The sequence below is a fragment of the Burkholderia sp. SCN-KJ genome (assembly GCF_024656005.1).
Taxonomy (GTDB): domain Bacteria; phylum Pseudomonadota; class Gammaproteobacteria; order Burkholderiales; family Burkholderiaceae; genus Burkholderia.
Window position 1 is genome coordinate 224,219 of the sequence record NZ_JANKOG010000005.1, and the last position, 55,833, is coordinate 280,051.

A 55,833-nucleotide genomic window follows, 5' to 3' on the forward strand; every position below is an offset into this window, starting at 1 on the left:
CGCTGCACATGGCCAGCGCGGCATGGGTCTGGCCGGCACCGGTGACGGCATCGCGCTTGCCTTCGACGGTCAGCAACGCGATCGAGCGCAGCGCGGCGGGCTCGACCCGCTGGCCGTGAACGTACCACGTCCGGTTTGCCAGGCAAGCGCGCTGGAACACGATGTCGACCGTATCGAGGAAGTACTCGGCGGGCATGTCGAGGAGCGTCAGATATTCGCGCACTGCGCGGCGTGCGGTTGCGAGTGCGTCGGCGTCGTCGTCCGACACCGCTCGTCGATAGCGATCGACCAGCGCCATGTAGCGTTGCGGGTAGGCGACCGCGATCTCGGCGCGCTGCAGATAGGCGGGAAATACCTGCCGCCCGTATCCGGCGAAGCCGTGCGGCACCGTATCGATCAGCGTGGCGCGACACCAGTCGAGCGAATGGGACCGGGCCGCGGTGCCGAGCGCACTCGGATTGATGCGGGCGTCGAGCGGGCCGCCGATCAACGTCAGGCTCGCCGGCAGCGCGGCGTCGCGTTGCGCGCGTAGCGCGATGGTACCGAGCGACGGAAACGTCGCCTGACAGACGGCGACGACGTGCACCGGCCGGGCGTCCGCAAGCAGGGTATCGATGAAGCGGTCGAGCATCGACACGTATTCGTCGAGGCCGAATCGGCCCGCGTCGCACGGCACGTCGCGCGCATCGGTCCAGTCGGTGACGCAGACGTCGCCGTCGGCCAGCAGGGTCTCGACCGTCTCGCGCATCATCACGGCCGCATGGCCGGCCAGCGGCACGCAGAGCAGGATCATGCGTTGCGCATCCGCGCGCGTGAAGCGGCGCAGCGTGCAAAACGGGGTGCGCGCGACGATCGACTCGTCGACGTCGACGCGCCGTCCGTCCACATCGACCGAATCGATGGCGAACCGTGGCGCGTCGCCCCGCAGGTCGAGCAGGGGTTCGAACAGGTCGGCGTAGCACGACGATGCGGCATCGGGCCAAAGACCGCGCGTGAACCGCGCCGCCGCGTGCCATGTCCGCAACCAGTGCCGTTGCTGTTCGATCAGGTCATACCACATGGCGAATGGCAGAAAATCGCGGGAAACTCGCACAAGCCTACTGTCGCCGGATCGCGCGGCGACGGGTTGACCTGCATCAGCGTCGCCTCGATCGCCGGTGCAAGCCGGCCTACGGATCGCGGACGGATGCACGGCGCGGAACATGGGCACGCAGCGATGCATGCTTATCGGTGTTTCGATGGCATTGCGTCGGACGAATCGCGGAATATTTCGATGATTCGCGTTTGCTGGATGACCTGCATCAAGAACGACTTCCCGGCACGCGCGAATATCGATGTTCGCGCATGTCGATCCGACCACGATCGACATGTTCCGTGCCGTCTGCGTCTTCACGTTCATGATACGGAAACCATCATGCGCCTCTTGTCCGCGAACACGTCGAATCGCCGGATCGATTCCCGTTCCGAAGCAGCGGCTCCGAGCGTGTCGGCCGCCACGTCTCACGTGCATCAGCCGATCGACGCCGATGGCGACCGGCTGCTGAGTCCCCACGAAATCGCGATCCTGATGGTGCTCGCCAGCGAGCCGCGGCGCCAGCAGGTCGACCCCGCCGACCTGCGCTGCCTCGTCGATCGCGGTCTCGTTCGACTGGATGCCGCGCCGCTTGCGGAATCGCCCGCCTGCCTGTCGGCCGACGGGCGCCGGATGGTGTTGCGGCTCGCCAGACGCGATCGCGCCAAGCAGCGGGGCAATGTCGACGTCACGACCGCATGTCGTGCGATCGCCGCCCAGACATCGGCCGGGATAGCGCATCACGCCGTGCGCTGACCTGCATCAATGCCACGCGGTGCAGCGGGAATTGCCGTTGTTTTCATCGGTTGCGGACAGGCGTCGATGGCCATGAAAAGCCCCAGTGGGCCGAAGAAGGACGTCGAGCAGGAATTCGAGTGTGCCCCGTCGATCGATGCCGTGCGCATCGGCATGGAAGTGCATCGCGACGTGGTCGATCGACTGACCGCTGCATGATGGCTCGGGCAGCCGCGAACATCGATCGATGGTCCGCTTCGCACCGGCCGGGAGAACGAACATGAATGCCGCGATGCTTTGTACCCGCGATGTCGCCGTGTGCTCGGCGCGGGCAACCGTCGTCGAGGCGGCGGAAATGATGCGCGAGGCGCACGCCGGCGATCTGATCGTCGTGCGGGAACAGGAGGGGCGACGCGTGCCGGTCGGTGTGGTGACCGATCGCGACATCGTGCTGACCGTGGTCAGCCCCGACGCGGAGGCCGGCTCGCTGTTCGTCGCCGACATCATGTCGGCGCCCGTCGCGACCGCGAGCGTCGACGACGACATCTGGCTGCTCGCGAAGCGGATGCGCCAGCACGGCGTCCGTCGATTGCCGGTCGTCGGCGCGGACGGCGAACTGGTCGGCATTGTCTCGCTCGACGATCTGCTGCGCGCGGCCGCGGCGCTGCTCGACGAGTTGCGGCTCGTGGCGGCCCGCCAGCCGTATTTCGAGGAGAAGCAGCGCAGCTGATCCGGTCGGTTTCCGCTTCCGTCGCGCCGTGCGTGACGCGGCGGCGGCCTCGATGCCGGTGCGACGCGCCCTTCGGACGCGCGCGACGCCATGACAGCCGTACGAGGGTCATGCCGAGCTCGGCACGATCGCATCGGCGCTCGCGCTCCGGGGACCGGGGCCGCTATGCGGGACCGGTCGACTACGACGACCATACCCGCACGTTCGGCGCTGAGCGCTCGGGCCGCTTGCCGAAGGGATTCGCTCCGCGTGCCTACGCGTGCAGCGCGGCGAGCAACGGCGCCCAGAACGCGCCGCTTTCATACGCCGCGGCATCGCAATCGGTGTCGAAACGAATCGCGATCGCTGCTTCGGCTGCGCTCAGCGGATCGGCATGCTCGATCTGCCGGGCCAGCACGGCGGCATCGGCATCGGAGGCATCGCGTCCGCGTGCCGCCCGGGCAGCGACGCGCGCGGCGAGCGTTGCCCGGCTCGCGGTGAAATCGAGCATCGCGACGCGCACGCCGAGCCGTGCGGCGAGCGCGATGAACGCCGTCCGGTTGCGCCGGTGCAGGAACGTCGCATCGACGATCGCCGTGTAGCCGCTGTCGATGACCACGCGCGCCTCCGAAAGCAGTCGGTCGTAGATCTCGTCGACCGCCGTATCCGAATAGGCCACGGCGGGCAGGCGGGTGCCGGCCGATGCCCCGGCCAGGCGCTTGCGCTCGACGTCGCTGGACAAGCGGATCGCGCCGAGCCGCTCGGCCAGCGCGCGGCTCGCCAGCGACTTGCCCGAACCGGAAACCCCGTGACACAGGAGCAACGCCGGCTGCGCATCGCGTCGTGCGTCGGCCATCGCCGACGCAATGCGCAGATAGCGGGCGCGTGTCGCTGCGTCGCCGCGCAACCGGGCGGTCAGCGCGCGCACCAGCGCACGGTAGACGAAGTAGCACGGCAGCACGCCGAGTGCAGCATGGTCGCCCGTACGCGCCAGCCAGCCGGAAAGGAGGCGGTGGGCGCAATCGTCGCGTCCGTGCGCGGAAAAATCCATCAGCGCGAACGCGAGATCGCTCGCCACGTCGATCCAGCGCAGCGCGTCGTCGAATTCGACGCAGTCGAACATCAGGATCCGGTTCCGCCAGCGCACGATGTTGTCGAGATGCAGGTCGCCGTGACATGCGCGCACGAAACCGAGCGCATGCCGATCGGCGAGCCGCGGTGCGATGCGGGTCAGTTCGGCCTCGTACCAGGCGCGCAGCACGGCTTCGTCCGGCACCCTGACGTCGAGCGTGTCGAGCAAGGGCCGGCACTGGGCCGCGACGCTCGCCGCGCTGCCGGGATGGCCGCGCGGCGCACGGCGCGACGCGTGCAGATGATGGCGGGCCAGCGTATCGGCGAGGGCGTCCGCGTCCGCGAGACCGTCGTCGTGCGATGCGCTGCGAACCGACAGCATCGCGCGTGCGTCGAACCGGCGCATGCGCACCACGTACTCGCCCGGCGCCGTCCGCTGCCGGCGCCCGCCGGTCGGCACCGGTGCACCGAACGCGCACCGCCGGCCGTGCGCGACGAGCGGCCAGACGCCCAGGTACAGCGGGCCGGCGAACGGCCGGTTGAGCGTGCACTCCGCGAGCGCGCAGCGGCGCCGCCGCGCCGGCTCCACGAGATCCACGAAGGCGAAGCGCACCGGCTTGATGCGCTTGTACGCGTAGCGCCCGGCCAGATAAACGACCGACAGATGGGTTTCGATCCGCTCGATCCGGCCGGCGGGATGGGGATAGGTATCTGGCCGGCTCAACGCGCGATCGAATTGTCTCGACTTTCGTCGTGCCTTTCCGCGACTCGGCGCGAACGGGATATGCGGCGCTCGGGACATGATGAACGGGTCGGTTATACGGGGCGCGTACGCGTTGCCGGCGCCCGGCGGGTTGGATTCGAAACGAGTATGCGCGTTCTCGTCTGCCCGATGTCGCCGGATCCGGATGGCAGACCGGGAATTGCCGACGCGACGAATCCTATTGCAGCCGACCACGGCGCATCGCGACTTGATGCCGGTCAAGCCCGACGCCCGACAGACGCGCGAGCAGACGCTTGACGCAGGTCAACCGCATTCCCCGGGGCGGCAATACAGTCGGTTCCAGCGCCCGCGCAAAGCGGCGCGTGACCGTATGCGGAATTCAGGGCCGGACGAGGCATTGACGATGAAACGACGGGCGTTGGCGATGGCTGTGCTGCTCGCGCTGGGCGCATGTGCCGGGGCGGAGCGAACCGAAACCTTCAGGACGATGGAAACACGACTGCTTGCGATGCGTCAGGCCACCTCGCTGCAGTGTTCGACACCGTCCGAGTGCGACCGTGCGTGGAGCCGCACGCGGCGCTACGTCCAGGATCATTCGTCGACCCGAATCACGCGATTCAGCGCGGACCGGATCGAGACCGCGCAACCGTATGCGGCCGGAGAAGTCTACCTCTGGGCGTCACGCGCGGAATCGGGTGGCGGCGGCTCGGTGATCCGGCTCAAGGCGATGTGCAAGGGCATGTATGACAGCAACGGCGGCCCGGGATGGCAATACGACGTGTGCGCCAGGAAGATCCTTGAAATCGAGCAAGGCTTCCGGTCGGACGAGAACCCGCCGGGCTAGCGGCGGATGCCGCCGGTTCTCGGCAATGCGGCGCCTCGCCTCCCGGTCGGCCGGATGCCGGCCAACGGCCGACCGCTTCGGCCCGCATGCGGCAACGAGCGCCAGTCGCCACGCGTGCCGGTTTCGCCGCGGCTTCCGACCGTTGACCTCGGTCAACGCCTGCCCGCGGCGAGCGCCGATGATGGAAGCGAGGCCGAACGCCGTCGGCGCGTCCGCTCATCAGCGAGGTTCGCATGTACACGAATATCATGGTTGCCACGGACGGTAGTCCTTCGGCGCATCGCGCGCTCGACGAAGGTCTCAGGATGGCCAGGCTGTGCGGCGCCCGCCTGTTCGCCGTGTTCGTCGTCGACAAGTCCACGCTGTTCGCCTACGGCGGCCGGATGGAGCCGGAAGCCTTGCTCGACGAGATCCGGCGCCACGGCGCCGCGATCCTGCGAGACGCCGACCGGACGATCTCGCGCGCGGCAGTCAACGGCGAGACGGACCTCATCGAGACCGATTTCGGCCAGGACGTCGCGGAGCGCCTGCAGCGCTACGTCGTCGATCATTCGATCGATCTGGCCGTGGCCGGCACGCACGGTCGGCGCGGGGTCAGGCGGCTGGTGCTCGGCAGCGTCGCCGAACGTTTCCTGCGCGCATCGAGTTGCCCGGTCCTGCTCGTGCGCGGTGAGGATGCCGCGCCCGCGACGGTCGCGGCGGCCTAGTGTCGCCGTCGGCCGGCGCCTACCTCCCCAGGTGATCATCATGCAGATATCGTTTCCTTCCGAACAGCCGGCGTATTGCGGCTTCGACCCGGCATTGAGCTTTCCGGCGCTCGTGGAAGGCCGGCGCGTACGCTGTTCGATCACGGCAGCCGCGCTGGAAGATCACTTCCGCGCGGCGTCGCCGCGCGAGCCGGATCTCGTCGACGCGTTTGCGCGCCATCGTCCCGCCATCGAACGGGCGGCACGCTGCCTGCTCGAGGAAATCGGCGGACGGCCGATCCTGCTTCACAGCGGCTATTTCCGGTTCTGTACGTAACCGGTCGCCGCGCTTGACGCGCATCAAGCGCATGCCGGGGCGCGCAGGTACGCTTGATCTCGAACGGGCATTCGTCCCGCGCGCGACATGCGGTGCCGCGCCATCCGATCTTCATTGCAGCCGACGCCGTCGGGACGAGCGCGACGGCTGCATGTCACTCATATGAGGAGTACGAATCATGAGCAACATGACGCGTTACGATCCGTTTTCGATCGAACCCGTATCCGACCTGTTCCAGGGGCTGTTCAGGCCGCTGCGCGGCATGGCGCTGGCCGACCAGCCCGATCTCGCATCGATGAAGATCGACGTCACCGAAAACGACAAGGCGTACACCGTCAATGCGGAACTGCCCGGCGTCGCCAAGGACGATATCGACGTCCAGGTGACGGGCAATACCGTATCGATCCACGCGAAGATCGAGCGCAACAACGAGCAGAAGGAAGGCGAGCGCGTGATCCGGCGCGAGCGCTACAGCGGTGCGATCAGCCGCTCGTTCTCGCTGTCCGGCGACATCGACGATGCGAGCGCGACGGCGACGTATCAGGATGGCGTGCTGTCGCTGACGCTGCCGAAGAAGGCGCCGGTCGGGCAGAAGAAACTCACGATCAGCTGATCGGACGACGGGCAGCGGGCGACGCAGGCACGCGTCGCCCATCGGCAGGGTCCGGCGCGCGGAGCGGTCCGCGCGCCGCTGCGCCGGGCCACGACGTGCGGCGCGCGGCATCCGTTGACCTGCATCAGCGATCGAAAGCCGCGCGTGTGCAACGCTGGCTGCGTGCGGCCCAACAGGCACGCCGCGGGCTCACAGGAGAGCAGACGATGAAAACCGACAAGCAGCTGAAAGAGGATGTCCAGGACGAACTGGAGTCCGACCCGGCGATCGATTCGACCCGCATCGGCGTCGAGGTGGCCGACCGGATCGTGACGCTTTCCGGGCACCCGCCGAGCTACGCGGAGAAGCTGGCGATCGAGCGCGCGGCGAACCGCGTGGCCGGCGTCAAGGCGCTCGTCGTCGACATGACCGTGCATCTGCCGGACGACGACGTGCGCACCGACGAGGACATCGCGAAAGCGGTGCGTTCGGTGCTGCACTGGACGGTCGGGCTGCATGACGACGCGGTCAAGGTGCAGGTCGAACGCGGCTGGATCACGTTGTCCGGCAAGGTCGACTGGGCGTACCAGAGCCACCTGGCCGTGCGCGCGATCTCGCAGATGCGCAGCGTGACGGGCGTGACCGACCACATCGCGGTACAGGGGACGGTCGGTTCGGCCGACATCGGCGGCAACATCAAGCGCGCGATCATGCGTCATGCGGAGCGCGAGGCGAAGCACATCGCGATCGACGTGCACGACGGCACCGTGCGGCTGTCCGGCAAGGTCGGCTCGTTCTCCGAGCGCAAGGCCGTGCGCGGTGCCGCGTGGTCCGCGCGCGGCGTGCGTGCCGTGATCGACGACCTGGTGGTCGAGTAAGTCCGGCACGCGCAGGAGCGGTTCGCGGCGATCCGGGAGGGCGGTCGGATGACGCTTTCAGGCGAACTTCACGACGCCGCGTATCACCCCACCTTGAGCGCGGAAAGCTGCAGCGCCTGGGCGAAGCGGGCCAGCGTGGCGATCGATCCCGTCACGCTTTCGTAGCGCTCGCGCCCGATCTGCCCGTCGAGTGTCACCAGCATGCCGGCGTCCCGGGCGAGCGCGACGAGTGCCAGCGTGTCGAGCGCGGCCGTGTCGGCCATGTCGGATGCGGCGGACCGCATCCCCGAATCGGAACGATAGTCGGCGTGTGACATGACGCTTCTCCTGGTTGTTGTGCGATCGGCGTGCCGGTCGACCGGTATCCGTGGCTTCAGTATCGGTGGCGCGCGCCCCCGATTCAATCAGCCGGCCCCGAAGTCGAGGTAGGAATCGCACCCGTTTCGTCGGCGGATTCCTACACGGAACGTGGCTTCGAAGACCCGTTGCAGCGTGCCGACGCGCGTTCGCGACGCCGCGCATACCAGCTGGCTATCGCGTCCCAGATCGCCTCGGCGGATTCGCAATACGTGAACAGTTCCAGGTCGCGGCGGTCGATCATCCCTTCGTCCGCGAGAAACGCCAGGTCGACCGCGCGGCGCCAGTACGACTCGCCGACGAGGACGACCGGCAGCGGCGCGATCTTGCGCGTCTGCAGCAGGGTCAGCACTTCGAACAGCTCGTCGAACGTGCCGTAGCCGCCGGGGAAGAAGACGGCCGCTTTCGCGCGCTCGAGCAGGTGCAGCTTGCGGATCGCGAAATAGTGGAACCGGAAGCAGAGCGCCCGCGTGATGTACGGATTGGGCGCCTGTTCACGCGGCAGCTCGATATTGAAGCCGATGCTCGGCGCGCCGCGCTCGTACGCCCCGCGGTTGGCGGCCTCCATGATGCCGGGGCCGCCGCCGGTGACGATCGCGAGCCGCGCGGTGCGCGTGCACCGGTCGGCATGGGCGACGATGCGCCCGAACGCGCGCGCGACGCGGTAATACACGCTGTATTCGACGAGCCGGCTGGCGATCGTGACGGCGCGCCGCCGGCTCGCGTCGTACGGACGCTCCGCGAGCAGGCGATTCGCGTCGTCCAGCCGCGCCTTCGCGACCGACGGCGCGACGATACGCGTGCTGCCGTAGATCACGACCGCATGGCCGATCCGTTCGTTTTGCAGGCGCTCCTCGGCTTTCCAGTAATCGAATTGCAGCCGGATGCCGCGCATGCCGGAACCCCGCAGCAGGGTCGCGTCTGCTTCGGCCGGGGCGCGGTTCGGGGATGGGGCGACGCGCGGCGCGCGGCGCGGGATGGCGTCCTTGCCGACGACGGCATCGGGCCTCGCGCGGGGCCGTTTGCCGCGCATCTTCGCGATCGTCGCGGCGGGGGCGGGGCGGCGGCGTGCGTGGCCGCGTGTCATGCCGGCGGGCGCGCGTTTGACGAGGGTCGACATGAGCGGAAGCGCCGCGCGACGGTCACTGGCTCAACACCCATTGCACGAGCCGATGCGCGTCGTCGCGAGACAGCGGGCCGCCGCGTTCGATGGCGGACGGCATCGGCGTGTCGCCCCAGTGCGCACGGCCGCCGACGCGCAGCTTGCGTTCCAGCTGCGCGGCGGCGTGCGGATCGCCGCGGTAGCGCTTCGCGATCTCGTGAAACGACGGCCCGAGGAACGTCATGTCGGGCGTATGGCAGAACATGCAGTGCTGCGCATTGACCAGTTCGGTCGGCTCGGGCACGGTCGTCTGCGCGGCGGCCGTGCCGGCTGTCAGTGCGATCGCGCAGAGTGCGGCGCAACGCATGATGTTCATGTTCGGTTCCTCGTCGAGATCAGGTGAAGGAGATCACTTCGTCGATCGGGCGACGCGGCGAATGCGGCGTATGCGGGCCGCGCCCGACGCGCAGCAGCAGCTGCGGCTCGCCGCGCAGCCCGAGCATGTGGCGCAGGTGGGCGCGCAACCCGGCCGTCTCGATCGGCTGGTTCAGGTACGACGCGGTATAACCGGCGCGCGTCGCGACGAGCAGGATCCGCTCGAGCGCCTGCCCGGCGGCGAGCCACGCCTCGCGATCGTCGCGCACGGTCGCGATGCACACGATCAGCGGCGACGCGCCGACGAGCTGGTGATGCAGCGCGGCCAGCCCGTCGCCGAGATCGAAGGTCCGTACCGCCATCGTCACGACGGGCGCGGCGAAATCCAGCAGCGCCGGCACGCCGGCCGCGAATGCCGGCATGCCGTCGGCGTGCCGGCGCGGATCGATCCAGCTCGCCAGCTCGCGCCGGAAGCGCGGGTCCGCGAACTGCTGACGGTCGGCCTCGGCAACCAGTTCGGCCACGCGCGCACGATGCGCGAGCGCGTCGACGCACGCGACGTCGGCGCCTTCCGCGACGCCGGCCGCGATCAGTGCCTGCTGGATCTCGTCCGGCACGGCCGTCGATTCGAACGGCGCGCGCGTCGTGACGCGCTCGGCAATCGCATCGAACAGCGTGCCGAGGGACGCATCGGAATAGCCGTCGTCGCAGACCCGGACGAGCGCCAGCAGATCGGGATCGACTTCGGAAGGAAACGTGCCGATCGTATGGGCGAGCCCGGCGTGATTGAGCGCAACCCGCAGGTTGAGCAACGCCGCGCCGCAGCTGATGATCAACTCGCGATCGAACGGATCGACCACCGGCAACGCGCGCACGCGGTCCGCGCAGACCGATATCGTGGCGCCGTTGACCAGGAAGCGCCACGGCTGGGAATTGTGGCTGGACGGCGCCAGCACCGCGTAGCCCAGCAGCTCCCTCAGCTGCTGGTCGGGATGGGCGCTTGCGGCAAGCGGGGGAACGGATATCATCGATCATCTCCAGGTCGCCGCGCGGGCGGCGTCGTGCCACTTCATCGTGTCAGCAACCGTCCGGCGGCCGTTGACCCACGTCAAGCGCCGGTCATCGCGCCGAACGCACGCGGGGCGGAGCGACTAGCCTTGGATGGCGAAGCGCGCGAACCCGGTCGCGCAAGGAGGCGAGCATGCTTGCGATGATGTTTGACGGCACGACGCCGCATTTGCACGAAGCGCGCGTGCCGGATCCGTCGCCCGCGGCGGGACAGCTGCTGATCGACGTCCACGCATGCGGCGTCTGCCGGACCGATCTCCACGTCGTCGACGGCGAGCTCGCGCACCCGAAGCTGCCGCTGATTCCGGGTCACGAAATCGTCGGGACGGTGCGCAGGCTGGGCGAAGGCGCGACGGGCTTCGCCGTCGGCGACCGGGTGGGCGTGCCGTGGCTGGGCTCGACGTGCGGGCATTGCGCGTATTGCACGTCCGGCCGCGAGAATCTGTGCGACACCCCCGGATTCACCGGCTATACGATCGACGGCGGCTACGCCGAGTGCACCGTCGCCGACCATCGCTATTGCGTGCATCTGCCGCAGCGCTACTCCGATCTGGAAGCCGCGCCGCTCCTGTGCGCGGGCCTGATCGGTTATCGCACCTTGCGCATGGCGGGCGACGCGCGCCGCATCGGCATCTATGGCTTCGGTGCGGCGGCCCATCTCGTCGCGCAGGTCGCGCACTGCGAAGGACGCAAGGTGTTCGCGCTGACGAAGCCCGGCGATACCGTCGCGCAGCAGCTCGCGCTGTCGCTGGGTGCCGCATGGGCCGGCGGCAGCGACGAAGCGCCGCCGGAGCCGCTCGATGCCGCGCTGATCTTCGCGCCGGCGGGGGCGCTGGTGCCGGCCGCGCTGCGCGCGCTCGACAAGGGCGGGATCGTCGTGTGCGGCGGCATTCACATGAGCGACATCCCGGGCTTTCCGTACGCATGGCTGTGGGGCGAGCGCCGCATCGCGTCGGTGGCCAACCTGACACGCGCGGATGCGCTCGAATTCATGCGGATCGCGGCCGCGACGCCGCTGCGGGTCGAGGCGGTGCGCTATGCGCTGACCGACGCGAACCGCGCACTCGACGACCTGCGCGGCGGGCGCGTATCGGGCGCCGCCGTGCTGGGCATGCGCGGTTGATCGGCTCGACGGCTTCGCGGCGCGCTCAGATCTGCCGCAGGCCTTCCGAATCGACGATCCGGATCTGCTTGCCTTGCGTCGCGACGAGCCCCTTGTGCTGGAACTTCGACAGCATGCGGCTGACGGTTTCGAGCTTCATGCCGAGATATTCGCCGATCTCGTCGCGCGTCATCCGCAGCACGAATTCGGCGGCCGAGTAGCCGCGTGCCTTGAAGCGCGCGGACAGATTCAGCAGGAACGCGGCCACCCGCTGTTCGGCGCTCATCGTGCCGAGCAGCAGCATCTGCGAGGATTCGCGCACGATCTCGCCGCCCATCATCTGGTACACGTGATGCTGCATCGGGCGCACTTCGCGGCACATCTGCTCGAGCTGGCCGAACGGGATGATGCAGACCGTGCTGTCCTCGAGCGCGATCGCGTCGCCGTTGTGGTGTCCGGTGTACACGCCGTCGAGCCCGAGCGACTCGCCGACGATCTGGAAGCCGGTGATCTGCTCGTCGCCGTCGCGATGCATCACGATGGTCTTGAACGACCCGGTTCTCACTGCGTAGATGCTGTTGAACGCATCGCCCGCGCGAAACAGCGTTTCGCCGCGCTTGACGTGGCGCGTCGTGCAGATCATCGCGTCGACGCGCGCGAAATCGTCGGGCGTCAGATCGGACGGCATGCAGACGGTACGCAATGCGCACGTCGAACAGCGGGACGCGGCGCGCTTGGGCTGATCCGTCGGTTCGACGGGATGCAGCGGGATGAACGGGCGTAACGGCATGGTCGTCGAGACTTGGGCACTGCTCTGCATGATCGGCTCCAGTTCGGGGACAGCGGCGGGCCGCCGTCGGGCGGGTCGCGCTGGCCGTTGTACCGGCGGCTTTGGTCTCTGCCGCCTTCCTCTCGGAAAAGCCCCGCCGGACGCGCCGGGAGACCGATACGCCGGTCTCGACGATGATGCGGCCATTGCTCCGGGAGGCACGTTTGCTCGTTTTTACTGATTCGAAGTATGGATGTTGCGCGGCGTCAAGAAAATCAGCCGGAATTGAAGTTGCGGTAGGTGAGACGGAAGTCTTGTAGGACGTTTCCTACAGGGGTGCGGCAACTTGTCGCGAGCGTCGCGGCGGGGTGCCGGACGCCGATGAAGGGCGCGGCGCCGCCCGCGCCGGCCCGGACGCCGTCACCGATGCCGTCAGGTCAGGGCATCGGGCGAAGACGCGACCGCGCCCGATGCCGCCGTCAGAGTTCGTCCGGGTCCTCGAACAGCTTGTGGCGCATCGCGTAGCGTACGAGTGCCGTGTCGTTCGGCATCTGCATCTTCTCGAGGATCCGCGTCTTGTACGTGCTGACGGTCTTGACGCTGACGCACAGCGCCTGCGCGATTTCGGAAATCGACTCGCCGGTGGTGACGCGCCGGAACACGTCGAACTCGCGGTCGGACAGGCGCTGGTGCGGCAGGAGATCGGTCGGCTCGTTCAGGCTCTGCGCGAACTGCTCGGCCATGGTCAGGCTGACGTAGACGCCGCCGGCCGCGATCTTGGTCAATGCGGCGACCAGTTCGGCGCTGGCGCTTTCCTTGGTCATGTAGCCCGAGGCGCCCGCGCGGAATGCGCGCACCGCGTACTGCTGCTCGGCATGCATCGTCAGCACGAGGACATGCAATCCCGGCTTCTCGTCCTTGATCTGCTTGATGAGTTCGACGCCGTTGCGGCCGGGCATCGACAGGTCGAGCACCAGCACGTCGGCATCGGTGCCGCGCATGAGCGCGATCGTCGACGCGCTGTCCTGCGCTTCCCCGACGACCTCGAAACCGCTCGCGCTCTGCAGGATGTGCCGCAGGCCGTCCCTGACGAGCGCGTGGTCGTCGGCAATGAGTACCCTGATCATGAAGGCACTTCTCCTTGCTGGATGGCGTGCAGCGGCAACGCCACGGTGATCGTGAAACCCGCGCCCGGCCGGTTGTCGATCGTCACCGTCCCGTCGAGCATGTGCGCGCGCTCGCGGATCCCGATCAGGCCGAACGACGGGCGGTCCTGCCCGTTGCGGGTGGACTCCGGCGCGCCGTGACCGTTGTCCGCGATGCGCAGCATGCAATATCCGTCTTCCACTTTCAATGCCAGTTTCACGTTCGTCGCGTCCGAGTGCCGCGCGACGTTGGTCAGCGCCTCCTGCACGATGCGGAACAGCGTGGTCGCGCCGGCGCCGGTGAACGCGGTATCGACCGGGGCGATGTCCCGCTCGACCGTGATCCGGTAGCGGCGCGTGAAATCGTTTGCAAGCCATTCGATCGCCGGAACGAGACCCAGGTCGTCGAGCATCACCGGCCGCAGGTCGGCGGCGATGCGCCGGACCGACGCGACGATCGAATCGATCAGGCGATGCATGCCGCCCAGCCGCTCGCGCACGCCGGTGTCGGGGGCGACGATGCCCGCGAGCCCCAGCTCGACGGCCGAAAGATCCATCTTGAGTGCGGTGAGCTGCTGGCCGAGGTCGTCGTGCAGTTCGCGCGCGATCCGTGTCTTCTCTTCCTCGCGCACGTTCTGCAGGTTGGCGGACAGCTCGCGCAGTTCCTCGCGCGACTGCTCGAGGGCGTTTTCCGCGCGTACCCGCTCGGTCACGTCGCGCAGCATGACCGTGTACAGCTTGCCGGCGCCGTCGCGAATCTGCGAGATCGACGCCTCGATCGGAAACTCGGTGCCGTCGGCGCGCAAGCCGAACAGCACGCGTTGCCGCCCCATCTGGCGCTCCGACACACCCGTCACGCCGAACTGCTCGACGTGTCGCGCATGGGCGGCGCGAAAGCGCTCGGGGATGAAGCGGGACAGCGGCGTACCGACCGCCTCCATCGCGCTGACGCCGAACACGTGTTCGGCGGCCGGGTTGAAGATCACGATCGTCTGGCGTTCGTCGACGGTGATGATGGCCTCCATCGACGACCGGATGATGCCCATCATCCGGGCCTCGGTGGGTTGGCTGTCGCCGGCGGGGGCAAGCGCGCGTTTCGCGACGACCTGCCGCACGAGCGCGGCCAGCGTCAGCGAAAGCACGGTGCCGGCCAGCAGGACGGCCGTCGCGGCGCCGGCCGGGGCAGCGCGCGGCGCGCTGTAGCGCAGCGCGAGCGGCGTGCCGCCGAACGTCAGCGTATCGGTTCGCGTGAGCGCATCGCGGGCGCCGGCGGCGCCGCCGACGACGAAGCCGGAACCGCCGGAATACGCGGGCGCCGCGGGATTGTCGGCCACGATTTCCACGCGCAGCGGATCGAGCAGGGAAGGATCGACGAGACGATCCGGATTCAGCGCGGCATAAACGTACCCGGTCGCCGTTGCGTGCCGCGGCCCGGACGCCGTGCCGTCCTCGGCATTGGCGTAGATCGGCAGGTAAAGCGTCAGCTCCATCCGGGCGGGCGTCGCACCGGTGCCGTCCTGGATCGCGTTCGCGGCAAGCGCGACCTCGCCGGTTTCCGCCGCGCGCTGCAGCGCCTGCCGGGTCGCCTGATCGTCCTCCGCGACGCTCGGCTCGATTCTCCCGATGCTGTGGACCGGCGACTGCAATCCGTCCAGATCGAGACCGGTGAGATAGCGGCGCCATGCGGCGCCGGATGCCGGCGCAGGCAGTGCCGATGCGAACCCTCGGGCGCCGTGCAATACGGCAGCGGCGCCGAGAAGACTGCGGCGGAGCGCGGCCGTCGCGCGCGTCGCGGATTGCTCGAACCTTGCGTGGGCGGCGTGTTGTGCGTCGTTCTGCAGTACCCGGGATGCGGCAAATGTCGCAACCAGGCCGAGCGCCAGCGTCAGCATCGCGGCCATGGCGGCATATCGCCCGGGCCGGATCCGGTGCGGACCCGGCCCGGCCTTGAAGGGGGGCGCATTCACTGTCATTGCCGTTCATCCTGACGGATTTCGTCGACGGCTGGCTGGCGGCGGGCCGGACGCGGGGCACGAAAGGCGGAGTGGGACGCAACTGCGATATCGCACGGAATTGTGCGCGTTTTGCCGACGTTCGCCAATCGGGACCGATGCGCAAGGGGGCGGCCCCGCGCGTGTTTGACCCGTGTCAACGAAGCGCCGCCTGCGAGGATCAGACTGGTTTCACGAACCGGTCGACCCCTGACGACAACTGGGAGGCGTCATGTACCAAAGGATCTTTGCGGCACTCGACGGCAGCCGTGGCGCGCGCCTCGCGCTCGACGAGGCGATCTCGCTCGCCCGCGAGTCGGGCGGTCTGGTCATCGCCATGTGCGTGGTGTCGGATGCGCCGCGGCTGGCCGATCAGCGCGACCTGGCCGGGCTGGACACGAACGAGGCCGCGGTCGCGGTCTCGGACGCGGAAACGGCGTTCCGGCTGTCCGGCGTACGCGGCATCGCGCACACGATCGACGTGCGCGGAGAGAACGTATCGGACGTGCTGGCGCGTGCCGCCGCCGAATGCGACGCGGACCTGATCGTGATGGGCACGCATGGCCGGCGCGGTTTCCGGCGCATGTTCGTCGGCAGCGTCGCCGAATCGCTGGTGCGCATCGCGGACCGGCCGGTGCTGGTCGTACGGGAAGGGCCGGGCGCGTGTGCCGGCATGTTGTGACGGTCGTGGCGGGACGAGGGCAGCCGCGAGCGGCTGCCCCGTTTTCGCTCGCTCAGTGAGACAGCAGGACCGGCACCGTCATCGTTTCGAGGATCGTGCGCGTCGCGCCGCCCAGCACGCGTTCGTGCATGCGCGCATGGCTGTACAGGCCCATCACCAGCAGATCCGCATGCAGGTCGGTCGCCCGGTTCAGCAGCGTCGCGCCCACGCTCACCGGCCGTTCGCGCGGCGTGGTCGAGAACGACGCGCGAATGCCGTGCCGTTCGAGATACGCGGCGACGTCGACGCCCGCCGGCGTCTTGTCCGGATCGGGTTGCCCGCGGGTGACCGTCTCGACGTTGACGAAGCGCGCACGGGCGAGCAGCGGCAGCGCGTCGGCCATCGCGCGGGCGGCTTCGCGCCCGCCGTCCCAGCCGATCAGCACGTTCTCGCCGAGCGTGCGCACGTCGCCCGCGTAGGGCACGACGAGCGCCGGGCGTCCGCTGCCCATCACGACGTCCTCGACGAAATGACGTGCGACGTAGGTCAGCCGGTCGTCGGGGTCTTCCTGGCCGAGTACCAGCAGATCGGCATGGCGCGCGTGCAGGACCGCGGCGGCGGTCGCGTCGCCGGCCGGCGCCTGCCACTCGACATGGTTGTGCCCCGCGCGCTCGGCGGCCGCGAGGAATCGCTCCTCGGCCTCCTTGCGCCGCTGTTCGCACAGGCGTTCGTAGACGGCCAGCTTCAGCGGTTCGTCCGGCCGCCGCAGCGGCTCGAGGAGGTCCTGGCAGACCACGTAGAGGCCGATCAGATGGGCGTTCCAGCGTCGCGCGAGCTGGAGCGCGAGGTCGACGCGCGTCGCACAGCGCTCGCTGTCGTCGAGATGGACGAGCAGGGTCTTGTAGCTCATGACGGCTCCTTTTCGGTTGATGCGGCGGTGGTTTCGGCGGGCGCCTGCACGGCGCAGCTCGCCGGTATCGTCAGGACCGGGCACGTGGCCTGACGCAGCACGCGCTCGGCCACGCTGCCGAGGAACATGCGCCGGAAACCGCGCCGGCCATGCGTGCCGATCACGATCAGGTCGGCGCCGATCTCGCCGGCGAGACCGACGATCCGGTGCGCAACGTCTTCGCCGGCCGGCGCGACGTTGGAGATCTGCGGCGTGCCGGCCACGTCGCGCGCTTTCATGCGGCGTGCCGCGTCATCCGTGACACGCAGTCCTTCCTCGCGGAATGCGTCGATCAGGATCGACGGATCGTATCCGTACGTGTCGTAGGCCGGCACCAGGAAGTCGACGACGTAGACCGGGGTCAGCCGTGCACCCGTCTCCGCCGCGAGGTTCAGCGCGGCGTCGAGTGCGCGGGACGACGTATCGCTGCCGTCGAGCGCGACCAGAATGTTCGAGTACATGACGTTTCCCTTCAACGGATGCGGATGGAACCATCATCGGCGCGTATGCGCCGCTCGCGCTGATCTGGATCAAGCGTCGCGATTGGCGCGCAGCACGCGCACCGCGGCGCGCGCCGCGACCCACGCCTCGTTGGTCGGCTCGACGACCACCGCGACCGCACTCGACGCGCACGACACGACATGCGCATGATCGGCATTCGCGCGCGCGTCGAGCGCGATGCCGAGCCAGCCGAGCGACGCGCAGATCCGCTCGCGCAACACCGCCGAGTGTTCGCCGATGCCGGCCGTGAAGACCAGCATGTCGAGGCCGCCGAGCAGCGCGGTCAGCGCGCCGGTCTCGCGCACGATGCGATGGACGTACAGCGCCAGCGCATCGCGGGCGGCTTCGTCCCCGGCCGCCTCGCGCGCGAGCAGCACGCGCGGGTCGCCCGACGCGCCCGACACGCCCTTGAGCCCCGATTCGTGATACAGCATGTGTCCCAGCTCGTCGCCGGACAGCTTGCCGGCCTCGAGCAGGTGCAGGACGACACCGGGATCGAGCGTTCCGCAGCGGGTGCTCATCATCAATCCGTCGAGCGCGGAGAAGCCCATGGTCGTCGCGACGCTGCGGCAGTCGCGCAGCGCGCACAGGCTCGCGCCGCTGCCGAGATGGGCGGCGATCACGCGGCCGTGCGCACGGGCGCCGAACGACTCGTCGAGCGCGACGGACAGGTATTCGTACGACAGCCCATGGAATCCGTAGCGGCGCACGCCCTGGTCGAACCACGCATGCGGCAGCGGCAGCAGCTGCTCGACGCGCGGCAGCGTGCGATGAAACGCCGTGTCGAATACGGCGATCTGCGGGACGTCCGGAAACGCGTCGCGCAGCACGTCGATCGCATCGAGGCTGTGCGGCTGATGCAGCGGCGCGAGCGGCGTCAGCGTGCGCAGCGCGTCCAGCACGTCGTCGTCGACGACCGTCGGCTCCACGTAGCGTGCGCCGCCGTGCACGACGCGATGCGCGATCGCGCCCAGCGTGACGTGCGGCAACTTCACGCGGATCCACGCCGCGATCCGCGCGAGCACGGCGCGGTAGGGATCGTCCGCCGTGCCGAGCGGCAGCGAACCGTCCGGCTCGGCGTCGAAGCGGATCGACACGCTGTTGCCGGCCGCGACCGCTTCGCCCTCGTGCAGCGGCCGCCGCGCGGGGTCGCCGTGCGGCGGGCAGGCAAAGAGCGCGAACTTCACGCTCGACGAACCGGCATTGACGACGAGCAGGGCGAGCGTACGCATCGGCCGGCTCAGTGCGACATCAGGACCGGCAGCGTCATCGACGCCAGCACCGTGCGGGTGGCGCCGCCCATCACCAGCTCGCGCCAGCGCGGATGGCCGTAGGCGCCCATCACGAGGAGGTCGGAACCCGTTTCATACGCGCGCGACAGCAACGTATCGCCGACCGCGGGGCCGGCACCGGCATCGATATCGAGCACGTTCACGTCGCGTGCGTGGCGCGCCAGCATCAGCGCGGCGTCGGCGGCCGGAATGCGCGTGGCCGCCGCTTCCGAAGCGCCGTCGACCACGGCCGCGACCGTCGTGCGCTTCGCGTGTTCGAGAAAGGGCAGCGCGTCGTGCGCGGCGCGGGCCGCCTCCCGGCTGCCGTCCCACGCGACGAACACCCGTTCGCCGACCGACGGGAATTCGCCCGCGCACGGCACGAACAGCACCGGGCGGCCGGCGGACAACACGAGGTTCTCCGGAAACTGGTCGTCGATGTAGGTCTCGGGATCGTTCGGGTCGCTCTGGCCGGCGATCACGAGGTCGGCCAGGCGTGCGGCGCGCGGCACGGCCAGGTTCGCGCGCTCGTCGGCTCGCACCCACGCGGCCGGCACTTTCGCGCGGGCCGTCTCCGCGTGGAACAGGCGTTCCAGCGCGGCGAGCCGCTCGTCGCGCTGTGCGCGTTGCTCGCGGAAGTAATCGGCGGACCCGGCCATCACGTAGAACGAATGCGGTTCCGGCGTGTAGACCGCGAACAGGCCGGTCAGATGCGCACCGAAGCGCCGGGCCAGACGCAACGCGAACTCGAGGCGCGAATGCGCGCGGGCGCTCGTATCGAGGTGCACGACCATGCTCTTGTAGCTCATCGGAATCGCTCCATCGACGGGGGAACCGCCAGTGCAATCCAGTCTACGGAGCAGGGTTTCCGCGTACTTGACTCAGATCAACGGCTCCCCTGCGCGATGCCCGCACAGTGAAGCGGTCGCGATGCCGATCCCGGGCAGGCGGCACGAGGCGCGATGCCAACCCATTGACCGGATCGAACGAGGGACGCCGATGAGTACGTACGCTTTGACGACACCGAACGACGCTTGCCGCGCGGGCTGCGATCTCGCGCTGCGCATGGTCGCGCTGAATAGCGACTGGCAGCATGAATGGCATGCGCTGGCAGGGCGGCGCATCGAGCGGGACCGCGCCGCGGTTCGCCACCTGCAGCAGGCGCTGGCTGACACGAACGAGTGGCCGGCCTTCGGCGAGGCGACCCGGCAGGTGATGCGCGACTACGCGATCGCGAGCGTCGCGATCTGGCAGGATGCCGCCGAGCTGTGCATGCGTGCGCAATACGAGAACGCCGGCGCATGGCGCACCTGGTTGCGCGAATACGGCGCGGGCGCGATGTCGCGTTATCAGACCGACTGGCTGCCCGACCTGGGGCGACTAGCCGTGGTCAACGAAGCCAGCATGCCGTGGGCCGACTGGATGACGGCGCTGGAGCGCGGGATCGAGGACGCGAACGACGGGGCGCCGGTTGCCGTGCGCCGCCTGAACGGCACGACCGGCGCGCAGGAGAACGACCATGTGCGCTGACCGGGTCGCGTTCGTCACGGGCGGCATGGGGGGCCTCGGGGCCGCGATCAGCCGTCGCCTGTGCGATGCAGGCATGACGGTGGCGGTGTCGCATACGGAGCGCAACGACCACGTCGCGACGTGGCTCACGCACGAACGCGAGGCGGGCCGGACGTTCCACGCGTTCGAGGTCGACGTCGCCGACTACGATTCGTGCCAGCACTGCGCGGCACGCGTGCTGGCCGAGTTCGGGCGCGTCGACGTGCTCGTCAACAACGCCGGCGTCACGCAGGACGCCACCTTCGTGAAGATGACCAAGAGCATGTGGGACGCGGTGCTGCGCACCAACCTCGACGGCATGTTCAACATGACGAAGCCGTTCGTGCCGGGCATGATCGAGGCGGGCTTCGGGCGGATCGTGAACATCGGCTCGGTGAACGGTTCGCGCGGCGCATACGGGCAGGCGAACTACGCGGCCGCGAAGGCCGGCATCCACGGCTTCACGAAGGCGCTGGCGCTCGAGCTCGCGCGCCACGGCGTGACGGTCAACACGGTGGCCCCCGGCTATCTGGCGACCGCGATGCTCGAGACGGTGCCGAAGGACGTGCTCGACGCGAAGATCCTGCCGCAGATCCCGGTCGGCCGCCTCGGCAATCCCGACGAGATCGCCGAGCTCGTCGCGTTCCTGTGTTCCGACGCGGGGGCTTTCGCGACCGGCGCGGAATTCGATGTCAACGGCGGCATGCACATGCGATGAACGCATCCGTCATGCGCATGCCGATCGAGCACGAGTCGATGCGGCCAGCGGGTACGAACGCACCGGCGTCGAGTTCGGCCGGATGCACGCCGGTCCGGCTGTCGCCCGCCGAACAATGGAACCGCGCCGCGCATGCGAACGTGGCCGCGATGACCTTCGGGCTGTCGCCCGTGTCGCTCGCGCTGGCCACGCTCGACTGGGGCGCGCATCTGGCCGTGTCGCCGGGAAAATGCTTCGAGCTTGCGACGCAGGCGTGGCTGGCTGCCGTGGCACCCGCGGCCAACCGGGAAGGCGAAGGCGAGGCCGACGCTGCCGGCACGAGCGGCCTGGCCGTGCACGCCGGGCAGGCCGATCCGCGCTTCGCCGCGCCCGCGTGGTCCGGATGGCCGTTTCGCGCGTACCGCGACGGCTTCCTGTCGATCCAGCGCTGGTGGCGCGACGCGACGCGCGGCGTGCCGGGCGTCGAACGGCACCACGAGGAACTGGTCGGATTCGTCGCGCGACAGTGGCTCGACGCATGCTCGCCGGGCAATTTCCTCGCGACCAACCCGGTCGTGCTCGACGCGACGATGCGCAGCGGCGGCGCGAATCTCGCGGCAGGCTGGCGGCACTGGCTGGAAGACGCGCACGCGCTGCTCGAACGCGCGCGCGGCACGCGGGCCCGCGACACGCGCACCTATCTGCCGGGGCGCGACGTGGCGATCACGCCGGGCCGCGTCGTCTGGCGCAACGCGTTGTGCGAGCTGCTGCAATACGACCCGACGACGGCCGGCGTGGCACGCGAGCCGATCCTGATCGTGCCGTCGTGGATCATGAAGTACTACATCCTCGACCTGCAGCCGCACGATTCGCTGATCCGCTTCCTGGTCGATGCGGGCTACACGGTGTTTGCCGTGTCGTGGCGCAATCCGGGTGCGGAAGCGCGCGAGCTCGGGCTCGACGATTATCTGCGCGACGGGTGCATGGCGGCGCTCGACGCGGCCCGCTCGATCTGCGGCGAAGCGGTCCACGCGGTCGGCTACTGCCTCGGCGGCACGCTGCTGGCGATCGGCGCGGCGGCGCTCGCGCGCGACGGCCGCCAACACGAGGCGTTGCGCTCCGTCACGTTGCTCGCGGCCCAGACCGATTTCAGCGAACCCGGCGAACTCGGCCTCTTCATCGACGCGAGCGAACTGTCCGCGCTCGATGCGCTGATGTGGCGGCAGGGCTACCTGGACGGCGCGCAGATGTCCGCCGCGTTCCAGCTGCTGAACGCGCGCGACCTGATCTGGTCGCGCATGATGAGCGAATACCTGCTCGGCACGCGCACGAAGCCGAACGACCTGATGTCGTGGAACGAGGACACCACGCGCATGCCGTACCGGATGCATACCGAATACCTGACGCGCCTCTTTCTCGACAACGATCTCGCGGCCGGCCGCTACTGCGTCGACGGGCGGCCGGTCGCGCTGTCGGATATCGACGTGCCGACGTTCGTGGTCGGGACCGAGCGCGATCACGTGTCGCCCTGGCGTTCCGTCTACAAGCTCCATCTGCTCACGCACCACGCGCTGACGTTCGTGCTGACCTCCGGCGGCCACAATGCCGGGATCGTGTCCGAACCCGGCCATCCGGGACGCCACTATCGCTGCGCGACGCGCGAGCCCGGCGCGCCTTACCGCAACCGGCGCGACTTCGTGAGCGAAACGCCCGCGCTCGACGGATCGTGGTGGACGTGCTGGCACGACTGGCTGCACGCGCATTCGTCGGGCGAGGTGCCCGCACGCGTGCCGGCCGCCGGCTTCGGCGCGGCGCCCGGCAGCTACGTGCTGGAGACCTGAATATGAACATGAACCTGAACCTGCATCCGGATCCGTCCGCCGGCGCGTGCCTGCCCGGCCTGTTGCCGCGCGCGGACGGCGAACTGCCCGCCCTGATCGCGCGTGCGCGCCATGCGCCGCCGCTGACGGTGGCCGTCGTGCATCCGTGCGACACGGCCAGCCTCGTCGCGCTTGCCGCGCTCAACGCGTCGCCGTTGGGCGCGTCGATCGAACCGCTGATCGTCGCGCCGCGCGCGAAGGTGTTGCGCGTGGCGAGCGAAGCGGGCGTCGATCTCGCGAAATGGACGATCGAGGACGTTCCCCACAGCCACGCCGCGGCGGCCCGCGCGGTGGCACTCGCGGCGTCGGGCCGCGCCGGCGCGCTGATGAAGGGCAGCCTGCATACGGACGAACTGATGGGAGCCGTCGTCGCCGCGGAATCGGGCCTGCGCACCGACAAGCGCATGTCTCACTGTTTCCTGATCGAGGCGCCGGCGTATCCGCGGCCGTTCATCCTGACCGACGCCGCGGTGAACATCGCACCGGATCTCGCGCAGAAGGCGGCCATCACGCAGAACGCGATCGACGTCGCGCATGCGCTGGGCGTCGCGCGCCCGCGCGTCGCGGTGCTGTGCGCGGTCGAGACCGTCAATCCGGCGATGCGTTCGACGCTCGACGCGGCGGCCCTCGCGAAGATGGCCGAGCGCGGGCAGATCACGGGGGCGCTCGTCGACGGCCCGCTCGCGTTCGACAATGCGATATCGCAGCGGGCCGCGCGCGAGAAGGGGATCGACTCGCCGGTTGCCGGCCGTGCCGACATCCTCGTCGTGCCCGATATCGAAGCGGGCAACATGCTCGCGAAACAGCTCGAATACCTGGGCGGCGCCGCGAACGCGGGCGTCGTCGTGGGCGCGCGCGTGCCGATCGTGCTGACGAGCCGCGCCGACGGCGTCGCCGTCCGGGTCGCGTCCTGCGCGCTCGCGGTGTTGCTGGCGCAAGTCCGGCATGACGCCGCCCCGATGCCTGAACAGGCCCCCCTTTCGATGGAGGAATTGCGATGAAAGCACTCGTGTACCACGGCCCCGGGCGCAAGGCGCTCGAACGGCGGCCCAAACCGGAACTGCAGTCGCCCACCGACGCGATCGTCCGCGTGACGCGCACGACGATCTGCGGCACCGATCTGCACATCCTCAAGGGCGACGTGCCGACGTGCGAACCGGGCCGCGTTCTCGGCCATGAAGGCGTGGGCATCGTCGAGCAGGTCGGCGCGGCGGTCGATTCGCTGAAGCCGGGCGACCACGTGCTGATTTCGTGCATCTCGTCGTGCGGACGCTGCGAGTATTGCCGCCGCGGACTGTATTCGCATTGCACGACCGGCGGCTGGATCCTCGGCAACCGGATCGACGGCACGCAGGCCGAGTTCGTGCGCATCCCGCATGCGCCGACCAGCCTGTACCGGATCCCGGCCGGCGCGGACGAAGACGCGCTCGTGATGCTGTCCGACATCCTGCCGACCGGATTCGAATGCGGCGTGCTGAACGGCAAGGTGCAGCCGGGCTGCTCGGTCGCGATCGTCGGCGCGGGGCCGATCGGGCTGGCGGCGTTGCTGACCGCGCAGTTCTATTCGCCCGCGCGGATCATCATGATCGACCCGGACGGCAACCGGCTCGAGGTCGCGCGGCGCTTCGGCGCGACCGACTGCATCGACGGCCACGGCGGCGACCCGGTCGCGGAAGTGATGAAGCTGACCGACGGCGTCGGCGTGGATTGCGCGATCGAAGCGGTCGGCATTCCGGCGACGTTCGAGATGTGCACGTCGCTCGTGGCGCCCGGCGGGGTCGTCGCGAACGTGGGCGTGCACGGCGTCAAGGCCGATTTGCACCTCGAGAAGCTGTGGGATCGCAACATCTCGATCACGACGCGGCTCGTCGACACGGTCAGCACGCCGATGCTGCTGAAGACGGTGGGCGCCGGGCGCCTCGATCCGGCGCGCCTGATCACGCACCGGTTCTCGCTCGACGACGTGGAAAGCGCGTACGACACGTTCGGGCGCGCCGCGCAGACCCACGCGCTGAAGGTCATCATCGAAATCGGCTGAGTGGCGGGCCGCGCGCGGCGGAAACCGGGTGCTTCCGCCGCCCGTCACGCGCGGCCGGCGCTGCGCCGGCAGTCAGGACGACAGCGCGGTGGGTTCCTGCGTGTTGTTTGATTCAATCGCGTCCAGATCGACGCACTGCTCGTAGGTCGGCACCTCGCACGGCCAATGCAGGCGCTCCGAGATGCGCCGGCGCATCGCATCCGCGGCAGCGGGTTCGCCGTGCGTGACGAAGGTCCGCACGGGCGCGCCCTGCATCGTGCCGAGCCACTTCAGGATCTCTTCGTAGTCGGCATGGGCCGACAGCGTCGTGATCGACTCGACCTGCGCGCGCACGCGCACGTACTCGCCGTGAATCTTCAGCGTCGGCTCGTGCGCGGCGAGCGCCGCGCCGCGCGTGCCGGCGGCCTGGTAGCCGACCAGCGCGATCGTGTTGCGCGCGTCGGGCGCATGGCGGCTCAGGTGATGCAGCACGCGCCCGCCGGTCGCCATGCCGCTGCCGGCGATGATGACCATCGGGCCGTGGTGTTCGGCGATCGCCTTGGACTGCTCGACCGAGCGGATCATCGTGGCCGCGTGGCCGAGCGCATTCGCTTCGGAAGCCGTCAGCCGGTGTTCGAGGATATGGTGACGATAGATTTCGGTCACGTCCGTCGCCATCGGGCTGTCGACGAACACCGGGACGCGCGCCATGCGGCCGGCCGCCTTCAGCCGCGCGATGTAGTGCAGGATCTCCTGCGCGCGGCCGACGGTGAAGCAGGGCATCACGACGACCCCGCCGCGCGCGAAGGTCTTGTCGAACATCCCGGCCAGCTCGTTTTCGGGATCCGACGCCGGATGCAGCCGGTCGCCATACGTCGATTCGACCACCAGATAGTCGGCATGCGCGGGCGGGCGCGGCGGTTGCATGATCGGGTCGTGATACCGGCCGAGGTCACCGGAGAACGCGAGCACCTTGTGATCCCAGTGCATCACGACGCTCGCCGCGCCGAGGATGTGCCCGGCCGGCAGCAGGCGGAACGACAGGGTGCCGCCCAGCGCGGTGCACTCGTCGTAGGCGACGGGTTGCAGCAGGCGCAGCGCGCGCTGCGCGTCGTCCAGCGTGTAGAGCGGTTGCGCGGGATGATGCTTCGAATAACCGTGCCGGTTCGCGAAGTCGGCTTCCTCCTCCTGCAGCCGCGCGCTGTCGCGCAGCATGATGTCGCAGAGTTCGGCCGTGGCCGCCGTGCAGTACACCGGCCCGCGATAGCCTTCGCGCGCGAGCACCGGGAGATAGCCGGTGTGATCGAGATGCGCGTGCGTGAGCACGACCGCGTCCAGCGTGTCGGGCGCGAACGGCAGCGCGCGCCAGTTGCGCAGCCGCAGGTTCTTGGTCCCCTGGAACAGGCCGCAATCGACCAGGACGCGCCGGCCGCCGTGCTCGAGCAGATATTTCGAGCCGGTCACGGTTTCGGTCGCACCGAGAAAAGTCAGTTTCATGGGTTGCCTCCCCGGGAGTCGACGGAACAGTAAGTCGATTACATCCCGAACGCGCGCGCGCCGGTTGACCGAAATCACGAATGGCGGGATTCCGATGACGAACGACGAACGGCTTGAACGCGACGCGTAAGATGCCGCTTGCGATGCCCCGAATGCAATGCGTCCGGGCGGTGCCGCTAACGCCCGGGCGGCGCCGGATCCAGCTGCGCGACGAACGCCACGATGCCCGACACCAGCGTGACGATCGCGTACGGGACGACCCGCTCGTCGATCAGCATCGCATGCACGACGCCGAGCAGCGACGCGAGCGCGATGAATACGCAGAGTGTCGCAAGCGCGTTTCGGTATCGCAGGCCCATCATGACGTTCTCCCGGGAAGCGGCCGCCGTGGACGGCGTTGCCGTCGGCGCATGCCATTGGTTGCGCAAGACATGTGCCATGATCGCGTGCCGCGCGCCGGCACGATTGATCTGTATCAACCGACGAATCCCGGCATCGCGGAATCGACCCCCGCTCAAGTCATCTGACCAATCGTCTTGCGGAACCGCGTCAGCGACAGCAGGAACAGCACGCAACCGATCGCGAACAGCGCCGCGAACTGGGCCCACACCGCATCGAACCCGGCACCGCGATAGAGGATCCGCTGCGCGAGTTCGACGAAATGCGTGGTCGGCGCGGCCAGCATGATGTCCTGCACGACGGGCGGCATGCTTTCGCGCGGCGTCAGGCCGCCCGACAGCAATTGCAGCGGCAGCAGCACGAGGACGAGCAGCATGCCGAACTGCGGCATGCTGCGCACGAGCGTCGCGAGAAAGATCCCCATCGACGTCGTCGCGAACAGGTGCAGCGCCATGCCGGCCACGAACAGCGGCACCGATCCCGGAATCGGCACGTGCAGCGCGCCGCCCACGACGAACGTCAGCGACGCGACGGCCGCCGCCGCGACGACGAGCCCCATCGACCAGACCTTCGCGAGCATGATTTCCGCCGCGGTCACCGGCATGACGAGCAGATGCTCAATCGTGCCGTGCTCGCGCTCGCGAATCAGCGCGGCGCCGGTGAGGATCATCGACAGCATCGTCACGTTGTTGATCAGCTCCATCAGCGCGCCGAACCAGACTTCGTCGAGATTCGGGTTGAAGCGCATCCGCATCGCGAGATCGACGGGCGGCAAGGACGTGCCGCGATGGCGCCGCACGAACGCATCGATCTCGCCCGACACGATCTGCTGGACGTAACCGCCGCCGGTGAACGCCTGCGTCATGCGGGTCGCATCGACGTTCAGCTGGACCGTCGCGTGACGGCCGGCGAGCACGTCGCGCTGGAAGTCCGGCGGAATGTCGAGCGAGAACGTGTAGTCGCCGTTGTCGAGCCCGCGATCGGCCGCGCCGGCGTCGACGAGCGGGGGCGGCGCGAACTGCGGCGGGAAGAACGCCGCCGCGATGCGCGCCGACAGCGGCGATGCATCCTCGTCGACGATCGCGATCGGCACCTTGTGCAGCGTTTCCGGGCGCGCGGTGGCCGCGACGTAGATCGACGCGCTGAACGTGTAGACGATCAGCGCGAGCAGGATCGGGTCGCGGGCGAGGCTCCACAGTTCCTTGACCCCGAGCCGGAAAATGACGAGCAGGCGCGACATGGTCAGCGCTCCTGCTTGCGCAGCAGCACGCCGGTCATGACCAGGATGACCGGCGCGGCCGCGAGCATCGGCCAGAACTGGGACGACAGGTCGGCCAGCCCGAGCGCCTTGTTGTAGACGCCGCGGCTGATCGCGAGCATGTAGGTGGCCGGATAGACGGTGCCGACCCACTTGCCGCTGCCCTCGAGCGACGACAGCGGCGTGAGCAGGCCCGAGAACTGCACGACGGGAATCAGCGTGCCGACGATCGTCATGAAGATCGCGGCGATCTGGCTGCGGGTAAACGTCGAGGCGAACAGCCCGATGCCGGTGGCCACGACGTTGAAGATCAGCACCGCGGCCGACAGCGTCGCGAAACTGCCCTTGATCCGCACGCCGAACACGAGGTCGGCCAGCACGACCATCAGCAGGAAGTTCAGCATGGCCAGCATCACGTACGGCGCCTGCTTGCCGAGCAGGAATTCGGCCCGCGTGACGGGCGTCACGTACAGGTTGACGATCGACCCGAGCTCCCGTTCCCGCACGACGGCGAGCGCCGTCAGCATCGCGGGCAGCATCAGCAACAGCATCGGCATGATCGCGGGAATCATGGCCGGCAGGCTCTTGACGTCCGGGTTGTAGCGATAGCGGATCGCGATGTCGACGGCCGGTGCGAGCGACACGCCGAGCCGGCGCTTCGCCTGGTCGCGCAGCCAGTTTTCGTGCATGCCGGCCACGTAGCCGCGGATCGTCTCCGCGCGCATCGGCATCGCGCCGTCGACCCATGCGCCGATCTCCACGCGGCGGCCGCGCGCGACGTCGCGCGCGAAACCGGGCGGGATCTCGAGCGCGAGCGACAGCCGGCCGTTGCGCATGCGGCGCTCGATGTCTCGGTCGTCCGCGAGTGGCGCGCGCGGCACGAAGTAGCGGGAACCGGCGAGGTTCTGCGCATAGTCCTGGCTCAGGATCGACTGATCGCGGTCGAGCACCGCGAACGTCAGGTTGTCGACGTCGAGACTGATCCCGATGCTGATCACGCACATCAGCACGAGCGAGCCGAACAGCGCCAGCGTCGCGCGCAACGGGTCGCGTCGCAGCTCCAGCACTTCGCGCCACAGATAGCTGCCGGCGCGCGCCGGGCTGAACCATGCCGCCGCACGACCGGCGCCGGCCGCCGCGGGCGGCGCGGCGAGCCAGCCGGCGTCGGACGGCGCATCGGCCGGCGCACCGTCCGCGCCATCCGCTTTCTGCGCGTCGCTCAGGTAGCCGATGAACGCGTCCTCGAGCGTGGCGGCGCCGCGCCGGCGCACCAGTTCGTCGGGCGCGGCGCTCGCGAGCACGCGGCCCGCATGCATCAGCGAGATACGGTCGCAGCGCGCGGCCTCGTTCATGAAGTGCGTCGAAATGAAGATGGTGACGCGATCGTTGCGCGCGAGCTCGATCATCAGCCGCCAGAAGTCGTCCCGCGCAACCGGATCCACGCCCGAGGTCGGTTCGTCGAGGATCAGCAGCTCGGGCTTGTGCACCATCGCCACCGCGAGGGAGAGCCGCTGCCGCATGCCGAGCGGCAGGCGCTCGGGCAGCGCGTCGAGGGCGTCGGCCAGCCCGAAGCGCGCGACCATTTCGGTCACGCGCGCGGGCACGTCCGCCTCCGGCACGCCGAACAGGCGCGCGTGCAGCACGAGGTTCTGCCGGACGGTCAGTTCGCCGTAGAGCGAAAACCCTTGCGACATGTAGCCGACGCGCCGCCGCGTGTCGATGTCGTTCGCGGCGACCGGCCGGCCGAACAGCGTCGCCGTGCCGTCCGACGCGGGCAGCAGGCCGGTGAGCATCTTCATGGTCGTCGACTTGCCGCAGCCGTTGGAGCCGAGAAAGCCGAAGATTTCGCCGCGGCGGATCTGCAGGCTCACGTGGTCGACCGCGACGAAATCGCCGAACCGCATCGTCAGCCCGTCGGCCTCGATCGCGTAGCCGGCCGCCCGATCGGCCTGGAACGGCGCGATCACGACAGGCTGGTGTCCGTGCCGGCGCGCCTCCGGGAGCAGCGCGATGAACGCGGCTTCCAGCGTGTCGCAACCGGTGCGCTCGAGCAGCTCGCCGGGGCTGCCGGTTGCCAGCACGCGGCCGGCGTCCATCGCGATCAGCCGGTCGAAACGGCGGGCCTCGTCCATGTACGCGGTGGCGACCAGCACGCTCATCGCCGGGCGGGCGGCGCGAATGCGGCCGATCAGCTCCCAGAACTGCGCGCGCGACAGCGGATCGACGCCGGTCGTCGGCTCGTCCAGGATCAGCAGGTCGGGATCGTGGATCAACGCGCAGCACAGGCCGAGCTTCTGCTTCATGCCGCCGGACAGCTTGCCGGCCGGGCGGTCCAGGAACGGTTGCAGGCCGGTGCTGCGCGTCAGCGCGTCGATCCTTCGGCGCCGCTCCGCCGCATCGTGGCCGAACAGTCTCGCGAAGAACTGCAGGTTTTCCTCGACCGACAGCGTCGCGTACAGGTTCCGGCCGAGCCCTTGCGGCATGTAGGCGATGCGCCGGCACACGCGCGCGCGATGGCGGCGCGACGACAGGTCGCCGTCGAGCGTCCAGACGCGGCCCTGCTGGATCGCGCGCGCGCCGGAAACGAGCGCGAGCAGGCTCGACTTGCCGACGCCGTCCGGCCCGATCAGCCCGATCATGCGGCCGGCCGGGATATCGAGCGTCACGTCGTCGAGCGCGGCCTTGTCGCCGTAGCGCAGCGAGACGCCGGACAGCCGTGCGACCCAGCCCGGATCGGCCGACACCGGCGCAGCGCCGGTCGCGCCGGCATCCGTCTCGACGGGCGGCGCCGCTTTCATTGCGGCACCCTGATCGCGAGGCGATCCGGCCAGCCCGCGTGCGGGTCGGTCTTCAGCCACGCCACGCCCGGCAACCCGGTCTTGACGAGCTTCAGGTGGCGCTGCAACAGGTCGCGATCGATGCGTGCCTTCACCCGGAACATCAGCTTCTGCCGCTCGGTGGCCGTTTCGACCGTCTTCGGCGTGAACTGCGCGGTGCTCGACACATAGGACACGCGAGCCGGAATCACGTATTCCGGTGCCGCATCGAGCACGATCCGCACGTCGGCGCCGAGCGGGACCCGGCCGACGGCCGCTTCGGGCAGGAAGAACGTCATGTACACGTCGGACAGGTCGACGACGTTGAGCACCTTGCCGCCTGCGGGCAGGACTTCGCCCGACTCGGCAATCCGGTACTGGACGCGCCCGTCGCGCGGCGAGGTCAGTTCGCTATCCGAAAGGTCGGCCCGCACGCGCGCCACGGTCGCCTGCGCGGCCGTCACGGCCGAGCGTGCCGCGACGAGCTGGGCCTGCGTGGCGTCGATCGCGGCCTGAGCGGCTTCCACCTGGGCCCGCGCGGCGTTCACGGTCGCGCGCAGGCTGCCGGCGCGCGCGCGATCGTCGTCCAGTTCCTGCATCGACGACGCGCCGTCGCGCGACAGCGTTTCGGACCGCGCGAGCCGCCGCGTGGCCGCATCCAGCTCGCTTTCCCGCTGCACGACGACGGCCGCGGCCGCGGCCTTGTCGCTGCGGCGCTGCGCGACCTGCGCGTCGATGCTCGCCGCGGTGTTCACCGCCTGCTGCTCGCGCGCCCGTGCCTCGTCGAGCTGCGCCTGCAGGACGACGACGTCCATGCGTGCGAGCGGCTGGCCGGCCGTCACGAAGTCGCCTTCGTCGACGAGCATCGCGGTGACGCGCCCCGGCAGCTTGGTCGCGACGTCGATTTCGGTTGCCTCGATGCGGCCGTTGCCGCTGACGAGCCCCGCGTCCGCCTGGCCGTCGTGCCAGCGCGTCCACCCGTAGTACGCGAGGCCGATCGCAAGCACGGCCGCACCGATACCGATCAGAAGAGGGCGCGGGATGGTTTTCATGGTGTGTTGTCCGAATCAGTCGAAAGGGGCGCCGTTGCCGCGGCAGTCTTGCCGGTGTCGATCATCCCGCCGCCGAGCGCGCCGTACAGCGCGACGCGGCTCGACAGCAGCGCACGACGGGTCGTGACCAGCTGCTGCTCGGCGTTCATCAGGTCCCGCTGCGCATCGAGCACTTCGAGGAAGCGGGTTGCGCCGCTGTCGTAGCGGAGCTTCGCGAGGCGCGCCCGCTCGGCCTGCGACGCCAGCGTGGCGCGCTCGATGGCGACCTGGTCGGCGAGCCAATGGCGCGCGGCGAGCGCATCGGACACGTCGCGGAACGCGCGCTGCAGCGTCTGTTCGTAGCGGGCGAGCGCTTCTTCGCGTTGCGCGCGCGCCAGTGCGAGATTCGACCGGTTGCGTCCGCCGTCGACGAGCGGCAGCGTGACGTTGGGAATCACCGACCACACGCCGGACCCCGACGACAGCAGGTCGTGCAGCGCGCTGCTTCCCGAACCGATCGCACTCGTCAATGCGATGCGCGGAAAAAACGCCGCGCGCGCCGCGCCGATGTTCGCGCGGCTCGCCTGCAGTTCGCGCTCCGCCGCGATCACGTCCGGCCGCCGGGTCAGCAGCGACGAGGGCAGGCCCGGCGCGAGCGACGGCAGCACCGCGCCGTCGTCGAGCGCGAGCGACGTGGCGCCCAGCGCCGGCGGCGCACCGACGAGCAACGCCAGCGCATCGGCCGCCGTCGCGCGGGCCTGCTGCAACTGCACGCCGAGCGATTCCGCCTGCTGCAGCAGGATCTCCGATTGCGTGAGATCGAGGCGCGAGATCGCGCCGGCCGCGTGACGAAGCCGGAAAATCCGCAGCGATTCGCGGCGGGTGTCGATCGTCGCGCGGGTCAGCGCGATGCGTTCGTCGATCTCGCACAGGGTCAGATACGCGTCCGCCACACCGGTGACGACGCTCAGCGTCACCGCCTGCCTGGCTGCGTCGCTCGCGAGGTAGCGCTGAAGCGCTGCTTCCTTCAGGTTGCGCACGCGGCCCCAGAAATCGATCTCCCATTGCGTCTCGGCCAGCTGGACTTCATAGACCTGCCCGATGACGGGCACCGGAGAAAGGAAACCGCCCGGTGTGCGAAACCGCGCGTAGGCCGCGCCCGCACCGATCGTCGGCCATTGATCCGCGCCGCGGATGCCGTACACCGCGCGCGCCTGCTCGACGCGTGCGACCGCCGCGCGCAGATCCCGGTTGTCGGCGAGCGCCTGGCCGATCAGCGCGCGCAGGCGCGGGTCGACGAAGTAAGCCTGCCAGTCGGGCACGGGCGCCGCGGGTGTCGCGTCGGCGGACGGCTCCGGAAAGGACGCGGGAATCGGCGCGGCGGGACGCTCGTCCGGTGGCGCAAGCGACAGGCAGCCCGACAGCAGCCCCATGCCCGCCGCCAGCGCAATGGCACGCATGCGCCGCACGACGGCAGGATGACAGCGAACGGGAGGCGCGGCAGCGCGCATGGAATGCCTCGTCGAATACGGAAATGCGGGAATTCGGGATGGCGCCGCCCGCGGGGCGTCGCCGCTTCGGAGTCACTTATATCCGACGATTACCGGGTTTCCCCTTGATCTGTGTCACTCGGGCGGGGATGCGTTTCGAGGGGCTGCTCGCTTGACGCGCGTGCCGGAGCATGCGTCGGACGCTTTCGCGACGGCGTGCCGGACCGGGCCGCGCAATGCCTGTCACGGGCGGCACGCCTGGTGCGGCAACGTCCGTCGCGAGCCCGTGGTTGATTGATCCTCGTCAAGCCGCCGACGCGGCCGTGCGCGATGCTGAACATGGTGCGGCACGCATTCGCTCGCAGGCATGCGGCCGGCATGGGCCGACGGGAGACCGACATGAAGTCCGATGCAGTACTCAAGCAGGATGTCGAGCAGGCGTTGTTCTGGAATCCGGCGATCGAGGCGCGCCGGATCGACGTCGAGGTTCACGACCGGATCGTGACGTTGCGCGGCACGGTCGACAGCTGGGCCCAGAAGCTCGAGGCGCAGAAGACGGCGCTGCACGTCGCCGACGCGCGCGCGCTGGTGCTCGAACTGAACGTCACCCCGCCGGAGAACGCGTGCGCGGACCAGGAACTGGCGATCGCGATCACGTTCGCGCTCGGCTGGCAGGAGGCGTTGCGCGATCACAAGATCAGCGTCGAGGTCGATCACGGCTGCGTGACGCTCGACGGCGAAGTCGATCATGCGTATCAGAGCCGCGCGGCGGAAGCGATGGTGAGCCGGATGATCGGCGTCGTCGGCGTGGCCAACCGCATCCGGGTGCGTGCCGACCATACGGTGCCCGACGTCGGCGCCCGCATCGCCGAGGCGCTTGCGCGCCGCGCGCAGCGCGAAACCGCGGGAATCTCGATCGACGCAACCGACGGCATCGTCACGCTGACGGGCACGGTCGCGTCGCTGGCCGAAAGGCGCGCCGCGTGTGGTGCGGCCGGGTCGGTGAGGGGCGTTCGGCAGGTCGTCGACCAATTGACCGTCGCCTGACCGGCTTGCCTGCATGGTCCGTTACCAGGAGAAGCCGCGATGAACCGTCCGCATACCGGCCCCGGCCGAAACCATCTGCGCCGCGACAGGCGCATGCAGCCGCATACGAGGGGCCGTCCCGACCGTCGCGACGGCGAGGACATGCTGCGTGCGCACCGGAAGCGCGACGATGCGTGAGCGGATGCTGGCCTGCCGGAGAGGTTCGACCCCGTGAAAAAATCATTCGACTACTCCGGGCTGCTGATTCCGGTCGCGTTCGCCGTGCTGGTCGCGGTTCAACTGCTGGCGCGCCAGCCGGCGTCGACGTCGATTTCCTACAGCGATTTTCACCGCCTGGTGGACGCACGGCTCGTCGACGATCTCGAGATCGGCCCGACGACGATCTCGGGCACGCTGCGCATGCCGCAAGCCGGCGCCGCGCTGCCCGCGTCCGATGCGGCCGGGGTGAAGGAGGCCGGCGCGCCGTGGCGCTTCACGACGAACCGGGTGAGCGACGAAGGGCTGGTCGCCGCGCTGACGACTGCCGGGATTCGCTACCGCGGCGCGACGGATACGGGCTGGATCGGCACGCTGGCGACCTGGATCTTCCCGTTGATCGGCTTTGTCCTGATCTGGAATTTCATGATGCGAAGGCCGGGCGGGATGCGGGATCTGAGCGGCATGGGCAAAAGCCGCGCCCGCGTCTACATGCAGAAGGAAACCGGCATCACGTTCGACGATATCGCGGGCATCGACGAGGCGAAGGCCGAGCTGCAGCAGATCGTCGCGTTCCTGCGCAGCCCCGAACGCTACCAGCGGCTCGGCGGCAAGATCCCGAAGGGCGTGCTGATCGTCGGCGCGCCCGGCACCGGCAAGACGCTGCTCGCCCGCGCGGTCGCCGGCGAGGCGGCGGTGCCGTTCTTCACGATCAGCGGCTCGGCGTTCGTCGAGATGTTCGTCGGCGTGGGCGCGGCGCGCGTGCGCGATCTGTTCGAGCAGGCCCAGCAGAGCGCGCCGTGCATCGTGTTCATCGACGAGCTCGACGCGCTCGGCAAGGCGCGCGGCGTCGGCCTGATGTCGGGCAACGACGAGCGCGAGCAGACGCTGAACCAGCTGCTCGTCGAGATGGACGGCTTTCAGGCCAATTCGGGCGTCATCATCATGGCCGCGACCAACCGGCCGGAGATCCTCGATCCCGCGCTGCTGCGCCCCGGGCGCTTCGACCGGCACATCGCGATCGACCGGCCGGACCTGACCGGACGCAAGCAGATCCTGGGCGTGCATACGAAGCGCGTGAAGCTCGCGCCGGAAGTCGACCTGGCCGAGCTGGCGCAGCGCACGCCGGGTTTCGTCGGCGCCGATCTCGCGAACGTCGTCAACGAAGCCGCGCTGCACGCGGCGGAACTGGGCAAGCCCGCGATCGGGATGGCCGATTTCGACGAAGCCATCGATCGCGCGATGACCGGCATGGAGCGCAAGAGCCGCGTGATGAACGAACAGGAAAAGCTGACCATCGCGTACCACGAGTCGGGACATGCGCTCGTCGCGCAAAGCCGCGCGCACTGCGATCCGGTGAAGAAGGTGTCGATCATCCCGCGCGGGATCGCGGCGCTCGGTTACACGCAGCAGGTGCCGACCGAGGATCGCTACGTGCTGCGCCGGAGCGAGTTGCTCGACCGGCTCGACGTGTTGCTCGGCGGACGCGTGGCCGAGGAAATCGCGTTCGGCGACGTGTCGACCGGCGCGCAGAACGATCTCGACCGCGCGACCGCGCTGGCGCGTCATATGGTGATGCAGTACGGGATGAGCGAGAAGATCGGCCTGGCGACACTCGACGATGGCGCACGCCAGGGCGGGGCGCCGGGCGTGTGGACACCGGGCGACGGCCGCTGCAGCGAGCACACGGCGCAACTGATCGACGAAGAGGTGCGTGCGCTGCTCGAGGAGGCGCACGCGCGGGTCACGGCAACGCTCGGCGCGCATCGCGACGCGCTCGAACGGATCGCGCGCAGTTTGCTGCAGCACGAATCGATCGATCACGACATGCTGGTGGCGCTCATCACGCCGCCGGACGATGACGGCGAGCCGCCCCGGGCGCCGGAAGCCGACACGGAAACGACCACGGGCGTCTCCGCCTGAAGGAGCGATCGGCGCCCGCCATCGCCCCGGGCGCTTGCCCGGACGCTCGCCGCCGCTCATCGTCTCGTTCAGCAGCCGATGCAGACAGGGCCGTCGCGCCGCGCGTGCGACGCGTCATCGGTCACGACCGACCCGAGCCGCGGATCGGGCCGGAAAATCGTGATGCCCTTGAGTCCTTCGCGCCACGCCTGGAAGAACAGCGCGTCGACCGCCGCGAGCGAACACTGGCCGGGCATCGTCACCGTCTTGGAGATACCGGCGTCGACGCACGGCTGCAGCGCCGCGAGCATCGCGACGTGATCGGCCGGCGCGATATCCGCCGCCGTGACGAAATAGCCCGGCAGCCTGACGGTGTCGCCATGCAATGCGCGAAACAGCCGGTAAGCGTGATTCTCCGCACGAAACGGCCGCACCCGCCCGTCCGCGGTGCGGACCATGCGGCGCTGCGTCCAGCCGACGGCCGGCTCGATTCCGTTCGAACAGTTGTCGCAGAACGCGAGGCTCACGCTGCCGGCCGGCGCGAACGACAGCAGGTGGCTGTTGCGCAGCCCGTGCCGCGCGATCGCGTGATGCACCTTCAGCGGCAACAGCGTTCGATACGCGGGGCCGCTCAGATAGGCGGCCGGGTCGTAGGCCGGAAACACGCCGCGCTCGGCGGCAAGCGCGGCCGACGCGGCGAACGCATGCTCTCGCATCGCGAGCGCGATCCTGCGTGCAAGCGCGCGTGCTTCCGCGCTGTCGTAGCGCAGCCTCAGCATCGTCAGCGCGTCGCCCAGCCCGGTGACGCCGACCCCGATGCGGCGCGTGCGGCGCGCCTCGTGCTCGTGCGCGGCGAGCGGCCACTCGGTCAGATCGAGCACGTTGTCGAGCATGCGGACCTGGATGCGCACCGCGTCGGCGAACGTCGCGAAATCGAAGCGCGGCTCGCCGTCGACACCGAACGGGTGCAGAACGAACCGAGACAGGTCGATCGGTCCGAGCACGCAGCTGCCGTAGGGCGGCAGCGGCTGCTCGCCGCACGGGTTCGTCGCGTCGATCCGCTCGTGCTCGCGCAGCGGATTCGCGGCGCGGATCGTGTCGAGGAACAGCAGCCCCGGTTCGGCGCTGTCGCGCGCGGCAGTGACGATCGCGTGCCAGAGCGTGCGGGCCGGCACCGTTGTGTAAAGATGGCGCCCGTCGGGCAGCCGGGGCGATGCGCCGGACGGGCAGGCCGGCGGCGCGTGGTGGAACAGCGCCCACGGCAGGTCGTGCCGGACCGCCTCCATGAATGCGTTCGTGACGCCGACCGACAGGTTGAACGTCGGCCAGCGCGCGCGTCCGCGCTTGGCCGCGACGAACGCGACGAGATCCGGATGATCGCAGCGCAGCACGCCCATTTGCGCGCCGCGGCGCGGGCCGGTGAACGGCAGCGCCCGGCACATCGCATCGAAGCGGTCGAGCGCCGCGCACGCGCCGCGTCCGGACGACAGGCGCCGTTCGTACGCGTCGGCGGGTGGCACCGGCGAGAAGTCGTAGCCGATTCCGCCGCCCATCAGCAGCGTGACCCGGGCGTCGTCGAGCGCATGCGCGAGCGCCGTGTCGAGGGCCTGCACGGGCGCGTCGGCCGGAATCGCGAGCGGATGGACGAAGCAGTTGACCATCGTTCCGCCGTGGTCCGCGCCGGCATTCGCGAGAATGCGGCCCGCGCCGATCGCACCGCGCTGCAGGTTCAGGTAGAACACGCGCTCCACCCGCGCACGGCGCTCGGCCGGCTCGGCGAGCGACAGCGCACGGGCGACGCGATGGAAGACGGCCGCGCGAGACGTGTCGCCGGGCTGTGCATAGCGCTCGGCGAACACGGTGCTGCAAAGCGGCTGCTCGTCCATGGCGGGCTCGGCGACGACGAATGACTCAATGTAGGCGCCTGCCCGAACGTGTCGTTGATCGAACGCAACCGGGCGCTTTCGCGGCACCGCTTGATGGCGGTCAACGCCGCGGCCAGCGTCGAACGTAACGTGGAGCCACGGCCGGCACGCCACGGCGGCCGGGAATCGCCACGCGGGCGCCCGGCGCGCCTGCCATCGACTGCGAGCGACGCACCATGACCGATATCGTTACCGTCACGTTGAATCCGGCCGTCGATGTCTCGACCTCGGTCGAGCACATCGTCGATACCCACAAGCTGCGCTGTACACGGCCGCGGCGCGACCCCGGCGGCGGCGGGCTCAACGTCGCCCGAACCATTCACCGGCTCGGGGGCGACTGCGTCGCGCTGTACCTGGCCGGCGGGCCGACCGGCGACGTGTTGACGCTGCTGCTCGAAGCCGAGCGCCTGCCGGCGGTGCGCGTCCGGATCGCCGGCGAGACGCGCGAGAACGTCTGCGTGAGCGAGACCGCGACCGGGCGCGAATACCGGTTCGTGATGCCGGGGCCGCTCGTCACGCAGGCCGAGTGGCGCGACTGCGCGGCCCGCATCGACGCCATGCAGCCGGCGCCGCGCTATCTCGTGCTGAGCGGCAGCCTGCCGCCCGGCGCGCCCGACGACCTGTATGCGACGCTCGCGCGGACGGCCAGGGCAAGAGGAAGCCGGGTGGTCGTCGATGCGGCGGGCCGGGCGCTGCAAGCGGCCCTCGAGGCCGGCGTTCATCTCGTGAAGCCCAGCCTCGGCGAACTGAGTGCGCTGGCCGGCGAACCGCTCGACGACACGGCGGCCGGCCGCAAGGCGAGCGAACTCGTGGCGCGCGGGCAGGCCGACATCGTCGCGTTGACGCTCGGTGCGCGCGGCGCCTGGGTCCTCACGCGCGATCGCGCGCTGCGCCTGCCCGGCAGGCAGGCAGCGGTATGCAGCACGGTCGGCGCCGGCGACAGTTTCGTCGGCGGCATGGTCTGGGCGCTGGCGCGCGGCGTGCCGTTCGACGACGCGTGCCGCTATGCGCTGGCGGCATCGGCCGCCTCGGTCGAGCATCCGGGCACGGCGCTCTGCACGCGCGACGACGTCGAGCGGATCCATGCCGAACTGGTTGCGCAGGCAAGCTGACGTCCAGGCGGCCCGACGCGTGCACGATCGCATCGACGCGCGATCGATCGTTGATCTGGCTCAGCGGATTGCGCGCCGCCATCGCGAAAAATGGGGCAGCCATTCCACGAGGTCCGCCATGGCCGTTCGCCTGACCGCCTTGATCGCCAGCCTGCTCCTGCTGTCGGCCGCGTCGCCGGTTTCGTCCGCCGACGTCGCGAGCGCGACCGGGATCGCGCGTTCGCCACCGGACACACCGAATCCGGACGTGATGACGCACGTCGATCCGCGCAAGCGGGAAAGCGTCGCTGAAGTCATGGCAGGCATTCGCGGCGGGCAGACAGGCCCGGGCAGCCGACGTGCCCGCCCGGGGCGTCGCATACGCGAACGTCAATCGGAACTGCGCGGACGATGGCCGCGCCGGAACGTCAACCGACGGTCGTTGACGAGCGCGCGCCAGTCGAGCTTCATCAACACGAACACGAGGCCGAGCAACACCAGTTGCGTGACGACGAAGTATCCGCCGAGATAAGTGCCTTCGAGTTCGGATTCCAGGTCCAGCCGGGTCGACGCAAAGCGGCCGAGATGCGCCCAGATCGCATACGTCGTTGCACGGCCGATGAAGAAGGCCACGGCGATGATCCTGAGCGGCAACCCGGACAGTCCGTACGCGATGAACAGATAGTTCGACGGAAGGGGGCTCAATGCATAGAAAAAGAACGCGCCGGCGGTGAGCGTTCGGTGCTTTCGCAGCCAGCGGGTGGCGACGTCGATATTCTCGCGATCCGATTCGCGTATCCAGCGGGAGCGGACGAGCGATCGTGCGAAGGTCGCCAGGATCACGCGGCCGGTCGTGGCCGCGCCGGCCGCCACGACGGCAAAGATGAACGGATTGCCGTCCGGCAGGTTGAACCCGACCCACGACATCGCCATCCAGGTGGGCGGGGCGAATGCCGGCATGAGATTCAGCAGCAGAATCAGTAGAAAGAGTACCGCCAGCGTCAGCACGATATCGACTCCGGGCAATCCGGTTTCACGATTCAATTTTGCTGAGGAAAGTGGCTGACGGCTTGACTCACGTCAAGCCGCGCGCCGCGCCGGCATGTCGCGGGAGGCGCGTCGTGCTGACCCATGTCAACGGTCGAGCCGCGGTGTTTCCTAGACTGGTGCCACGCCGTCCGCAACCGGAACCCGAACCGGATGCGGCGAACGCCGCCATGCGCGGCGATCGGAACAATCGTCATGTCTCGAATCCACTGGTCGATCGATCTCGTGTTGCTGGTTCTGGCGGCGGTCACGCTCGCCGCAGGAGGCGTGTGCGTTGCGTTCGACCTGCCTTCGTTCGCGCGCGTCGTCTGGCTGGTCGGTGCGCTGCCGGTCCTGCTCGCGTTGACGGTATCCGTTGCCAGGGCCGTGGCGAGACGGCAAGCCGGCATCGATGTGCTCGCATGGCTGGCGATCGGCCTGGCGATCGCGCTCGACGAGACGCTGACCGCCGCGGTCATTGCGTTGATGCTGGCCAGCGGGCGGACGCTGGAGCGGTATGCGCAAGACCGTGCGCGACGCGAGATGACCGCGCTGCTCGGCCGTGCCCCTCGGCAGGCAACCCGGTTCGAGAACGGTGAGTGGCGTTCCGTCGGCGTGGAAACGCTCGTTCCCGGTGACAGGCTGCTCGTGCGAAGCGGTGAATTCGTGCCGGTCGACGGCACCTTGACCGATGATGCGGAACTCGACGAATCCATGTTGACGGGCGAGTCGTCCACACAGCGGCGACGCTCCGGAGAAAGCGCCTGCAGCGGCGTGGTCAACGCCGGCGCGCCGTTCGAAATGGTGGCCCGCACGACGGCGGGTGACAGCACGTTTGCCGGTATCGTCTGCCTGGTCGCACGCGCGCAGCGCGAGCGCAGCCCGTCCGTGCGTCTCGCGGATCGCTATGCCGCGTTCTTCGTACTCGCTTCGCTGCTCGTCGCGGGCATCGCGTGGCTGCTGGCCGGGGATGTCGCACGCGCGCTCGCCGTGCTCGTCGTGTCCACGCCGTGTCCGTTGATCCTCGCCGTCCCGGTCGCCATCGTGTCCGGCATGTCGCGCTGTTCGAAACGCGGCATCCTCGTCAAGGGCGGGGGCGCGCTGGAACGACTCGCGCAAGCGACGATCCTGTTCTTCGACAAGACCGGGACGCTGACGGGAGGGCGCGCCCGCATCGTTGCGATCGAATGCGGCGCGGACGTCGGCACGGACGATGTGCTGCATTTCGCCGCGTCGTTGGCCCAGGCTTCGGGCCACGTCATTTCGGATGCGCTGACGGTCGCCGCGCGGGAGCGCCGGATCACGCTGTCACCGCCGTCGGTCGTCGTGGAAACGGCGGGCGAGGGCGTGACGGGCCGGGTCGACGGCCGGACCGTCGCGATCGGCAAGTTCGGGTACGTCCGCGCCTGCTCGACGGCCGCCCCGTGGAGCGACGCGTTCCTGAAACGGGTCGGCAACGAGGGCGGGGCTGCCGTGTTCGTCGGTGTCGACGGTGTCATGATCGGCGCGATTCAGATGGCCGACCAGGTGCGGCTGGAAACGCCGCGGGCGCTGCGGCTGCTGAAACGCGAAGGCGTCGCACGCCTCGTCATGCTGACCGGCGACCGGCGCGACATCGCCCAGGCCGTCGGCGAGTTGCTGGGCGTCACCGACGTGCGCGCCGAGCAGACGCCGACGGACAAGCTCGCCGCCATCCAGGCCGCGCGCAAGGAAGGCGTGACGATCATGGTCGGCGACGGCGTGAACGACGCGCCGGCGCTGGCGGCGGCCGACGTCGGTATCGCGATGGGCGCGCGGGGCGCGGCCGCGTCATCCGAGGCGGCCGACGTGGTTCTGCTGGTGGATCGGCTCGATCGACTCGTGGATGCGATGCGTATCGCCCGACGCGCGCGCCGGATCGCGCTCGAGAGCGTGGTGGCCGGCATGTCGCTGTCGATCGTCGCGATGACGATTGCCGCGGCCGGACTCCTGCCGCCGATTGCCGGCGCGGTGATTCAGGAAGTCATCGACGTCGCCGTCATCGTCAATGCGTTGCGCGTGTTGCTGGTTCGCCCGAGGCCGACGGACGCCCGGCTCGCGGATGTCGACGTCGAGCAACTCAAGCGCGAGCACGCGGCATTGTCACCGTTGCTGGACCAGATCAGGGATCTCGCGGATCGCCTGCCGCACCTGTCCGGGGCCGCCATCGCCGGCGAGCTCGTCCGCCTGATCGATTCGCTCGACGAACGGCTGCTGCCGCACGAACGCGCCGACGATCGGGACGTCTACGCGCGCCTCGCCCCGCTGCTCGGTGGCGAGGACCCGCTGGCGGCGATGAGCGGCGCACACCGGGAGATCTTCAGGATGGTTCGATCGCTCAGGCAGATGGTCGCGGACCTGCCGGGCGATGCGGCGAACGCCACGCAGGTGCAGGCGATACAACGCCTGCTGTACGGGCTGGAAGCGATCGTACGCCTGCATTGCGCTCAGGAGGAGGAACTGTTCCACGCCGTCGGAGCGGATGCGTGACGACGAGACGCATCATGCGTGCGGCGCACTCACGAGCAGGACCGGCGTTTTCGTGATGCGCGCGACGCGTCCGGCCACGCTGCCGACAAGCCAGCGCGTGACGCCGCGCCGCCCGTGGGTGCCCATGACGATCAAGTCCGCATTCCATTCGATCGCGTCGTGCACGATCAGGTGCGGCACGTCCGCGTCGGCGCGATCGGTTCGAATCAATTGCGACTGCGCGTGGCCGGCCGTGCCGTCGAGCAGCGCCATGGCTTTTTGCAGTGCGTGATGGCCTTCGCTGGTCAACGCCTGTTCCAGCGTCTCGACGGGGACGAAATCACCCAGCGACGAGGGGCGATCGAGCACGTATATCGCCCGGAATTCGGTGTCGGGCCACGAGAGTTTCAACCCCGTGCGCAACGCGTGAAGCGCAATCGGGCTTCCGTCGACCGCGAACAGCATCCGCCGCGGCAGGTGCTCGGCCACCGACCCGAAACCTTCCGGAACGATGAGCAGCGGGCAGCCGACGAGCATGCCGAGCGGGCCGGAAACCGTTCCTTCGATCCATCCGCGCAGGCCGTGATGCTGGCGTGCCCCGACGATCACGAGTTCGGCCTGCCAGGCTTGCGCACTGTCGGCCAGCGCATGCGCGATATCCCCGCCGTGCGTGGACAGGTCGACGACTTCCGTGTCGAGCGCGAGGTCGTCGCGCGCCATTGCGCGTGCGGCGCGTGACAGCGCGTCGGTTGCATCCCCGAGCAACTCTTCGCGGGCCGAGTCGAGAAACGCCGTGGATCTCGCTCCGCGCGGGACGAGCGTCCGCGGATTATCCGCAACGCTGACGATGCGTACCGATGCATTCGACGGAACGAACGCCCTGGCATACGCCAATGCCTGATCGGATGCGGTGGAACCGTCGATGGCGATCAGCACCCGCTGGAGCGCGGGCGCCGCCTGGAAGGTTGAAGTGCTGGCGCTCATGAATGTCTCCCGGTGGCAATCGGCGATCCTGCATACGCAATTTTTTGCACCTGTCGTCTCCGCGGGTTTGACTTTCGTCAAGCGCGTTTGCCTTCGTGGTCCCCGGGGCCGCATGCGGTCACGTCGACGTCTTCGATCAGTCGCGGCGGCGATGCGGTGCACGTTCGACGAGCGGCGATTCGTCTGGTTTATGGCGCCCCGGAGCGTGCCGCGTGACGCAGTGCCGATTGCGATTCGCCGATCGTGGCGTCCCGGATCGATGCCCAGGAACCGGCATGCGCCCCATGCACCGGCCCCGCTTCGCGGAATGAACCGGTTAGGTAATTTGGTGCGCCGGCGCGCGCTGCGAGGGCAGCCGCTGGCGCCGGTGCCGGCCCACGCACCGAAATGGGGAATGCGGTGCGCCGGAATTTCCGTCGACTGCCGGTACGGCAAGCGTTTCACGGCGGTGGCCCGGTTTTTGCTGGAGTACCCGCGGCCGCGCAACGGTTGCGCGCTGCCCGACGACATACCAGACAAGGAAGATTCACCGTGAGCCCGACGACTCGACCGTTCCCCCGACGCACCTGGCTGGCTGCGCTGATCGCTGCCCCCGTGATGGCGCTGTTCGCTGCCGCGCCGGCGCATGCCGACGCGCTCGACACCATCGCGAAAAACGGCGCGCTGCGCGTCGCGGTGCCCGAAGACTATCCGCCGTTCGGCTCGGTCGGCACGGACATGCAGCCGCAGGGCTACGACATCGACATGGCCGAACTCCTCGCCAAATCGCTCGGCGTGAAGCTGAAGCTGGTGCCCGTGAACAGTGCGAACCGGATTCCGTACCTGACGACCAACAAGGTCGACATGGTGATCTCGTCGCTCGGCAGGACACCTGAGCGCGAGAAGGTCATCGACTTCTCGAGCGCGTACGCACCGTATTTCCAGGGCGTGTTCGGGCCGGCCGACGTGAAGGTGAGCGCGCCTGCCGACCTGACCGGCAAGACGGTCGGCGCCACCCGCGGCGCGCTCGAGGAGATCGCGCTGTCGCAGCTCGCACCGAACGCGACGATCAAGCGCTTCGAGGACAACAACGCGACGATCCAGGCGTTCCTGTCGGGCCAAGTGCAACTGATCGCGGCCGGCAACATCGTCGCGGCGGCGATTCTCGCGAAGAATCCGCCGCGCCGGCCCGAGGTCAAGTTCGTGATCAAGAATTCGCCGTGCTTCGTCGGCGTCAACAAGAACGAACCGCGCCTGCTCGCGAAGATCGACGACACGATCGCCCATGCGAAGCAGGACGGCACGCTGGGCGCGATGTCGAAAAAGTGGCTCGGCCAGCCGTTGCCGGCCGGACTGTGACGAATCGCAGTGTCGCCTGATACATCGCCGCGGCCGGCATCGCCGGCGCGGCGGGTGTCGTTGTCCGAACCCGACTTTACTCCATCGTCATGAGCTACCAGCTTCAATTCGGCGAGCTCGCCGAATACGCCGGCGTGTTCGCGAGCGGTGCGGCGATCACGCTCGCGCTGACCGCGGTCGCGACCGTGCTCGGCGTCGCGATCGGCGTGCTCGGCGCGGCCGCGTACAGCTCCGACGCGCGCGCGGCCGTGCGGCTGCGCCCGCTGATCGGCGCGTACGTCGAGGCGATCCGCAACACGCCGTTCGTCGTCCAGCTGTTCTTCATCTTCTTCGGCTTGCCGGCGCTCGGCGTGCACATCGACGAATACACGGCCGCGATCCTCGCGATGACGCTCAATCTCGGCGCGTACTCGGTCGAGATCGTGCGCGCGGGCGTCGCCGCCGTCCCGAAAGGGCATCTCGAGGCGGCGTCCGCGCTGGCGATGTCGCGCGCGCAGATGCTGCGCCACGTCGTGCTGCCGCAGGCGCTCGCCAAGGTGTTTCCGGCGCTGTCGAGCCAGATCGTGATCACGATGCTCGGCTCGGCGGTCGTGTCGCAGATCTCGGTGGCCGACCTGACCTATGCGGCCGGCTACATTCAGTCGCGCAACTTCCGCGCGTTCGAGACGTACTTCGTCATCGCGCTCGCGTATCTGGCGATGGCGCTGCTGCTGCGTGCCACGCTCGGCTCGATGGGGCGCCGCCTGTTCTCCCGTCGCGTGCGAGGTGCGCGATGATCGACTTCACGTTCGGGCAGATTCTCGCGAACCTGCTGCTGGCCGCGCGCTGGACGATCGTACTGTCGATCGTGTCGTTCCTGTCCGGCGGCCTCGTCGGCCTCGGGCTGCTCGTGATGCGCGTGTCGAGCTCGACGCTGCTGCGCGGCATCGCGAAGCTGTACATCGAGATATTCCAGGGCACCCCGTTGCTGATGCAACTGTTCATCGTGTTCTTCGGCCTGCCGCTCGTCGGGCTCGACGTGCCGCCGTGGGTCGCGGCCACCGCGGGGCTCACGTTCTTCACCAGCGCGTATCTCGCGGAGATCTGGCGCGGCTGCGTCGAGGCGGTGCCGAAAGGGCAGTGGGAGGCGTCGGCGAGCCTGGCCATGAGCTACGTCGAGCAGCTGCGTCACGTGATCCTGCCGCAGGCCGCGCGCATCGCGATCGCACCGACGGTCGGCTTCGGCGTGCAGGCCGTGAAGGATACGGCGCTGGTGTCGATCATCGGCTTCACCGAGCTGACGAAGGTCGGCATCGCGATCTCGAACGCGACGTTCCGGCCGTTCGTCGTGTACGGCCTCGTCGCGCTGATCTATTTCGCGCTCTGTTATCCGCTTACCCGTTATGCGCGCACGTTGCAAAGGAGATGGCATGCCGCTCGTTGAAACCCGTGGTCTCGAAAAGAACTTCGGCACCCATCATGTGCTCAAGGGCATCGATTTCTCCGTCGAGCGCGGGCAGGTCGTCTCGATCATCGGCCGCAGCGGCTCGGGCAAGAGCACGCTGCTGCGCACGCTCAACGGACTCGAGAGCATCGACGCGGGCACGATCTCGATCGACGGCGAACGCGTCGATGCGCGGCACGCGGACCTGCGTGCGCTGCGGCTGAAGGTCGGCATGGTGTTCCAGCAGTACAACCTGTTTCCGCACCTGAGCGCCGGGCAGAACGTGATGCTCGCGCAGTCGGTCGTGAAAAAGTCGCATCGCCAGCAGGCGCGCGCGATCGCGGAACTGATGCTCGAGCGCGTCGGCCTCGGCGACAAGTTCGACGCGTTTCCGGAACAACTGTCGGGCGGCCAGCAGCAGCGCGTCGCGATCGCGCGGGCGCTCGCGATGAAGCCGAGCGTGCTGCTGTGCGACGAAATCACGTCCGCGCTCGATCCCGAGCTCGTCGGCGAGGTGCTGGGCGTCGTCGCGCAGCTTGCGCGCGAGGACATGACGTTGATCATGGTCACGCACGAGATGAACTTCGCGCGTGCGGTGAGCGACCGGATCGTGTTCATGCACCAGGGCAGGGTGTGGGAGAGCGGGACGGCCGAAGAGATTTTCGAGCGGCCGCAGACGGTGGAGCTGACGCGGTTTCTGGGCAGCGTCCGGAACACGGAAGCGGTTGCGCGCTGATTCGCGACGCCCGCGGGGTGCTGACAGGTTCGCCCCGATCGTCGACAATCCGGCTCGTGCGCCGCGCCCGCGCGCGCCAAGCTGCCCGAGAGAGTCCTCCATGTCCGGAATATCCGTCAGGTCCGCCCACCTCGACGATGCGCAGGCGATCGCCGATTTTCACGTCAAGGTCTGGCGGCATACCTATCGCGATCTCGCGCCGGCGCAGGCGCATGCCGTCCTCGACGAGCGCCATCGCGGCAGGACATGGCGCGAAAAGCTGGCGTCGAACGCAGGCGACCAATTGGTGCTCGTGGCGGAAACCGACGGCAGGATCGTCGGCATCGGCGCGGCCGGCGCGCCGTCGGAGCCGATCTTCGGCGGCCGTGGCGAGATCAAGTTCCTGTACGTCGATCCCGGGTTCAAGCGTCGCGGCATCGGCCGCACGCTGCTCGCCCGGCTCGCAACGCATCTGCAAACGATGCGGTACCAGGGCGCGGCGTTGAGTGTCGTCAAGGGAAACGACGCCGCGATCGCCTTTTACGCGTCGTTGAACGGCCGGCTGGCCGGCGAGTACGTCGATGCGGGGCCGATCTGGCGATCGCGGAACATCGTGATGGTGTGGGACGATTTCGCGAGTCTCGTTTCCTGACTTCCCGCTTCGTCGCAAACACGTGCGCGCATCACGCGACGCGCGCGCGCAGCCACGCCGTGAACGCGGTCACGAGCGGCGCCTCGGTCATCTCGTGACGCGCGACGAGATAGTACGCATGGCGTGACGGCACGGTTTCGCTGAAGGGCCGCACGAGCGTGCCGTCGATCAGGTCGTCGCGCACCGACAGGCTGTCGCCGAGTGCGACGCCCTGGCCGTGCACCGCGGCTTCGACACCGATGTGCGCGTTGCCGATCTCGAGGATGCGGATGCCCGGCAGCCGGTCGGCTTTCGCTTCGGCCAGCCAGCGCATCCACGAGCCCGCATGCTCGCAGAACAGCGTGCGCCCCGCGAGATCCTGCACCTTGCGGATCGCATCGGGCCCGTTCATCAACGCTGGGCTCACGACGGGGAACAGCGCCGGATGCGCGAGCAGCTCGACCGCCCGGTTGCGCCAGTTGCCTTCCCCGTAGCGGATGCAGACGTCGACGTCGGGCGAATAGACCTCGCGATCGTCGTTCGACGGAACCACCTTCAGGTGGATGCCCGGATAACGCTCGACAAAGTCGCCGATATGCCGGGCAAGCCAGCGCGACGTCAGCGACAGCGGTGTCGACACGACGAGATCGCCGGCGGCCACCGGCGAATCGAGCCTGACGGCGGCGTTCGCGATCAGGTCGAACGCGGCGCCGACCGGTTCCAGCAACGCCTCGCCTTGCGGCGTGAGCTTCACGCGGGCCTTTGATCTGACGAATAGCGCGACGCCGAGCGTGCTCTCGAGAATGCGAATCTGGTGGCTGACCGCGCTCGCGGTGACGTGCAGTTCATCCGCGGCCGCCGACACGCTGCCGCGCCGCGCGGCGGCTTCAAACGCACGAAGAGGGTTCAGCGGCGGCAGGCGATTGCGCATCGGGAGGCTCGTCGGACGCGACGATGCTGAGAAAAATTTCATTAAAGCGGATTCAATTTCTCGCTACAACAAAAAAAATTGAATGCCTACAGTGAGGGCAATCCAACCGAGTCGAGGTCGACCGCAATGAGCCTTACCGAACCGATCGAGCGCCTGTGGGGTGGCCGCTTCCAGTCGAAACCGTCGAACGCGCTGCAGGACCTGTCGCGCTCCGATCCGAGTTTCTTCCGCCTCGTGCCGTACGACCTGGCAGGCTCCCGTGCGCATGCGCGCGAATTGAACCGCGCCGGCATCGTGAACGACGACGAACTCGCGCAACTGCTGACCGCGATGGACGGCATCGCACGCGACTACGCGGCCGGCGCGATCGCGCCGTCGCTCACCGACGAGGACGTGCACACCTTCCTCGAGCGCGTGCTCACGCAGCGGCTGCCGGGCCTGGGCGGCAAGCTGCGCGCCGGGCGCTCGCGCAACGACCAGGCGGCGAACGACCTGCGCCTGTTCCTGCGCGACAAGGCGCGCGCGCTCGTGCGCGGCGTGCTCGACCTGCAGGACGCGCTGGTCGGTCAGGCGAGCAGCCACGTCGACACGGTGACCGCCGGATTCACCCATCTGCAGCCGGCGCAGCCGATCGTGTTCGGCCATCAGTTGCTCGCGCATGCGCAGTCGCTGTACCGCGACGCCGACCGGCTGGTCGACTGGGACCGCCGCACCGCGCGTTCGCCGCTCGGCGCGGCCGCGCTCGCGGGCTCGGCCATCTGCGTGTGGCCCGAGCTGTCCGCGCAGGAGCTCGGTTACGACGCGCCCTGCGAGAACTCGATCGATGCGGTGGCCGCGCGCGATCACGTCGCCGAATTCGTGTTCGTCACGAGCATGCTGGCCGTGAATCTGTCGCGCCTGTCGGAAGAGGTGATCCTGTGGACGTCGCGGCAATTCCGCTGGGTGGAACTCGACGACGGCTACGCAACGGGCAGCTCGATCATGCCGCAGAAGAAGAACCCGGACATCGCGGAACTCACGCGCGGCAAGGCGGGGCGCCTGATCGGCAACCTGGCGGGGCTGCTGGCGACGCTGAAGTCGCTGCCGCTCGCGTACAACCGCGATCTCGCGGAGGACAAGATCGCGGCGTTCGATTCGATCGATACGCTCGAGCTCGTGCTGCCCGCGATGGCGGGAATGATCCGCACGATGCGCGTGAACGTCGACGAGATGCGTCGCCAGGCGCCGCTCGGCTTCACGCTCGCGACCGAAGTCGCGGACTGGCTCGCGTTGACGGGCGTACCGTTCAGCGAAGCGCACGAGATCACCGGCACGCTCGTGCGCGCGTGCGAGCGGGACGGCATCGAGCTCGCCGATGCGAGCGCCGAACAGCTGCAGGCCGTCGACACGCGCCTCGCCCCGGCGGTGCGCGCGCATCTGACGCTCGACGCGGCCGTCGCGGCCCGCGGCGGTGCGGGCGGCACGTCTCCCGCGCGCGTGCGCGAGCAGATCGGCCGCCTGAGCGCCGCGATCGAACGCCAGGCCGCGTGGGCCGCCGACTACCGGGGGCCGTCATGCTGAGCGCCTCCGATTCGAGCCGGCTCGACGGCGCATCGGGGCCGGCCGCCCGCGCCGCGGACGACATCGCCGGGCTGGTGCGCGTGCGCCAGCGCTACTGGGGCCGCTATGTCGCGTCGATCGCGATCGTTGCCGCGCTCGCCTATGTGGCGGTCGCGTTCGCGCGCGGACAGATCGAATGGCGCGTCGTCGGCCAGTTCCTGACCGCGCGCTCGATCCTGACGGGGCTCGGCAACACGATCGTGATGACCGTCCTCGCGATGACGCTCGGCATCGTGCTCGGCGTCGCGACCGCGGTGATGCGGCTGTCGTCGAACCCGGTACTCGGCGCGATCGCGCAGGGCTACATCTGGCTGTTTCGCGGCACGCCGGTGATCCTGCAACTGCTGCTGTGGTTCAACCTCGCGCTGGTGTTCCCGACGCTGGGTATCCCGGGGATCGCGGAATTCCGCACCGTCGACGTGATGACGCCGTTCCTCGCGGCGGTGCTCGGACTCGGCATCAACCAGGGCGCGTATACGTCGGAAGTCGTGCGCGCCGGACTGCTGTCGGTCGACACCGGCCAGTACGAGGCCGCCAAATCGATCGGCATGGCACGCCTGCAGGCGCTGCGCCGGATCATCCTGCCGCAGGCGATGCGCGTGATCGTGCCGCCGATCGGCAACGAGCTGATCGGCATGGTCAAGCTGACGTCGCTCGCGAGCGTCGTCCAGTACGCGGAGATGCTGCACAACGCGCAGAACATCTACTACGCGAACGCTCGCGTGATCGAGCTGCTGATCGTCGCCGGCATCTGGTATCTCGCGGTCGTCACCGTGCTGTCGCTTGCGCAGGCGCGCGTCGAACGGCGCTTCGCGCGCGGCGCGGGCCGGGCGGCGGGCCGCAAATGAACGACACGATCCAACCCCATCGGGAGAACGTCATGACGAACGCAGTCGTTCGCGCGATAGACGTACGCAAGTCGTACGGCGATTTCCAGGCGCTGCACGGCATCACGCTCGACGTCGTGCAGGGTGAAGTGCTGTGCATCATCGGACCGTCGGGTTCGGGCAAGAGCACCTTCCTGCGCTGCATCAACCAGCTGGAGACGATCAGCGCCGGTGCGCTGTGGGTCAACGGCGAGCTGGCCGGATACCGGCGCGCCGGCGACCGCCTGTACGAGCTGTCGGAGCGCCAGGTCGCGCGGCAGCGGCTCGCGACCAGCATGGTGTTCCAGCGCTTCAACCTGTTTCCGCACAAGACCGCGCTCGAGAACGTGATCGAAGGCCCGGTACAGGTGCTCGGGCGCCGCCGCGCGCAAGCGCTGGAAGAAGGGCGCGCGCTGCTCGCGCGCGTCGGGCTCGGCCACAAGTGCGACGCGTTCCCCGTCGAGCTGTCGGGCGGCCAGCAGCAGCGCGTCGCCATCGCGCGGGCGCTCGCGATGCATCCGCAACTGATCCTGTTCGACGAACCGACGTCGGCGCTCGATCCCGAACTCGTCGGGGAAGTGCTGGCCGTGATGCGCGATCTCGCGAAGAGCGGGATGACGATGATCGTCGTCACTCACGAGCTCGGCTTCGCGCGCGAGGTCGCCGATCGCGTCGTCTTCATGGATGGCGGCCGGATCGTCGAGAGCGGACCGCCCGACCAGGTGCTGTCCGCGCCGACGCAGGCGCGCACCCGCGACTTCATCTCGGCCGTGATTGCCTGAACGGACCGGGCGCACCGCGCCGCGGCGCCCGATCGAGCGAACCGTCGACGAGACGGGCAACGCAGCCCCGCAGTACCCATTACACCACCACGACAAGGCGACATCCCCATGAAAGCATCCGTCCTGACCCGCACGCTGGCCGCTGTCGCATTTGGCGCGCTCGCGCTCCATGCGTCGTTCGCGGTCGCCCAGGCCGCGAACGCGAAGCGCACGTTGAACGTCGCGATCGTGCCGAACTATCCGCCGTTCGAATACAAGGATCCGGCGACCGACAAGCTCGCGGGCTTCGACGTCGATCTCGGCGAGGCGCTCGCCGCGAAGATGGGCGCGAAACTGAACTGGGTGGAGACGAGCTTCGACCAGATGATGAGCGCGGTCGCGACGCAGCGCGTCGACATGATCCTGTCCGGCATGACCGACCTGCCGACGCGCCGCGACGCGGTGACGTTCGTCGACTACATCGAGACCGGCCCGCAGTTCTACGTGCTGAAGACGCGCGCCGGCGAGTTCGCGCAGATGAACGCGCTGTGCGGCAAGCGCGTCGGGTCCAGCCGGCGCACGTCGTTCCCCGACAACACGACCGCGTGGAGCGCGGAGAACTGCGTGAAGGCCGGCAAGCCGGCGATCGTCGTCGTCGGCACCGACGGCTCGTCGGACGCGCGCATGCAGTTGCGCCAGAACCGCATCGACGCGGCCGTGCAGGGCGGCGAGACGCTGCCGTACCAGAACAGCCTCGAGCAGAACGCGTACGCACCGGTCGGCAAGCCGTTCCTGTCGCAATACACGGGCATCGGCGTCGCGAAGGCCAATACCGCGCTGAGCAGTGCGCTGACGACGGCGCTCAACCAGATGATCGCGGACGGGTCGTATCACACGCTGCTCGCGAAATGGGGGCTGCAGGAACACGCGGTCGCGAAGGCGACGATCAACGGCACGCACTGAGCGCGCGATGACGGACCTGGCTCCCCGCTGGCCGCACGCGCGGCGCGCGTGCGTCGCGCTCGCGTTCGACCTCGACGGCCCGACCGGCGACGCGATGCTGAACGGATCGATCTGGCGCAACCCCGCGTATTTCACGCTCGGCAGCTACGGGCCGTGGCGCGCGCTCGGCCGGCTGCTCGACGTGCTCGCGTCGTTCGACCTGCCCGCGACGTTCTTCGTGCCCGCATGGATCGCGCGGACGTGGCCCGCGCAATGCGCGGCAATCGTCGAGCGCGGCCACGAGATCGGTTATCACGGTTACCGGCACGAAGCGTTCTGGACGCTCGAACCCGCGCGGCAGCGCGAGATCATCGCACAGTCGGCCGACGTCTTCGCGCGCACGCTCGGGGTGCGGCCGGTCGGATTCCGCACGCCGTCCGGCGACTGGAGCGCGGCGACGCTGGGCGTGCTGCGCGAAGCCGGCGTGCGCTATTCGAGCTCGATGCGCGGCGACGACCGTCCGTACCTGCTGCCCGGCGCCGACGGCGAGCCGCCGCTCGTCGAGATTCCCGGCCGCTGGGAGACCGACGATTACGCGTCGCTTGCGTATCACCGCAACCCCGACTATCCGGCCGGACTCGACCGGATCGCCGGCTACGATGCGACGCTCGACAACTGGACACGCGAATTCGACGGCGTCTACCGCGAAGGGCTGTGCCTGACGACCCTGCTGCATCCGAAAGTCTGCGGCAAGCCGGGGCGCCTCGCGCTACTCGAAGCGTGGTTCGAACACATGCGCGCGCAGGACGGCGTCTGGTTCGCGCGCTGTCGTGACGTGGCCGACTGGTGGCTCGCGCAGCACGCGCACGGCAGGCAAACGACGCAATCGACGCAATCGACGCAACGGAGCCGTCCGTGACGACACTTCCAGCCTGGCCGGACGGCGCGCGCTGCGCGGTCGCGATCACGGTCGACTTCAACGACATACACGGCATCGAGACGCGCGAGCCGCGCATCGTCGGCCGCGAGAAATCGCTGTCGGCATGGCGCTACGGCGCGACGCGCGGCGTCGATCGGCTGCTCGCGACCTTCGGCGAATTCAGCGTGCCGACGAGCTGGTTCGTGCCCGGCCGCGTCGCGCAAACGCATGGCGCTGCCGTGCGCGCGATCGCGGCCGCCGGGCATGAACTCGGCGTGAGCGGCTATCGCTGCGAAGACTTCGACGTGCTGCCGCTCGCCGCGCAGATCGACGCGTGCCGTATCGGGCGCACGGCGCTCGCGGACACGATCGGCCGCGACGTGGAAGGTTTTCGCTCGTTCACCGGCAACTGGGCCGACGGCTTCGCGGACTGGCTCGTCGCGGAAGGCTTCACGTGGTCGTCGTCGTGGCGCGGCGACGATCTGCCGTACGTGCATCCGCGCGGCGAGGATCGCGCGGACGGCGCCCGGCTCGTCGAGCTGCCGCTGCACTACGAGCTCGAGGACGAGCCTTACTTCGAGTTCAACCTGTCGCCGCCCGTGCCGGCCGGCCAGCCGCGCATCGCCGCGTACCGCGACGTGCTCGACAACTGGCGGCGCGACGTCGACGGGTTTCGCCGCTTCGGGCTCTGCTGCGTGCTGCGCCTGCATCCGGAGATCATGGGCACCGCGGGGCGCATCGACTTGCTGCGCGCGTTGCTTGCGCATCTGCGTGACGCGGGCGACGTCTGGTTCGCGACCGGGCGCGACATCGCACGCTGGTGGCATGCCCGGGTGCCCGTCAACCCGCCGGGCCATCCGGTCGACGTATTCGCGCATTGCTTGGCGGAGGCGTCGGCGCGATGAAGACGGTGACGCAAACGCGCGCCACGCGGCTTGCGACGTTCGTCGCGCAGACGGCCGCCGACGCAATGCCGGACGACGTGGTCTCGAAAGCGAAGCGTCATGTGCTCGACACGTTCGGCGCGGCGCTGGCCGGTACGTTCGCCGTCGAGACCTGCAGTGCGCGGGCGCTGACCGGCACGGTCGCGCATGGCGGCGCGACGCTGTGGGGCACCCGGCGGGCCGCGGGCGCGCGCGATGCGGCGTTCGTGAACGGGATCGCCGCACACGCGCTCGAGCTCGACGATTCCGGCGGCTGCGATCATTCGGGCGCGGTCGTGCTGCCGGCCGTGCTGGCCGCGCTGTCGTGCGCGGGCCGCGCGGTGGCCGGCCGGGAATGCGTGGCGGCGGTCGTGCTCGGCTACGACGTCGGCCGGCGCGTGCTCGAGGCGGCCGGCGGGTACTCCGCCCACAACGGTGCCGGCTGGCACTCGACGCTCAGTTGCGGCGTGTTCGGCGCGGCGGCAGCGAGCGCGCGCGTGTTCGGACTCGACGCCGCGCGCACGCGCGACGCATTGGGCCATGCGGCGAGTTTCGC

At 69.1% G+C, this 55,833-nt stretch carries 54 protein-coding genes and 1 pseudogene (2 of these 55 only partly in view); 31 read left to right on the forward strand and 24 right to left on the reverse strand.

Translation table 11 applies throughout. The features are described 5' to 3' along the window. Window positions 1-1,060: pseudogene (phaZ, locus tag NQV17_RS11040) on the reverse strand (polyhydroxyalkanoate depolymerase); its annotated part reaches 149 nt to the left of the window's first position; the annotation flags it as partial. 444 nt (window positions 1,061-1,504) lie between these two features. Here phaZ and NQV17_RS11045 point away from each other — a divergent pair. The 3 genes from NQV17_RS11045 (at window position 1,505) to NQV17_RS11055 (ending at window position 2,537) form a co-directional block, all read left to right on the forward strand. After that, window positions 1,505-1,828, forward strand: coding sequence for a hypothetical protein (locus tag NQV17_RS11045; RefSeq protein WP_257772229.1), 324 nt, complete (start codon window positions 1,505-1,507; stop codon window positions 1,826-1,828). Window positions 1,829-1,900: 72 nt separating this feature from the next. After that, window positions 1,901-2,026: a hypothetical protein gene (locus tag NQV17_RS11050; protein ID WP_257772232.1), complete on the forward strand. Its 126-nt coding sequence runs from the start codon at window positions 1,901-1,903 to the stop codon at window positions 2,024-2,026. A 61-nt stretch (window positions 2,027-2,087) separates the two neighbouring features. Beyond that, a complete protein-coding gene (locus tag NQV17_RS11055; RefSeq protein ID WP_257772235.1) occupies window positions 2,088-2,537 on the forward strand; it encodes a CBS domain-containing protein in 450 nt (149 codons plus the stop codon). 253 nt (window positions 2,538-2,790) lie between these two features. On the opposite strand, the gene NQV17_RS11060 is transcribed toward NQV17_RS11055, so the two are convergent. After that, window positions 2,791-4,389 carry an AAA family ATPase gene (locus tag NQV17_RS11060; protein WP_374692695.1) on the reverse strand — a complete coding sequence of 533 codons (1,599 nt, stop codon included), beginning with the start codon at window positions 4,387-4,389 and terminating at the stop codon, window positions 2,791-2,793. A gap of 325 nt (window positions 4,390-4,714) precedes the next feature. On the opposite strand from NQV17_RS11060, the gene NQV17_RS11065 reads away from it, so the two are divergent. The 5 genes from NQV17_RS11065 (at window position 4,715) to NQV17_RS11085 (ending at window position 7,648) form a co-directional block, all read left to right on the forward strand. Beyond that, entirely contained in the window at window positions 4,715-5,155 is a 441-nt protein-coding gene (locus NQV17_RS11065; RefSeq protein WP_308235952.1) for a hypothetical protein, read from the forward strand. 233 nt (window positions 5,156-5,388) lie between these two features. Next, on the forward strand, window positions 5,389-5,862 hold the full coding sequence (locus NQV17_RS11070; protein WP_257772241.1) for a universal stress protein: 474 nt from the start codon (window positions 5,389-5,391) through the stop codon (window positions 5,860-5,862). Between the two features lie 40 nt (window positions 5,863-5,902). After that, window positions 5,903-6,178, forward strand: coding sequence for a DUF1488 domain-containing protein (locus NQV17_RS11075; protein ID WP_257772243.1), 276 nt, complete (start codon window positions 5,903-5,905; stop codon window positions 6,176-6,178). A gap of 178 nt (window positions 6,179-6,356) precedes the next feature. After that, window positions 6,357-6,791 (forward strand): Hsp20/alpha crystallin family protein, encoded by a 435-nt coding sequence (locus NQV17_RS11080; protein WP_044846524.1) that lies wholly within the window; start codon window positions 6,357-6,359, stop codon window positions 6,789-6,791. 206 nt (window positions 6,792-6,997) lie between these two features. Next, window positions 6,998-7,648 carry a BON domain-containing protein gene (locus tag NQV17_RS11085; RefSeq protein WP_257772247.1) on the forward strand — a complete coding sequence of 217 codons (651 nt, stop codon included), beginning with the start codon at window positions 6,998-7,000 and terminating at the stop codon, window positions 7,646-7,648. Window positions 7,649-7,731: 83 nt separating this feature from the next. On the opposite strand, the gene NQV17_RS11090 is transcribed toward NQV17_RS11085, so the two are convergent. The 4 genes from NQV17_RS11090 to NQV17_RS11105 all read right to left on the reverse strand — a co-directional run bounded on the left by NQV17_RS11090 (window position 7,732) and on the right by NQV17_RS11105 (window position 10,510). Continuing rightward, the gene (locus NQV17_RS11090; RefSeq protein ID WP_374692696.1) at window positions 7,732-7,932 is read right to left on the reverse strand and encodes a hypothetical protein; all 201 of its coding nucleotides are present in this window, start codon (window positions 7,930-7,932) and stop codon (window positions 7,732-7,734) included. A gap of 173 nt (window positions 7,933-8,105) precedes the next feature. Then, a complete protein-coding gene (locus NQV17_RS11095) occupies window positions 8,106-9,125 on the reverse strand; it encodes an LOG family protein (RefSeq protein WP_257772251.1) in 1,020 nt (339 codons plus the stop codon). Window positions 9,126-9,147: 22 nt separating this feature from the next. Next, on the reverse strand, window positions 9,148-9,483 hold the full coding sequence (locus NQV17_RS11100; protein ID WP_257772253.1) for a c-type cytochrome: 336 nt from the start codon (window positions 9,481-9,483) through the stop codon (window positions 9,148-9,150). A 19-nt stretch (window positions 9,484-9,502) separates the two neighbouring features. Next, on the reverse strand, window positions 9,503-10,510 hold the full coding sequence (locus NQV17_RS11105; protein WP_257772255.1) for a nitroreductase family protein: 1,008 nt from the start codon (window positions 10,508-10,510) through the stop codon (window positions 9,503-9,505). A 173-nt stretch (window positions 10,511-10,683) separates the two neighbouring features. Here NQV17_RS11105 and NQV17_RS11110 point away from each other — a divergent pair, with 173 nt between their 5' ends. Next, window positions 10,684-11,673, forward strand: a complete 990-nt coding sequence (locus NQV17_RS11110) for a zinc-dependent alcohol dehydrogenase family protein (RefSeq protein ID WP_257772257.1) — start codon at window positions 10,684-10,686, stop codon at window positions 11,671-11,673. A gap of 25 nt (window positions 11,674-11,698) precedes the next feature. On the opposite strand, the gene fnr is transcribed toward NQV17_RS11110, so the two are convergent. The 3 genes from fnr to NQV17_RS11125 form a co-directional block, all read right to left on the reverse strand. Next, a complete protein-coding gene (gene fnr, locus NQV17_RS11115; RefSeq protein ID WP_257772259.1) occupies window positions 11,699-12,472 on the reverse strand; it encodes a fumarate/nitrate reduction transcriptional regulator Fnr in 774 nt (257 codons plus the stop codon). A 428-nt stretch (window positions 12,473-12,900) separates the two neighbouring features. After that, window positions 12,901-13,548 (reverse strand): response regulator transcription factor, encoded by a 648-nt coding sequence (locus NQV17_RS11120; protein ID WP_044846529.1) that lies wholly within the window; start codon window positions 13,546-13,548, stop codon window positions 12,901-12,903. Continuing rightward, on the reverse strand, window positions 13,545-15,539 hold the full coding sequence (locus NQV17_RS11125) for a PAS domain S-box protein (RefSeq protein WP_257772261.1): 1,995 nt from the start codon (window positions 15,537-15,539) through the stop codon (window positions 13,545-13,547). Before NQV17_RS11125 ends, NQV17_RS11120 begins: the two co-directional genes overlap by 4 nt. A 250-nt stretch (window positions 15,540-15,789) precedes the next feature. Here NQV17_RS11125 and NQV17_RS11130 point away from each other — a divergent pair, with 250 nt between their 5' ends. After that, on the forward strand, window positions 15,790-16,239 hold the full coding sequence (locus tag NQV17_RS11130) for a universal stress protein (RefSeq protein ID WP_257772263.1): 450 nt from the start codon (window positions 15,790-15,792) through the stop codon (window positions 16,237-16,239). A 52-nt stretch (window positions 16,240-16,291) separates the two neighbouring features. Here NQV17_RS11130 and NQV17_RS11135 read toward each other — a convergent pair whose 3' ends face one another. From NQV17_RS11135 to NQV17_RS11150, 4 genes are all read right to left on the reverse strand, one after another. After that, window positions 16,292-17,128, reverse strand: coding sequence for a universal stress protein (locus NQV17_RS11135; RefSeq protein WP_257772265.1), 837 nt, complete (start codon window positions 17,126-17,128; stop codon window positions 16,292-16,294). Further along, complete coding sequence (locus tag NQV17_RS11140; RefSeq protein ID WP_257772267.1) at window positions 17,125-17,628, reverse strand: universal stress protein; 504 nt, start codon at window positions 17,626-17,628, stop codon at window positions 17,125-17,127. Before NQV17_RS11140 ends, NQV17_RS11135 begins: the two co-directional genes overlap by 4 nt. A 69-nt stretch (window positions 17,629-17,697) precedes the next feature. Then, a complete protein-coding gene (locus NQV17_RS11145) occupies window positions 17,698-18,900 on the reverse strand; it encodes an acetate/propionate family kinase (RefSeq protein ID WP_257772269.1) in 1,203 nt (400 codons plus the stop codon). Window positions 18,901-18,908: 8 nt separating this feature from the next. Continuing rightward, window positions 18,909-19,748: a universal stress protein gene (locus NQV17_RS11150; RefSeq protein WP_257772271.1), complete on the reverse strand. Its 840-nt coding sequence runs from the start codon at window positions 19,746-19,748 to the stop codon at window positions 18,909-18,911. Window positions 19,749-19,938: 190 nt separating this feature from the next. On the opposite strand from NQV17_RS11150, the gene NQV17_RS11155 reads away from it, so the two are divergent. Genes NQV17_RS11155 through NQV17_RS11175 form a run of 5 tightly spaced genes read left to right on the forward strand, consistent with a single transcriptional unit; the run spans window position 19,939 to window position 25,102 of the window. Next, window positions 19,939-20,469, forward strand: coding sequence for a hypothetical protein (locus tag NQV17_RS11155; protein ID WP_257772273.1), 531 nt, complete (start codon window positions 19,939-19,941; stop codon window positions 20,467-20,469). Continuing rightward, window positions 20,459-21,205 (forward strand): beta-ketoacyl-ACP reductase, encoded by a 747-nt coding sequence (locus NQV17_RS11160; RefSeq protein WP_257772275.1) that lies wholly within the window; start codon window positions 20,459-20,461, stop codon window positions 21,203-21,205. The genes NQV17_RS11155 and NQV17_RS11160 overlap by 11 nt, the downstream gene beginning before the upstream one ends. Further along, window positions 21,202-23,025, forward strand: coding sequence for an alpha/beta hydrolase (locus NQV17_RS11165; protein WP_257772277.1), 1,824 nt, complete (start codon window positions 21,202-21,204; stop codon window positions 23,023-23,025). The genes NQV17_RS11160 and NQV17_RS11165 overlap by 4 nt, the downstream gene beginning before the upstream one ends. Before the next feature lie 8 nt (window positions 23,026-23,033). Beyond that, window positions 23,034-24,065, forward strand: a complete 1,032-nt coding sequence (locus NQV17_RS11170) for a bifunctional enoyl-CoA hydratase/phosphate acetyltransferase (protein ID WP_257772382.1) — start codon at window positions 23,034-23,036, stop codon at window positions 24,063-24,065. Beyond that, a complete protein-coding gene (locus NQV17_RS11175) occupies window positions 24,062-25,102 on the forward strand; it encodes a zinc-dependent alcohol dehydrogenase family protein (RefSeq protein WP_124519784.1) in 1,041 nt (346 codons plus the stop codon). Before NQV17_RS11170 ends, NQV17_RS11175 begins: the two co-directional genes overlap by 4 nt. A gap of 72 nt (window positions 25,103-25,174) precedes the next feature. Here NQV17_RS11175 and NQV17_RS11180 read toward each other — a convergent pair whose 3' ends face one another. The 6 genes from NQV17_RS11180 to NQV17_RS11205 form a co-directional block, all read right to left on the reverse strand. Further along, window positions 25,175-26,578: an MBL fold metallo-hydrolase RNA specificity domain-containing protein gene (locus NQV17_RS11180; RefSeq protein WP_257772281.1), complete on the reverse strand. Its 1,404-nt coding sequence runs from the start codon at window positions 26,576-26,578 to the stop codon at window positions 25,175-25,177. 176 nt (window positions 26,579-26,754) lie between these two features. Next, complete coding sequence (locus tag NQV17_RS11185; protein ID WP_257772283.1) at window positions 26,755-26,940, reverse strand: DUF2964 family protein; 186 nt, start codon at window positions 26,938-26,940, stop codon at window positions 26,755-26,757. Between the two features lie 152 nt (window positions 26,941-27,092). Then, a complete protein-coding gene (locus NQV17_RS11190) occupies window positions 27,093-28,217 on the reverse strand; it encodes an ABC transporter permease (RefSeq protein WP_257772285.1) in 1,125 nt (374 codons plus the stop codon). A 2-nt stretch (window positions 28,218-28,219) separates the two neighbouring features. After that, on the reverse strand, window positions 28,220-31,033 hold the full coding sequence (gene rbbA, locus NQV17_RS11195) for a ribosome-associated ATPase/putative transporter RbbA (protein ID WP_257772287.1): 2,814 nt from the start codon (window positions 31,031-31,033) through the stop codon (window positions 28,220-28,222). Beyond that, window positions 31,030-32,103: an HlyD family secretion protein gene (locus NQV17_RS11200; protein WP_124645754.1), complete on the reverse strand. Its 1,074-nt coding sequence runs from the start codon at window positions 32,101-32,103 to the stop codon at window positions 31,030-31,032. Before NQV17_RS11200 ends, rbbA begins: the two co-directional genes overlap by 4 nt. Continuing rightward, window positions 32,100-33,593: an efflux transporter outer membrane subunit gene (locus NQV17_RS11205; protein ID WP_374692691.1), complete on the reverse strand. Its 1,494-nt coding sequence runs from the start codon at window positions 33,591-33,593 to the stop codon at window positions 32,100-32,102. Before NQV17_RS11205 ends, NQV17_RS11200 begins: the two co-directional genes overlap by 4 nt. Before the next feature lie 378 nt (window positions 33,594-33,971). Here NQV17_RS11205 and NQV17_RS11210 point away from each other — a divergent pair, with 378 nt between their 5' ends. Continuing rightward, window positions 33,972-34,619 (forward strand): BON domain-containing protein, encoded by a 648-nt coding sequence (locus tag NQV17_RS11210; RefSeq protein WP_257772294.1) that lies wholly within the window; start codon window positions 33,972-33,974, stop codon window positions 34,617-34,619. 210 nt (window positions 34,620-34,829) lie between these two features. After that, a complete protein-coding gene (ftsH, locus tag NQV17_RS11215; RefSeq protein WP_257772296.1) occupies window positions 34,830-36,737 on the forward strand; it encodes an ATP-dependent zinc metalloprotease FtsH in 1,908 nt (635 codons plus the stop codon). Window positions 36,738-36,805: 68 nt separating this feature from the next. Here the strand turns inward: ftsH and NQV17_RS11220 are convergent, their stop codons facing one another. Beyond that, the gene (locus NQV17_RS11220) at window positions 36,806-38,602 is read right to left on the reverse strand and encodes an adenosylcobalamin-dependent ribonucleoside-diphosphate reductase (RefSeq protein WP_257772298.1); all 1,797 of its coding nucleotides are present in this window, start codon (window positions 38,600-38,602) and stop codon (window positions 36,806-36,808) included. 215 nt (window positions 38,603-38,817) lie between these two features. Here NQV17_RS11220 and NQV17_RS11225 point away from each other — a divergent pair, with 215 nt between their 5' ends. Further along, window positions 38,818-39,753, forward strand: coding sequence for a 1-phosphofructokinase family hexose kinase (locus NQV17_RS11225; RefSeq protein WP_257772300.1), 936 nt, complete (start codon window positions 38,818-38,820; stop codon window positions 39,751-39,753). A gap of 60 nt (window positions 39,754-39,813) precedes the next feature. Here the strand turns inward: NQV17_RS11225 and NQV17_RS11230 are convergent, their stop codons facing one another. Beyond that, on the reverse strand, window positions 39,814-40,050 hold the full coding sequence (locus NQV17_RS11230) for a hypothetical protein (RefSeq protein WP_257772302.1): 237 nt from the start codon (window positions 40,048-40,050) through the stop codon (window positions 39,814-39,816). 72 nt (window positions 40,051-40,122) lie between these two features. Next, window positions 40,123-40,740, reverse strand: a complete 618-nt coding sequence (locus NQV17_RS11235) for a VTT domain-containing protein (RefSeq protein ID WP_257772304.1) — start codon at window positions 40,738-40,740, stop codon at window positions 40,123-40,125. A 234-nt stretch (window positions 40,741-40,974) separates the two neighbouring features. Here NQV17_RS11235 and NQV17_RS11240 point away from each other — a divergent pair, with 234 nt between their 5' ends. Next, window positions 40,975-43,266 carry a heavy metal translocating P-type ATPase gene (locus tag NQV17_RS11240; RefSeq protein WP_257772306.1) on the forward strand — a complete coding sequence of 764 codons (2,292 nt, stop codon included), beginning with the start codon at window positions 40,975-40,977 and terminating at the stop codon, window positions 43,264-43,266. A 12-nt stretch (window positions 43,267-43,278) separates the two neighbouring features. Here NQV17_RS11240 and NQV17_RS11245 read toward each other — a convergent pair whose 3' ends face one another. Further along, window positions 43,279-44,229, reverse strand: a complete 951-nt coding sequence (locus NQV17_RS11245; protein ID WP_257772308.1) for a universal stress protein — start codon at window positions 44,227-44,229, stop codon at window positions 43,279-43,281. Window positions 44,230-44,760: 531 nt separating this feature from the next. Between NQV17_RS11245 and NQV17_RS11250 the strand changes: the two genes are divergently transcribed. The 5 genes from NQV17_RS11250 to NQV17_RS11270 all read left to right on the forward strand — a co-directional run bounded on the left by NQV17_RS11250 (window position 44,761) and on the right by NQV17_RS11270 (window position 48,357). Continuing rightward, a complete protein-coding gene (locus NQV17_RS11250; protein WP_257772310.1) occupies window positions 44,761-45,567 on the forward strand; it encodes a transporter substrate-binding domain-containing protein in 807 nt (268 codons plus the stop codon). Between the two features lie 89 nt (window positions 45,568-45,656). Then, entirely contained in the window at window positions 45,657-46,343 is a 687-nt protein-coding gene (locus NQV17_RS11255) for an amino acid ABC transporter permease (RefSeq protein ID WP_257772312.1), read from the forward strand. Then, the gene (locus NQV17_RS11260) at window positions 46,340-46,990 is read left to right on the forward strand and encodes an amino acid ABC transporter permease (protein ID WP_257772314.1); all 651 of its coding nucleotides are present in this window, start codon (window positions 46,340-46,342) and stop codon (window positions 46,988-46,990) included. The genes NQV17_RS11255 and NQV17_RS11260 overlap by 4 nt, the downstream gene beginning before the upstream one ends. Continuing rightward, a complete protein-coding gene (locus NQV17_RS11265) occupies window positions 46,977-47,726 on the forward strand; it encodes an amino acid ABC transporter ATP-binding protein (protein ID WP_044846549.1) in 750 nt (249 codons plus the stop codon). Before NQV17_RS11260 ends, NQV17_RS11265 begins: the two co-directional genes overlap by 14 nt. After that, window positions 47,716-48,357: a GNAT family N-acetyltransferase gene (locus tag NQV17_RS11270; RefSeq protein WP_257772316.1), complete on the forward strand. Its 642-nt coding sequence runs from the start codon at window positions 47,716-47,718 to the stop codon at window positions 48,355-48,357. Before NQV17_RS11265 ends, NQV17_RS11270 begins: the two co-directional genes overlap by 11 nt. A 31-nt stretch (window positions 48,358-48,388) precedes the next feature. Here NQV17_RS11270 and NQV17_RS11275 read toward each other — a convergent pair whose 3' ends face one another. Further along, window positions 48,389-49,267: a LysR substrate-binding domain-containing protein gene (locus NQV17_RS11275; RefSeq protein WP_124485910.1), complete on the reverse strand. Its 879-nt coding sequence runs from the start codon at window positions 49,265-49,267 to the stop codon at window positions 48,389-48,391. A 126-nt stretch (window positions 49,268-49,393) separates the two neighbouring features. On the opposite strand from NQV17_RS11275, the gene argH reads away from it, so the two are divergent. The 7 genes from argH to NQV17_RS11310 form a co-directional block, all read left to right on the forward strand. Continuing rightward, window positions 49,394-50,827 (forward strand): argininosuccinate lyase, encoded by a 1,434-nt coding sequence (gene argH / locus NQV17_RS11280; protein ID WP_257772320.1) that lies wholly within the window; start codon window positions 49,394-49,396, stop codon window positions 50,825-50,827. After that, window positions 50,821-51,714 carry an amino acid ABC transporter permease gene (locus tag NQV17_RS11285; protein WP_257772321.1) on the forward strand — a complete coding sequence of 298 codons (894 nt, stop codon included), beginning with the start codon at window positions 50,821-50,823 and terminating at the stop codon, window positions 51,712-51,714. The genes argH and NQV17_RS11285 overlap by 7 nt, the downstream gene beginning before the upstream one ends. Beyond that, entirely contained in the window at window positions 51,711-52,514 is an 804-nt protein-coding gene (locus NQV17_RS11290; RefSeq protein WP_374692692.1) for an amino acid ABC transporter ATP-binding protein, read from the forward strand. The genes NQV17_RS11285 and NQV17_RS11290 overlap by 4 nt, the downstream gene beginning before the upstream one ends. Before the next feature lie 108 nt (window positions 52,515-52,622). After that, window positions 52,623-53,456 carry an ABC transporter substrate-binding protein gene (locus tag NQV17_RS11295; RefSeq protein WP_257772323.1) on the forward strand — a complete coding sequence of 278 codons (834 nt, stop codon included), beginning with the start codon at window positions 52,623-52,625 and terminating at the stop codon, window positions 53,454-53,456. 7 nt (window positions 53,457-53,463) lie between these two features. Beyond that, on the forward strand, window positions 53,464-54,354 hold the full coding sequence (locus tag NQV17_RS11300) for a polysaccharide deacetylase (RefSeq protein ID WP_257772324.1): 891 nt from the start codon (window positions 53,464-53,466) through the stop codon (window positions 54,352-54,354). After that, the gene (locus tag NQV17_RS11305) at window positions 54,351-55,259 is read left to right on the forward strand and encodes a polysaccharide deacetylase family protein (protein ID WP_257772325.1); all 909 of its coding nucleotides are present in this window, start codon (window positions 54,351-54,353) and stop codon (window positions 55,257-55,259) included. Before NQV17_RS11300 ends, NQV17_RS11305 begins: the two co-directional genes overlap by 4 nt. Then, window positions 55,256-55,833, forward strand: partial view of an MmgE/PrpD family protein gene (locus NQV17_RS11310; protein WP_257772326.1) — the start only. 871 nt of this gene lie beyond the right edge of the window; 578 of the gene's 1,449 nt are visible here — the first part of the coding sequence; it begins with the start codon at window positions 55,256-55,258; the stop codon falls past the right edge of the window. The genes NQV17_RS11305 and NQV17_RS11310 overlap by 4 nt, the downstream gene beginning before the upstream one ends.

Coding starts and splice junctions, on each gene's coding strand:
- NQV17_RS11290 (WP_374692692.1), top strand. CDS start 51,711: ATGAACGACACGATCCAACCCCATCGGGAGAACGTCATGACGAACGCA.
- NQV17_RS11055 (WP_257772235.1), top strand. CDS start 2,088: ATGAATGCCGCGATGCTTTGTACCCGCGATGTCGCCGTGTGCTCGGCG.
- NQV17_RS11065 (WP_308235952.1), top strand. CDS start 4,715: ATGAAACGACGGGCGTTGGCGATGGCTGTGCTGCTCGCGCTGGGCGCA.
- NQV17_RS11160 (WP_257772275.1), top strand. CDS start 20,459: ATGTGCGCTGACCGGGTCGCGTTCGTCACGGGCGGCATGGGGGGCCTC.
- NQV17_RS11185 (WP_257772283.1), bottom strand. CDS start 26,940: ATGATGGGCCTGCGATACCGAAACGCGCTTGCGACACTCTGCGTATTC.
- NQV17_RS11275 (WP_124485910.1), bottom strand. CDS start 49,267: ATGCGCAATCGCCTGCCGCCGCTGAACCCTCTTCGTGCGTTTGAAGCC.
- NQV17_RS11075 (WP_257772243.1), top strand. CDS start 5,903: ATGCAGATATCGTTTCCTTCCGAACAGCCGGCGTATTGCGGCTTCGAC.
- NQV17_RS11145 (WP_257772269.1), bottom strand. CDS start 18,900: ATGCGTACGCTCGCCCTGCTCGTCGTCAATGCCGGTTCGTCGAGCGTG.
- NQV17_RS11070 (WP_257772241.1), top strand. CDS start 5,389: ATGTACACGAATATCATGGTTGCCACGGACGGTAGTCCTTCGGCGCAT.
- NQV17_RS11150 (WP_257772271.1), bottom strand. CDS start 19,748: ATGAGCTACAAGAGCATGGTCGTGCACCTCGATACGAGCGCCCGCGCG.
- fnr (WP_257772259.1), bottom strand. CDS start 12,472: ATGCAGAGCAGTGCCCAAGTCTCGACGACCATGCCGTTACGCCCGTTC.
- NQV17_RS11085 (WP_257772247.1), top strand. CDS start 6,998: ATGAAAACCGACAAGCAGCTGAAAGAGGATGTCCAGGACGAACTGGAG.
- NQV17_RS11165 (WP_257772277.1), top strand. CDS start 21,202: ATGAACGCATCCGTCATGCGCATGCCGATCGAGCACGAGTCGATGCGG.
- NQV17_RS11220 (WP_257772298.1), bottom strand. CDS start 38,602: ATGGACGAGCAGCCGCTTTGCAGCACCGTGTTCGCCGAGCGCTATGCA.
- NQV17_RS11210 (WP_257772294.1), top strand. CDS start 33,972: ATGAAGTCCGATGCAGTACTCAAGCAGGATGTCGAGCAGGCGTTGTTC.
- NQV17_RS11255 (WP_257772312.1), top strand. CDS start 45,657: ATGAGCTACCAGCTTCAATTCGGCGAGCTCGCCGAATACGCCGGCGTG.
- NQV17_RS11110 (WP_257772257.1), top strand. CDS start 10,684: ATGCTTGCGATGATGTTTGACGGCACGACGCCGCATTTGCACGAAGCG.
- NQV17_RS11240 (WP_257772306.1), top strand. CDS start 40,975: ATGTCTCGAATCCACTGGTCGATCGATCTCGTGTTGCTGGTTCTGGCG.
- NQV17_RS11155 (WP_257772273.1), top strand. CDS start 19,939: ATGAGTACGTACGCTTTGACGACACCGAACGACGCTTGCCGCGCGGGC.
- NQV17_RS11265 (WP_044846549.1), top strand. CDS start 46,977: ATGCCGCTCGTTGAAACCCGTGGTCTCGAAAAGAACTTCGGCACCCAT.
- NQV17_RS11205 (WP_374692691.1), bottom strand. CDS start 33,593: ATGCGCGCTGCCGCGCCTCCCGTTCGCTGTCATCCTGCCGTCGTGCGG.
- NQV17_RS11105 (WP_257772255.1), bottom strand. CDS start 10,510: ATGATATCCGTTCCCCCGCTTGCCGCAAGCGCCCATCCCGACCAGCAG.
- NQV17_RS11050 (WP_257772232.1), top strand. CDS start 1,901: ATGAAAAGCCCCAGTGGGCCGAAGAAGGACGTCGAGCAGGAATTCGAG.
- NQV17_RS11130 (WP_257772263.1), top strand. CDS start 15,790: ATGTACCAAAGGATCTTTGCGGCACTCGACGGCAGCCGTGGCGCGCGC.
- NQV17_RS11135 (WP_257772265.1), bottom strand. CDS start 17,128: ATGAGCTACAAGACCCTGCTCGTCCATCTCGACGACAGCGAGCGCTGT.
- NQV17_RS11180 (WP_257772281.1), bottom strand. CDS start 26,578: ATGAAACTGACTTTTCTCGGTGCGACCGAAACCGTGACCGGCTCGAAA.
- NQV17_RS11125 (WP_257772261.1), bottom strand. CDS start 15,539: ATGACAGTGAATGCGCCCCCCTTCAAGGCCGGGCCGGGTCCGCACCGG.
- NQV17_RS11225 (WP_257772300.1), top strand. CDS start 38,818: ATGACCGATATCGTTACCGTCACGTTGAATCCGGCCGTCGATGTCTCG.
- NQV17_RS11200 (WP_124645754.1), bottom strand. CDS start 32,103: ATGAAAACCATCCCGCGCCCTCTTCTGATCGGTATCGGTGCGGCCGTG.
- rbbA (WP_257772287.1), bottom strand. CDS start 31,033: ATGAAAGCGGCGCCGCCCGTCGAGACGGATGCCGGCGCGACCGGCGCT.
- argH (WP_257772320.1), top strand. CDS start 49,394: ATGAGCCTTACCGAACCGATCGAGCGCCTGTGGGGTGGCCGCTTCCAG.
- NQV17_RS11230 (WP_257772302.1), bottom strand. CDS start 40,050: ATGACTTCAGCGACGCTTTCCCGCTTGCGCGGATCGACGTGCGTCATC.
- NQV17_RS11100 (WP_257772253.1), bottom strand. CDS start 9,483: ATGAACATCATGCGTTGCGCCGCACTCTGCGCGATCGCACTGACAGCC.
- NQV17_RS11260 (WP_257772314.1), top strand. CDS start 46,340: ATGATCGACTTCACGTTCGGGCAGATTCTCGCGAACCTGCTGCTGGCC.
- NQV17_RS11295 (WP_257772323.1), top strand. CDS start 52,623: ATGAAAGCATCCGTCCTGACCCGCACGCTGGCCGCTGTCGCATTTGGC.
- NQV17_RS11080 (WP_044846524.1), top strand. CDS start 6,357: ATGAGCAACATGACGCGTTACGATCCGTTTTCGATCGAACCCGTATCC.
- NQV17_RS11190 (WP_257772285.1), bottom strand. CDS start 28,217: ATGTCGCGCCTGCTCGTCATTTTCCGGCTCGGGGTCAAGGAACTGTGG.
- NQV17_RS11300 (WP_257772324.1), top strand. CDS start 53,464: ATGACGGACCTGGCTCCCCGCTGGCCGCACGCGCGGCGCGCGTGCGTC.
- NQV17_RS11090 (WP_374692696.1), bottom strand. CDS start 7,932: ATGCGGTCCGCCGCATCCGACATGGCCGACACGGCCGCGCTCGACACG.
- NQV17_RS11060 (WP_374692695.1), bottom strand. CDS start 4,389: ATGTCCCGAGCGCCGCATATCCCGTTCGCGCCGAGTCGCGGAAAGGCA.
- NQV17_RS11285 (WP_257772321.1), top strand. CDS start 50,821: ATGCTGAGCGCCTCCGATTCGAGCCGGCTCGACGGCGCATCGGGGCCG.
- NQV17_RS11120 (WP_044846529.1), bottom strand. CDS start 13,548: ATGATCAGGGTACTCATTGCCGACGACCACGCGCTCGTCAGGGACGGC.
- NQV17_RS11245 (WP_257772308.1), bottom strand. CDS start 44,229: ATGAGCGCCAGCACTTCAACCTTCCAGGCGGCGCCCGCGCTCCAGCGG.
- NQV17_RS11175 (WP_124519784.1), top strand. CDS start 24,062: ATGAAAGCACTCGTGTACCACGGCCCCGGGCGCAAGGCGCTCGAACGG.
- NQV17_RS11170 (WP_257772382.1), top strand. CDS start 23,034: ATGAACCTGAACCTGCATCCGGATCCGTCCGCCGGCGCGTGCCTGCCC.
- NQV17_RS11140 (WP_257772267.1), bottom strand. CDS start 17,628: ATGTACTCGAACATTCTGGTCGCGCTCGACGGCAGCGATACGTCGTCC.
- NQV17_RS11095 (WP_257772251.1), bottom strand. CDS start 9,125: ATGTCGACCCTCGTCAAACGCGCGCCCGCCGGCATGACACGCGGCCAC.